The organism is Paeniglutamicibacter quisquiliarum (genome assembly GCF_019084045.1).
GTDB classification, from domain to species: domain Bacteria; phylum Actinomycetota; class Actinomycetes; order Actinomycetales; family Micrococcaceae; genus Paeniglutamicibacter; species Paeniglutamicibacter quisquiliarum.
Map to the genome: position 1 here is coordinate 401,979 of NZ_JAHRED010000003.1, position 57,671 is coordinate 459,649.

A 57,671-nucleotide genomic window follows, 5' to 3' on the forward strand; every position below is an offset into this window, starting at 1 on the left:
ACCCGTACTGACTCCGGCGCCCTGCGGATCACCGGCGCTTCGCTGGAGGATGTCGGGGGCATGGCCCACGGCTTGGGGCTGAGGATCAACGAACTGACCCTGCACAAGGCCTCGCTGGAACAGGCCTACACCGAATTGACCTCCTCCAGCCTCGACTACGTGCCAACCGAAAGTGAAAGGGCAGCATCATGAGCACCATCCAAGAAACCACACCGGCAAGTATTCGCCCCGCGCGCACCCGCTGGGCCGGGGCCGTGGCGTTTGAGGCCACCAAGCTGGCCTCGCTGCGGTCCACCCGGATCATCCTGCCACTGGCCCTCCTCGGCCAGGCCGCCCTGGCCTGGCTGCTGGGTTCCTCGGCCCAGGCCAGCGGGGAGAACGGCTACGACACGGCGATGCCGGCACCCTTCATTGCCTTTGTGTCCCTGCAGCTGTCCCAGCTGTTCATTGCCGTATTCGCCGCACTGTCGATCACCTCCGAATACGGTTCCGGCACCATCACCACCTCGCTGCAGGCAATCCCCGTGCGCTTTAGGTTCCTGGGGGCCAAGGCCGCGGTGCTCGGTTCCATCGGCTTCGTTGCCGGGGCCGTCCTGGTGGGGGCCGGCACGTTGGTGGCGGCACCCGCCGCGGGAAGCTACGGCCAGTTCACGCCCGGCCAGCTGGCCACGGCCATGCTGGGTGCGGGTACCTATCTGGGGCTGCTGGCCATGATGATGCTGGGCCTCGGGGCCCTGCTGCGCAGCAGCGCCGGGGCCGTGACCGCGGCGTTCGTGCTGCTCTTCGGGCTGCCACAGGTCCTGCCGCTGTTCACCGTGGACGCGGTGCAGGAAGCGGCCGGCTACTTGCCGACCAATGCCGCTGCGGTGCTTGGCACCGCAGCGGAGCAGCCCTACGGCCCTGACACAGCGCTTGCCGTGCTGGCGGCCTGGACGGTGGTGTTTCTCGGTGCCGGGTATGCGGCATTGCGGGGCAGGGACAGCTGAATCCGGCACACTTCTGCCGCGGGAGGGAGCGCGGATCGCTTCGGCGGCCACCTCCTGTCCCCGGGGCGCTCAACCTCTGGCGGCGGTCAGGGGATGCCGAGGTCCTTGGAGTAGGGTGCCAGCATGGGACAACGAATCGCCTCGAGCGCCTCGGCATACTTAAGACAGCATGCTCACCAGCCGGTGGACTGGTGGCCGTACGGGGACGAGGCCTTTGCCTTGGCAGCGTCCCGCGACGTCCCGGTGTTCCTGTCCATCGGATACGCAGCCTGCCACTGGTGCCATGTGATGGCCCGCGAATCCTTTGACGACCCGGGGATCGCCGCCTACCTCAACGAACACTTCGTGCCCATCAAGGTCGACCGCGAGGAGCATCCGGCCGTCGACGGCGCCTACATGGCGGCAACCCAAACGCTCACCGGTGCCGGCGGCTGGCCCATGAGCGTGTTCACGCTCCCCGATGGCCGCGCCATCCATGCCGGAACCTATTTCCCACCGGTTCCCCGGCCGGGCATGCCCTCCTTCATGCAGGTGCTCGAGGCCGTCGCCGATGCCTGGGACAACCGCCGCGACGCCCTGGAACTACAGGCTGCCACGCTGGCCGACCATCTGGGCTCCGTCGCCGGCGGGCAGGCCAAGATGTTTTCCCTTGAGCTCCCGCTGCCCACCGCCGGTGCCGGATCGGTCCTGGCCCCGGTGCTGGGCACTGCCGTGCGGCGGCTGGCCGCGCTGGAGGATCCAACCGGCGGCTTCGGCCCGGCTCCCAAGTTCCCGCCGAGTGCCGTGCTGGACTTCCTGCTGCGGGCGTCACTGGGGCAGGGATCCGAGGCGGCGCAGGCCACCGGGCTGGCATCGCGGACACTGCAAACCATGGCCCGCAGCGCGTTGGCAGACCACGTGGGCGGCGGGTTTGCCCGCTATTGCGTGGATCCGCAGTGGAAGATCCCGCACTTTGAAAAGATGCTCTACGACAACGCGCAGCTGCTGGGTTTGTACGCCAGGGCGGCGGCGCAGCTGCCCGACGCCGAGGCCGCCGAACTCTGCCGCGTCTCGGCACGCGGCATCCACCGCTGGCTGGAGGAAGAAATGCGGCTTCCGGGCGGGGGATTCGCCTCCTCGCTTGACGCCGACACCGTCATGCCCGACGGCAGCCACCACGAGGGTGCCACCTACACCTTCAGCCGGGGCGAGGTCGCACGAATCCTCGGGGAGCCCGATGCCAGTGACTCGGGCCCAAGCGGTCAGCGCCCCGGGGCGCTTCCGGGTGCCGGAAACGTCTTCTGGCAGCTGTGGGAGGGCGCGCCGCTCCCGGCCGAGAACGCGCAGCAGGCAAGTGATCCCGCGCAAGACGTGCCGATGACCATTGCGCTGTCCCGCACCCCGACGCTTGCCGAATGGCCCGGGCTGGAGGCGGCCTTCAAGATGCTCGGCGCCGAGCGTGCGACACGGGTGCAACCGGGCCGCGACGAAAAGGTCGTTGCGGGGTGGAACGGCCTGGCCATCGCCTCGCTGGCCGAGGCAGCGGTGCTGCTGCGCGAACCGCGCATGCTCGCCACCGCCACCCGGGCGGCCGAATACCTGCACCGCGTGCACTGGGTTCCGGCGCGCGGCGAAACCGGGGCCGTGCTCCACCGCATCAGCCACCAGGGGCGGGCGGGCACCGCCATAGCCGCGGTCCTCGAGGACTACGCGGCGGTGGCGCTGGGATTCCAGCAGCTGGCTGTCGCCTCGGGGGACCGGATCTGGTTTGCCCGTGCGGACGATGTCCTCAGCGCCGCGCTGGAGATTTTCCTGGAAGGCGGTAAGCCGCAGGACAGTGCCGGGAACGATCCCCGGGTCCGGGCCATGCGCGGGGGCGCCGCCAGTGCGGAGGCCCTGGATGACGCGGTGCCGGCTGCCACCTCGCTGCTGGCAGCCGCCCTGCTGAACAGGGCGGGCCGCAGGCAGCTGGAGACCGGCGGCAACGCAGCGGAATCGGGGTCAGGCCCCGGCGAGGCCGACCTCGCGCTGGTTCGGATGCTGCTGGGCTTCGTCCCGGCGATTGCCGACCGGGCGCCCCACGGTGCCGGAAGCGCACTGGGCGTGGCGGCCCGTTTCGTCCACGGCTCAAGCACCGAGCTTGTGGTGGCCGGCGGCACCGATTCCGAGCGCCGGGCCGCGGTGCGCCTGGGGGTGCTGGCCGGCGTGGCCCAACTCGCCGGTGCAGGCGCGGAAAACGCGGCCTACCCGGCCGGGCCCAAGGGCCAGTTGCGGCTCTACGTGTGCCGCGGCGGCATCTGCCATGCGCCTGTCAGTGACCTGCCCGCATTGGCGGCCCTGTTCGTCCCGGGTCTCTCGCGACCCGCGCCGGGGCCCTAGGCGGTGCCGAGAACCGCGATGGCAATGGCGGTGAAGTGGCAGGCGAAGCCGATGAGCGTGAACGCATGGAAGAGTTCGTGGAACCCCAGGATTTCCGGGATGGGGTTCGGTGCCTTCATGGCATAGAACACCGCCCCTGCAATGTAGAAGGCGCCCCCGACGCAAATGAGGATCGCCGCGGACGGGCTGGCGGAAAAGAAGTCCCCGATGAACAGCAACGCCGCCAGGCCGAGCAACACGTACACCGGGGTGTAAAGCCACCGCGGTGCATCGGTGTAGAAGACCCGGAAACCGACCCCTGCCAACGCCCCGATCCAGATCGCGACCAGCAGGATGGTTGCGGACCTGGCCGGAAGCAGGGCCCAAGCGAGCGGGGTGTAGGAACCGGCGATCAGCAACATGATGTTCGTGTGGTCGATCCGCTTGAGCACGCGGGTGGTCTCCGGCGACCAATTTCCGCGGTGATAGAACGCCGACACGGTGAAGAGCAGCACCCCGGTGAGCGCGAAGACGGCACTGGTGATCTTCGCGGCGCCCGCCGGTGCCAGAACGACAAGCACGATGCCGGCGACCAAGGCCAGGGGTGCGGTGACCGCATGGATCCAGCCGCGCAGCAAGGGCTTGGACGGCTGCGCCGGAACCGGTGGCTGGGAGGGTCTGCCGGATGGTTGGGTCATGGACCCAGCCTAAACTACCAATCGGTAGCCTTGGTGGCCGCGGGCACCTGAAAGCCGCGGAACGTTCCGGCCGGAGGTCTTGCTCGGAGTATTCCCAGACGCAATGCCCGCGTCTTGGCGCACCGACGGGGAGGGAACCCGGTAGCGTTAAGTTGAACATGCAGCCCGTTGGCGGTTGCATGCCGCCCCGCCCCAAGCACAAGCAGGAGTATCGCCGTGGAACTACCGGGATTCGTCTACCGGCTCTATGAGCGGCGGTTGCGGGGAATGCTGACCCCGGAAAAGCTGCCCGCGCATATCGGCGTGCTCGTGGACGGGAACCGTCGCTGGGCCAAGCTGTCGGGACAGACCACGGCCAGCGGACACCAGGCCGGTGCCGACAAGATCCTGGAATTCCTGGGCTGGTGCCAGGAACTGGACATCAACCTGGTCACGCTCTACATGCTGTCGACCGACAACATGAGCCGTTCCAGCGAGGAACTCGACGCCCTGATGGGGATCATCGCCAACACCCTGGACCGTTTGGGTGAAACCAAGACCGTTCGCGTGAAACCCGTCGGCAACCTTGAACTGCTGCCCGACTACCTGGCCAACAAGCTGCGCGAGCTGGAGGCCTCCACCGCGCACGTCACCGGCATCCACGTCAACGTCGCGGTCGGCTACGGCGGCCGGCAGGAAATCGTCGATGCGGTCAAGGCGTTGCTGCTCCAGGGCCACGCCGATGGGCTGAATGCGGCGCAGATCGCCGAGGACCTCGATCCCGACCAGCTGGCCACCCACCTCTACACCAAGGGCCAGCCGGACCCGGACCTGGTCATTCGCACCTCGGGCGAACAACGCCTCTCCGGTTTCCTCACCTGGCAAAGCGCCTATTCGGAGTTCTACTTCTGCGAGGCGCTGTGGCCGGATTTCAGGCGCGTCGACTTCCTGCGCGCGCTGCGGGACTTCGCCGACAGGCAACGCCGCTTCGGCTCCTGACCCATGGTTCGGCCGGTGCGCTCCGCTGCGACATCCGGGCGTCGGCCAAGCTTCACCTTTTCTTAACCACGGCGCGGGCCGAACTCTAGGTTTGCCCGATGCATTCGGCGTATGTTGAGCGTAACGGGTGATGAAGCCGTCATTGCCCGCTGAACGGGGCAGCACTCCCCGCGAGGAGCCACAGTGGTAGCGAAACAGGAAAACCCATCAACCGCACCCGCCGACTCGGCAGCGACTGCCACCCAGATGGCATCGGCGGTAGGTACCCGGACCTTCGTCCTGGACACCTCGGTGTTGATCGCAGACCCCCACGCCATGTTGCGCTTTGCCGAACACCATGTGGTCCTGCCGCTGACAGTGATCACCGAACTCGAGCACAAGCGCAACGACCCCACGCTGGGCTATTTTGCCCGCGAGGCACTGCGGACCCTTGAGGACCTGGGCCGCAAGCACGGCGGGCTGGCCAACGACATGGAGGTCGGCAAGCAGGGCGGCACCCTGCGCGTGGAACTGAACCACATCGCGCCCGACGTCTTGCCGGTGGGGTTCCGCAACGCGGACAACGACACCCGCATCCTCGCCGTCGCAAAGGCCATGCTCGATGGGGGCCTGGATGTCACGTTGGTGTCCAAGGACATGCCCATGCGCATCAAGGCCTCGGCCATGGGCCTGACCGCCGAGGAATACCGCAACGAGCTGATCGCCGACTCCGGGTGGACCGGCGTGCACGAGATGGACGTGAGCCAGGAAGACATGTCGGCGCTCTACGCCGACGAGTCCCTGGAGCTCGAGGAGGCAGCCGAGCAGCCGGTGAACACCGGGCTGATCCTGCACTCCCCGCGCGGCTCGGCGCTGGGCAGGGTGGACCGCAACCACCTGGTGCGCCTGGTGCGCGGGGACCGCGAGGCCTTCGGGCTGCGCGGCCGCTCCGCCGAACAGCGCCTGGCCCTGGACCTGCTGCTCGACAAGGAAATCGGCATCGTTTCCCTCGGCGGCCGCGCCGGCACCGGCAAGTCGGCGCTCGCGCTGTGTGCCGGGCTCGAAGCGGTGATGGAACGCCGCGAGCACCGCAAGATCATGGTCTTCCGCCCGCTCTACGCGGTCGGCGGGCAGGAGCTGGGCTACCTGCCCGGCGCCGAGGCGGAAAAGATGAACCCCTGGGCGCAGGCCGTGTTCGACACCCTGGGCTCGGTGGTCTCCAAGAACGCCATCGACGAGGTCATGAGCCGGGGCATGCTCGAGGTGCTGCCGCTGACCCACATCCGCGGACGCTCGCTGCACGACGCGTTCGTGATCGTCGACGAGGCGCAGTCGCTGGAGCGCAACGTGCTGCTCACGGTGCTCTCGCGCATCGGGCAGAACTCCAAGGTGATCCTCACCCACGACGTGGCCCAGCGCGACAACCTGCGGGTGGGGCGGCACGACGGCGTCGCGGCGGTGGTCGAACAGCTCAAGGGCCACCACCTCTTCGGGCACGTGACCCTGACCCGCTCCGAGCGCTCCGAGATCGCCGCGCTGGTCACCGAGCTGCTCGAGGACCGCATCCACTAGCCGGGTGCAACCCCGGGGCGGTCCCGCGGTCCTAGGCCGCGGGCCCGCCCCGGTGCCGTGCGTTGTCGCGATCCGCGGGTCCGGGGTGGTCCGCCAGCCCCGGGATCGGCCACAGCGGCGCCTGCCGCACATCGCTGAGCGAGGCCCGCGGCTGGGTGAACAACCCGTCGATCATGTACTCGTCCACGGCGATGACGGACACCCGGTGCTCGAGCCCCGCATCCGGCCCGTCAAGCACCTGGTGCAGCACGCAGATGCCGGTGGCCCGGTCGAGCCGCACCCGCGTGCGGCCCGGGCCCAGCAGCGGCGCCTCCGCATTGACCGGGGCATATGAATGGCCCCGGGAAAGTTCCGCCTCCAGGCATTCGCGGCCCGATTCGTCCGTGAGCCTGCGCAGCGCATGGATGGTGCTGGGGTGGGGGAAGGACATGTCGGCCGGGCCCGGGGCGAAACCGGCGACCTCGACCGGATCCAGGAACGCGCCCCACAAACCCACCGGCATCAGCTCGTTGCCATAGGCTGCCTCCGGTCGCCGGGAGACCAGGCCGTCGTCCCCGTAGACCGGGGCCAGCAGCTGCGGCGGCAACAGCCAGCTCTTGCGGGTCGCGGCCACGAAGCCGGCGTCGCGGGAGTCGTTGATGTGCTCGGTGCGGAAGAGCACCGTGCCGTCCTCCTCCTCGACGCGGATGGCGTCCGGGCGCCTGATGAGCACCGTGAGGTGCCGGGGGCGGCCGGGGGCGGCAAAGGCCAGCCCGCGGCGTTCCTTGTCGGTGACGCCGATCCGGATCTGGATGGTGTTCCACAGCCAGGGGGAGGAGCGGGCAAGCCGACGGAAGTGCCCCATGAGTTCCTTGCTCGGTGCCCGGTCGGGGTCGGGAAAAACTGCCGCACCATTGAGCTGATCCATGCCTTCAGTGTAGCGAGGAGCCACATCGCGTGCCTTTGCCCTGCAGGTGGCGTGCCGCCGCTGACAGCGGGGCCGCACACCGCGTAGGGTTTGGCCCATGCCGCAACAAATCCTGCACTGGTTTGCCGCCGACCCCGCCCTGGCCACTGTGGCCGGAATCCTGGCCGCGCTGGCCCTGGCGCTGTACCTCTTCAACGCCGTGCGACTGACCATTATCGACTTCAAGTCGCACCTGCTGCCCAACCGGATCCTGGGCCCGTGGTTCATTGCGGCGCTGGTGCTGCTGGGCGCGGCCGCCCTGCTGGCGGGGGAACCGATGGTGCTGTTGCGCATGGTCCTGGGAGCCGTCATCCTGTTCGCCGGCTACCTGGTGCTGCACCTGATTGCGCCCGCCGGCATGGGGCTGGGGGACGTGAAACTGGCCGCCGTGCTGGGGCTCTACCTCGGCTTCCTCTCCTACACCCACCTGCTGTGGGCCACCGCGTTCGCATTCATCATCGGGGCCCTCTGGTCGGTGGTGTTGCTGCTCGCCCGGAAGGTCACCCTGCGCTCCTCGGTCGCCTTCGGCCCGTTCATGCTGGCGGGAGCCGCCCTGGCCCTTGCCGTGGCGGGATAGCCGCCATGCCCACACCGGAATTCATTCTCCGGATGCGCCGGAAGATCGGCAACGACCCGTTGTGGCTGCCCGGGGTCAAGGCCGTGGTGATTCACGGGGGCCGCGTGCTGCTGGTGCGCCGGGCCGACAACGGGCGCTGGACGCTTCCGGCCGGCATCCTGGAGCCGGGCGAGGAACCGGCAGTCGCGGCGGTGCGCGAGGTGTTCGAGGAAACCGCGGTGCACTGCGCCATCACCCGCCTCGTCGGGGTGGCAACGACCGACGAGGCGGTCTACCCCAACGGGGACCGCGCGCAGTACCTGGACATCATCCTGGCCGGAAAATACCTGGGCGGGGAGGCGAGGGTCAACGACGACGAGAACCTCGAGGTGGCGTGGTTCGAGCTGGGGCAGCTGCCGGCACTGCCGCCCAAGCACCAACGCGCCATCGACTGGACCCTCGAGCCCGCCGAATCGGGCCACTTCATCACCGGCGGCCCCGAACCTGGCTGACCCCTGACGCGAAAGGCGCCCCGCAGGTGCGCCCCTCCGGTTCCCGGGCGGGAATCGGCTGGTCTCCTGCGGGGCGCCAACGTGCGGGGACGGCGAAGGAACCTAGCCCTTCGGCTCCGAACCCGCTGTTTCCTCGGCGGAGGCGCCGGCGGAGACCTTGGCACCCGAGCGTGCCGCATCCTCCAGGGACTGTGCCTCCTCGCCGCCGATGGCCTCGCCGCGGGCCACCATGCCGGCGGTGTCCGAGAGCTTGACCTGCTTGAGGAAGAGCGCCAGCACGAAGGCGATGAGGATGAACGGGATCAGGTACCAGAACACCGGTGCCAGGGAATCGGCGTAGGCGTTGACAATGCCCTCGCGCACGGCCTCCGGAAGCTGTGACATGGTCTGCGGATCCAGGGTCGCGGTGGCGTTGCCGGCATCCGCGGCGTTGGCCCCGGCGCCGGTGAAGACCTCGGTCAGCTTCTCGGAGAGCCGGTTGGTGAACATGGCCCCGAAGATCGCCACGCCCAGGGACGCACCGACCTCGCGGAAGTAGTTGTTCGTGGAGGTCGCGGTGCCCACCATGGCGGGGTCCACGGCGTTCTGCACCACCAGCACGACGACCTGCATGATCAGTCCCAGGCCGGCACCGAACACGAAGAGGTACACGCAGATCAGCCACAGCGGGGTGGCTGCCGAAAGCGAGGTGAAGGCCAGCATGGCCACGGCGGTGACCAGGGCGCCGGCGATCGGGTAGCCCTTGTACTTGCCCGTCTTGGTGATCGCGATTCCCGAGAAGATGCTGGTGCCCATCAGGCCGACCATCATCGGGACCATGAGCAGCCCCGAAACGGCGGCGGAGGTGCCCGAGGACATCTGCAGGAAGGTGGGGACGAACGCGATGGCAGCGAACATGCCCAGGCCCAGGGTGAAGCCGATGGCCGTGGCGTTGACGAAGACCGGGTTCCTGAACAGCGACAGCGGGATGATCGGGTCCTCGGCGCGGGCCTCGGCGATCACAAAGAGCACGATGGCCGCGAGCATTCCCACGCCCCAGGCCCAGGTCTCGGGCGCTGCCCAGCCGTGGTTCCTGGATCCGCCGAAGTCGGTGAAGAAGATCAGGCAGGTGGTGGCGATCGAGAGCAGCAGCACGCCGAGGATGTCGATCTTCTTGGTGGACTTCTTGTTCGGGATGGTCAGCGCGAACCAGGCGATCAGGAAGGCGCCGATGCCGATGGGGATGTTGATGTAGAACGCCCACTGCCAGGTCAGGTGGTCCACGAAGAAGCCGCCCAGCAGCGGACCGGCAACCGCGGAGAGGCCGAAGATGGCGCCCAGCGGGCCCATGTACTTCCCGCGCTCGGAGGCCGGGACGATGTCGGCGATGATGGCCTGCGAGAGGATCATCAGCCCGCCGCCGCCCAGGCCCTGCATGGCACGGAAGAACACAAACATCCAGAAGGTCCCGGCGAACGCGGCTCCCACGGAGGCAAGGGTGAACAGCGCGATGGCGATCAGGAACAGGTTGCGTCGGCCCAGCACGTCGCCGAACTTGCCGTAGATCGGCATCACGATGGTGGTGGCCAGCAGGTAGGCGGTGGTGATCCACGCCTGGTGCTCGACCCCGCCGAGCTGCCCCACGATGGTGGGCATGGCGGTGGAGACGATGGTCTGGTCGAGGGAGGAGAGCATCATGCCGGCGATCAGCGCGGAGAAGATGATCCAGATGCGCCGTTGCGTCAGCAGCAACGGCGCCGGGCCCGGGGTGGGCCGGGACGCGGTGGTGGTGGACATGGTGGTTCCTTGCGTGTGGAGGGAAAGATGCGTGGCGGGGAGCTGCCGGCGGGTCAGCTGGCGGGGTACTGGTCCCCGTGCAGCAGGGGCTGGCCGAACAGTTCCCGGGTCTGGTGCAGGACTGAAAGGAATTCTTCCTCCAGCGAGGGGCCGTCGGGAGCGGCCAAATAGCGCTCGATCGCCCGGTGGGTGGCAAATTGCAGGCAATGCACCAGCATGCCGATGCCGCTGTGATCGGCTTCTACGCCTTCGCGCCTGGCCACCAGGGCGGTGAATTCGGCCTGGCGTTCCGGGCCGACCTTCATCATGCGTGCCAGCAGTTCCGGCTCGCGGTGCAGGATCGTGAAGAAGCCGTGGACACCGCGGATCTCGGACTCGTCCCGGCGCAGCTGTTCCAGCACGAGGGCAACCAGGTCGGCCAGCAGGGTGGGGGAGATGCCCACGGTGTCGGCGGGCCGGGCGTCCATGAACCGCTGAAGTGCCTCGGCGGACAAGCCGTCTTCCGCGTGCCCGAACACCGCATCGAGCTTGGTCGCGAAGTAGTTGAAGAAGGTGCGTCGGGAGATCCCGACCCGGGCGCAGAGTTCCTCGATGGTGAACCCGGCAAAGCCGTTTTCGGCCGTCAGCTCCCGGGCATTCCGCGAGATGGACAGGCGGGTTTTCAGCATGCGGGCGCTGAGGCTGGGCGGGGTGGCCGGCTCGGCCGAAGCCCTTGTTGCACTATTCTTCACAGAGTGCAGTTTTGCACTAATCAACCCTCAGTGCAAATGTTGTGCCCGCGCCCACACCGAGGCGCGGCGCGGCGGCGCAGACACGCCGGGGGCGGTGCGCCGGGGACCAAACCCCGGTGCACCGCCCCCGCCAAGAAGAGCCCGTTCGTGCGACCGGTCAGTGCTTGCCGGTCATGGTGGTGACATCGAGCAGCTCGTCGAGCTGCGCCTCGGTGAGTTCGCCGCGCTCGACGAAGCCGAGGGCCACGGTCGCCTCGCGCACCGTGAGCCCGTCGGCGACCGCCTTCTTGGCGATCTTCGCCGCGTTCTCGTAGCCGATCACCTTGTTCAGCGGGGTGACGATCGAGGGGGAGGCCTCGGCCAGGAAGCGCGCGCGCTCCACATTGGCGGTGATCCCGTCGACCATCTTTTCCGCCATCACCCGGGTGGTGTTGCCCAGCAGGCGGATGGACTCGAGCAGGTTCGAGGCCATCACCGGGATGCCGACGTTCAGCTCGAACGCCCCGTTGGTCCCGGACCACGCGATCGCGGTGTCGTTGCCGATCACCTGGGCGGCGACCATGATCGCGGCCTCCGAGATCACCGGGTTGACCTTGCCGGGCATGATCGAGGATCCGGGCTGCAGGTCCGGGATGGCGATCTCGCCCAGCCCGGTGTTGGGGCCCGAGCCCATCCAGCGCAGGTCGTTGTTGACCTTCATCAGCGAAATCGCGATGTTGCGCAGCTGGGCGGAGGCCTCGATGAGCCCGTCGCGGTTGGCCTGGGCCTCGAAGTGGTTGCGGGCCTCGGTCAGCGGCAGCCCGGTGTCCTGCGCCAGCAGCTCGATGACGCGCTCGGGGAAGCCGTCGGGGGTGTTGATGCCGGTGCCCACGGCGGTGCCGCCCAGCGGCACCTCGGCCACGCGCGGGAGGGAAGCCATGATGCGTTCGGCGCCGTAGCGCATCTGGGCGGCGTACCCGCCGAACTCCTGGCCCAGGGTCACCGGGGTCGCGTCCATCAGGTGCGTGCGTCCGGACTTCACCACGTCCCTGAACTCGACGGCCTTGGCCTCCAGCGAGGCGGCCAGGACCTCGAGGCCGGGGATCACGTCGCCGAGCAACCCGGCTGTCGCAGCGACGTGGACCGAGGTGGGGAACACGTCGTTGGAGGACTGTGACGCGTTGACATGGTCGTTGGGGTGCACCACGGTGTCGGAGCCGGCCGCCGTGAGCGCGCGCGTGGCCAGCTCGGCGAGCACCTCGTTCATGTTCATGTTGCTCGAGGTTCCCGAGCCGGTCTGGAACACGTCGATGGGGAAATGCGCGTCGTACTTGTTCGCGGCGACCCCGTCGGCCGCTGCCACGATGGCGTGCGCGCGCTCGGCATCCAGCACCCCGAGCTCCAGGTTCGCCAGGGCGGCGGCCTTCTTCACCTGGGCCAGGGCCCGGATGTGCGCGGGTTCGAGTTTCTTCCCGGAGATCGGGAAGTTCTGGACCGCGCGCTGGGTCTGCGCCCGGTAGAGGGCGGCGGCCGGCACGCGGACCTCGCCCATGGTGTCGTGTTCGATGCGGAAATCTGCAGAAGTGTCCATGCCAGACACGCTACGCCGCATGCACGGCCTTCGGCAGTGGCCGGGCGCACAGTTCAGCCCAATGGCGAACGCGGGAATAAAAAAGGCGCCCACCTGCAACCCGTGGCACGGGCTGCCGGTGGGCGCGGCGGTTGCGGCTAGAGCACGCCGAAGCCGGAGACCATTTCCGCCTTGCCCTCGGCCAGGCGGTAGGTCACCCCGATCACCGCGGTGCGGCCCTCTTCCACGGCCGAGGAAATGATGCGCGACTGTTCCACCAGGCGGTGGGTGGTCTGCTGCACGTGCTCCACCACGGTGGTGTTGACGTCGCGGATGCCGTTGCGCCTGGCGGTGATCACCGACGGGGTGATGTGCTCGACGAGGTCGCGGATGAAGCCCGGGGGCATGGTTCCGCTTTCCACCGAATCGATGGTGGCCGTCACCGCGCCGCAGGAGTCGTGGCCCAGGACCACGATCAGCGGGACGTTCAACATGGCCACCGAGTACTCCAGGGAGCCCAGTGCCGCCGAGTCGATGACGTGGCCGGCGGTGCGCACCACGAACACGTCGCCCAGGCCCAGGTCGAAGATGATTTCGGCGGCGAGACGGGAGTCCGAGCAACCGAAGATCACGGCGAAGGGGTGCTGCTTGTCCACCAGGAACTGCCGGCGCAGCGCATCCTGGTTGGGGTGGTCGGTGTGACCGGCCACGAAGCGGGAATTGCCTTCGCGCAATTTCCGCCATGCCTGTGCGGGAGTCAGGTCAAGGTGGTCGACGGGGACGTCGGATTCATTCATGTTTTTTAGCTTAGACGCCCCGACTGCCCGGGTTGGCACGCCCTACGTTTCGTGAAGCCCGCAATCGGGGCGCGCCGAGGGGGTGCGCTGTGGCAATTCTCACACTTCCGTGCCGTATTCGGCGTCCCGGCGGCGGACCCGCTACTTTGCGGGGATCTCCTGCTGGGCCAGGCGGGCCAGCGACTCAAGGGTGCCAAGGCCGCTGTCGCTGGTCAGCACGATGGTCGACTTGCCGAGCGTTCCGATCAGGATCTCGGACTTTCCCTTGGTGCGCAGCTCCCAGTCGGTCCCGTCCACCGCGTGGGTGCCGGCGAGGGCGGCGTTCTCGGTTACCGCGGCCAGCCAGGACGGGTTGGCCCCGGCGGTCTGCCTGACCCAGACGAACTCGTCGTCCTTGGTGACCACCCCGAATTCCCAGAACTTGATCCCGTCGACGTTCCCGGTGATCCAGCGCGCGAAGTTCACGTAGTCGCCCTCGGGAAGGTTCGGTGCCCAGGGCGTGAAGTCGGCATCCGCGGCGGCCTGCGAGGCGACATCGGCAACGTCGACCGGGGCGCGGAAGTTCTCGGCCTTGTCGGGCGGGTTGATCAGGATGACGGGGATCGCCACGGCGACGGTGAGCAACACCGAGATGATCATGCCCTTGAGCGTCTGGTTGGCGCGCTTGGCCTGGGAGGGGGTCAGGACGGGCTTGACGGGCTGTTGCGCATCCTCCGGCGCCGAAGCGGAAACGTGCGTTGGCGCGTCGGCGTCCACGGGCGCCGGGGTGGTGGCGCTTGCGGGGGATGCTGCGGGTACGGCGGGGCCTTCGGGGTGTTCACTCACCCCTCCATTCTCGCCCATCCGCCGCGCAGAATCTAAACGGGCGGGCACCGGCCCCGGATGCGGCCGGGCGCGTAATGCAAGTCGGGCCGAAAGGGACTAGTTGGCCCCGGGAGATATGATGGGGGCTGTTGGCCCCCGGCAAACGAACAGATCTCAACGACGAGGAAGACCGTGACTGAAGCCACGAATTTTGCCCACCTGTCCCCACGACTGTCTGTCAGCGACGCGTCACCCGACCGCAACCTGGCCCTTGAGCTGGTGCGTGCCACCGAGGCGGCGGCGATCGCCTCGAGCCCCTGGGTCGGTTTCGGCGACAAGAACGCCGCCGACGGCGCGGCCGTCGACGCCATGCGCTCGCTGCTGTCCACCGTGTCCTTCAATGGCGTGGTCGTCATCGGCGAAGGCGAAAAGGACGAAGCCCCGATGCTGTTCAATGGCGAACGCGTGGGCGACGGAACCGGCGCCGAATGCGACGTCGCCGTCGACCCGATCGACGGAACCCGCCTGACCGCCCTGGGCATCAACAACGCGCTTTCGGTCCTGGCCGTTGCCGACCGCGGTTCCATGTTCGACCCGTCCGCGGTCTTCTACATGGAAAAGCTTGTCACCGGTCCCGAGGCCGCCGAGCTGGTCGACCTGCGCCTGCCGGTCAAGCAGAACCTGCACCTGATCGCCAAGGCCAAGGGCAAGAAGATCAACCAGATCACCGTGTGCATCCTTGACCGTCCGCGCCACGCGGGCCTGGTCGAGGAGATCCGAGCCGCCGGTGCGCGCACCAAGTTCATCATGGACGGCGACGTCGCCGGCGCCATTGCCGCCACCCGCGAGGGCACCGGCGTGGATGCGCTGATGGGCATCGGCGGCACCCCCGAGGGCATCGTCACCGCCTGCGCCATCAAGTCGCTCGGCGGCATCATCCAGGGCCGCCTGTGGCCCACGGACGACGATGAGAAGCAGAAGGCCATCGACGCAGGCCACGACCTGGACCGCGTGCTGACCACCAACGACCTGGTCACCAGCGACAACTGCTACTTCGCCGCCACCGGCATCACCGACGGCGACCTGCTGCGCGGGGTGCGCTACAAGAACAACCGCATCCACACCCAGTCGATCGTGATGCGCTCGAAGTCGGGCACCATCCGCTTCGTCGAGGGCGAGCACCAGTCCGACAAGTGGGAAGCGTACACCCGCTAGAACGCCTTGCGGCCCTGCCGCAAAACGCAGCGGTGCCCGGCGGGAATCACTTCCCGCCGGGCACCGCTGCTTTTTGTCAGTCGGGGCCTATTGCACCGGCTGCGGGGTCACGGCGAAGGCGCGGCCGGCCGCGTTCGCGCTGCGCCGCGCGATGGCCGGGGCCTCGTTGGCGCCGATGAACAGCGAGTCGCCGCGGCGCAAGAGCTCGTCCCCGCGCGGGGTGTCGATGAGCACCTCGCCCTCGACGCACAGCACGATCACCGGGCCGTTGGCCGCCACCGGCACGTCCCCGCCGCCCATGTCGGCCGCATCGGCGACGGCGTCCAGCTCGATGTGCTGGAGCTGGAACTCGGCAAACGGCGGAGTGAAGACCTGCTGGCCGTACATGGTCTCGACAGGTTCCAGGCGCGGGACGCCCAGGACCTCGAAGCGGCTGACGCGCAGCAGCTCGGGCACGTCGATGTGCTTGGGCGTCAGCCCGCCGCGCAGCACGTTGTCCGAGTTGGCCATGACCTCCACGCCGAGCCCGCGGAGGTAGGCGTGCACGTTACCGGCACCCAGATAGATGGCCTGGCCGGGTTCCAGCACCACCAGGTTCAGCAGCAGCGAGACCAGCACGCCGATGTCCTCCGGGTAGTGTTCGTTGATCCGCGGCAGCTCAGCCAGCGAGGGATGTTCGGCCAGGGCCGGGTTCGCCTCGACGGCGCGCAGCGCGGCGGCACCCAGCCGACCAAGTTCCGGGGACCCGCCGAGCAGGTATTCGCAGGTCGAACGCAGCGCCTCGGCCTCGTCGGGGTTCGTGAGCAGCGAGACGATCCTGTCGCAGGTCGCGGCGGCATCTGCTTCCAGTGCGGTTCCCAGCGTGCCAAAGAGCTCGGCCGTCGCAGCGGGGGAGCGGAAGCCGCTCAGGGCAGCGAAATCGGTGAGCGCGTAGATCATTTCCGGCTTGTGCGAACCGTCCCGGTAGTTCCGGTGCGGCGCGTCGGCCGGCAGGCCGGCGGCGTTTTCCGCCGCGAACCCGGCCGCTGCCTGTTCGGCGGAGGGATGGACCTGGATGGACAGCGGCTTGCCCGCTGCCAGCAGCTTCATCAAGAACGGCAGCCGGCCGTAGGCCCCGGCCACCTCGGGGCCCAGCAGCCCCTGCGGGTCGGCGGCGATCAAACGGTCCAGGCCGATGGCCTCGCCGCCTTCCTGGCCGTCAATGGCACGCGACGGGGCGGAGGGGTGGGCGCCGAGCCACATTTCGGCCTCCGGCTTGCCGCTGGGCGTGCTTCCCAGCAACCCCGAAATGGCGCCGGTGGATCCCCAGGCATAATCACGGATGGTGTTTGTCAGGCGATACATCATTGTCCTTAGGGCTATGGGTGGCCGTGCGGCCGGGTTAGGGCACCGAGCATTCGTTGTTGTTTGCGGCGATCTTTTCCAGCAGGTCGGTGCGGCCGATCTGCTCGAGGGTGACCAGGTAGCGCTCGTCCAGCTCCGCGCCGTCGGGCTGGGCCGTGGGTGCGTCGGAGGGAGCCACGTTGATCTTGCCGGGCTCGGAATTGCGCTTGGTCCCCGAGTCGCCCGACGATTTGGACGGCGCGGAGGATTCCTTGGCCTTGGCCGATTCACTGGTCGCGGCAGGGGTCTTCTTGGGCGAGGACCCGGACTGCGCGGAGATGAGTTCCTGGATGCGCTCGTGGATCACGTCGAAGTCGGGGTAGGTGGAGAACTTGTCGCCGGCGGACCCGAAGTCGGGGGCGCCCAGGGTCAGGCGCTTGAAGGGGGTCTGGCGGGCCTTGTCGGCCAGGTTCAGGAAGGAGCCAAGCTGCTGCTGCGGGATGTCGGTCTCCACCAGCTGTTCGCCGGCATCCATGATCGAGGTGAAGCGCGTGAGCATGGTCTTGGGGCTGAACTGGGAAATCATGGCCTGCTGCAGGCATTGCTGGCGGGCGATGCGGTGGTAGTCCGTGGTGAAGTCGCGCGAGCGGGCAAACCACAGGGCCTGCTTGCCGGTGAACTTCTGCTCGCCGGGGGCGAACCAGTGGGTGTTGACCGAGGAGTTGGGCCAGTACTTGCCGTTGTAGGGAACCCAGCCGCCCGAATCCACTGTCACCCCGCCCATGGCGTTGATGAACCCGGCGAACCCGGCCATGTCGATCATCACGTAGGCCTGGACCTTCAGGCCCGTGGTGCCCTCGATGGCCTCCATAGTGGCCTGGGCCCCTGGGTTTTCGACCCCGGGGTACAGGTTGGCGTGGTTGTCGGTGGCGTTGCGGTAGATCGCGTTGAAGAGGCACTCGTCCCCGCAGTCGTACCCGTTGGGGTACACCTTGCGCATGGGGGAGTCGGCGGAGAACTGGGCGTTCTGCAGGTTGCGGGGGATCGAGATCAGCAGCGACTTGCCGGTCTTGGCATCGACGGAAAGCAGCGACATCGAGTCGGTGCGCACCCCCTCGCGGTTCCCGGCCGAGTCGGCGCCGAACACCGCGATGTTGTAGCGCCCGTCGACGGGCTTGAAGGCCGGTCCGGCGGAGAAGACGCTGGAAATGGTCTCCCGGCCCTTGTTCAGCACGAAGGCGCCGTAGCCCAGGGACCCGCTGATCGCCAGGGCGAGCACCAGCAGAGTGGCGGTGAGCCCGATCCGCGCCCCGGGGGCCAGGTACCTGGGTCGGATGATCGCCAGGGTGTTCAGGAACATCAGCAGCCAGCCGGCCGCCAGGACGACCAGGAGCAGTGCTGCGCCCAGCTGCACCCAACCCTGCGCGAAGAAGCCCAGCAGCCAGTCGCGCTTGAGCAGCGCGAGGGCAAGCACCACCAGGAGCAGTGCCCAACAGGTGATGGTGACGCGCATGACGAACCCGCCCAGGGCGCGGTTCCCGGAAACCCATTGGGCGCTGCCGGGGAAGAACGTGGTCAGCAGCAGCAGGAACAGTGCGCGCTTGGAGCGCACCGGTGCGGGAGCCGAGACGGGATCCGGGAGCAGGTCGGGGTTGCGGGACGAACGGCGGGTCGGTGTCATAGGAGTCCTTAGGTGCCGGGGGTTTCGGAGGCCGCGGCGGCCCGCAGTGCGGCGCCCTTCCCGGCCGCGACCTGGCGCAGCTCGGCTGCGAAGGCAATGAGCTTTTCCTGGAGTTCGGCGGCGAGCCCGTCCGTGCCGGTGGCGAGCATGCGCACCGCCAGCAGGCCGGCGTTGCGCGCCCCGCCGATGGAGACGGTGGCGACCGGGACGCCCGCGGGCATCTGGACGATGGAGAGCAGCGAGTCCATGCCGTCGAGCGTCTTCAGCGGCACCGGAACGCCGATGACCGGCAGCGGGGTGACCGAGGCGAGCATGCCCGGCAGGTGGGCTGCGCCGCCGGCGCCGGCGATGATCACGCGGATGCCGCGGGTGTGGGCTTCCTTGCCGTAGGCGATCATGTCCTCGGGCATGCGGTGCGCGGAGACGACGTCGGCCTCGAAGGGGATGCCGAACTCGCGCAGGGCCTCGGCCGCCAGCTTCATGACGGGCCAGTCAGAGTCGGAGCCCATGACCAGGGAAACCAGGGGTGCGGGGGTGCTCACGATGTTTGTCCTTCGGTGGTGGAGGTGGTGGATGCGGGTGCCGCGGAGGGCACGCCGTCACGGATCATCGAGGCCACGGTGTTGGCGCGGGCACGCAGCGAGTCAACCGATTCGCCGGGCTCGGAGACCACGTTCACGTGCCCGATCTTGCGTCCCGGACGCACCGACTTGCCGTAGGCATGGACCTTCACCCGGGGCTCGGCGGCGAGTGCCGCGGCGAAGGCGCTGTACAGGTCCTGGTTGGCTCCGCCGAGGAAGTTCTTCATCACGGTGGTCTCGGCCAGCGCGTCGGTGGCGCCCAGCGGCAGGTCAAGGACCGCACGCAGGTGCTGTTCGAACTGGCTGGTGATTGAGCCGTTCATGGTCCAGTGCCCGGTGTTGTGCGGGCGCATGGCAAGTTCGTTGATCACGAATCCGGCGCCGGAGCCCGGGGTTTCGAAGAGCTCGGCCGCCATCACGCCGGTGACCCCGAAGGCCTCGGCGATGCGCAGGGCCGCCTCCTCGGCGGCTGCCTCGACCACCGGGTCCAGGCCGGGTGCCGGTGCAAGGACCTCGTCGCAGACGCCGTCGACCTGGATGGTGTGCACCACCGGCCAGGCCTTAGCCTCGCCTCCGGGATTGCGTGCGACCAAGGCGGAGAGCTCGCGGGTGAAGGCCACCTTGTCCTCGGCCAGCAGGGCGCCGTTGCCGAACCAATCGGCGGCGGCGCGTGCCTGGGCGGCGTCGTCGATCATGCGCACGCCCTTGCCGTCATAGCCGCCGCGCGGGGTCTTGAGGACGACGGGCCAGCCGATCCGCTCGCCGAAGGCCAGCAGTTCCTCGACGGTTTCGACGGCTGCCCATTCAGGGTTGGGAAGGCCGAGGGCCGCGATGGCCTCGCGCATCACCAGCTTGTCCTGGGCGTGGATGAGCGCCTCCGGTCGCGGCTGGACGTTCACGCCCTCCGCGATCAGCGCCCGCAGGTGCTCGTTGGGCACGTGCTCGTGGTCGAAGGTCAGCACGTCCACTCCGCGGGCAAATTCACGCAGGGCCGCCAAATCCGTATAGTCACCTACCGGGGCGGATGCAACGCTGCGCGCGGCAGAGACATCCGGGCCCTCGGCCAGGATGCGTAGTTCGATGCCGAGATTCAGGGCCTCGGGAGCCATCATTCGGGCAAGCTGGCCTCCGCCAACAACGCCAATCACTGGAAACATCACCCGCCTAGCCTACCGAACGCGCGACCTAACCTAGGGTGTCCATGGCGAGTTTGGACACCGTTGGCGGTGAACATCCAGTGAACCGCATTAGAATAGTTTGGTTGGCCGTCTGAGCAAATGACGGTTCAGCCGCACCGACTGCACCGCTAGCCCGCCATGTGGCGGTGTGGTGCATAGATACGAATCCATGGAGGATCATGCTGCAACAGATCTGGCGCAAACTCATGGGCCTGGCGTCCATGCTGTGGCGCGAAGTCGCGAAATTCGGCGTGGTCGGGGGTGTCGCGTTCATCATTGACTCCGGCATCTACCTGTGGCTGCTCGAAGGGCCCATGCATGATTCCGAGGTCAAGGCGAAGATCGTGGCCGGCGTCGTGGCGACGATGTTCTCGTGGGTGGCCAACCGCTACTGGACCTTCCGCCACCGCCGCCAGGCGAACGTGGTCCGCGAGCTCGTGATGTTCCTCATTATGAACGCCATCGGGCTGGGAATCGCCGCGGCCTGCGTGTTTGTCACCAAGTACTGGATCGGCCTGACCGACACCACCAGCGTGTTCATCGCAGGCTCCGTGGTCGGACTGGTGCTGGGCACCATCTTCCGGTTCTTCGCCTACCGCTTCTGGGTCTTTGGCGCGGAAATGGACGCCGAAGAGGAATTCGCGCACGACCGCGAACTGCTGCGCGTCGGCCCCGAGCCCGTTGCGGCCGAGCGCAGGGCCGCAGGTCCGGAGCAGATGGCCGACCCGGCCCCGGACGGCCCGGCCTAAGGGCCCTAGGCGCTGGCTGTTGAATGCTTGTCGCCCCGGCATGTGCCCCCGTTTCCCGCTTCACCCACGGATGAAAGGAACCCAGGGAACGTGTCGGGGCTTTTTCGTGCCCGCGGGGCGGGCGGAAGGGGAGGCGCCGCCTAGGACTCCTGGTCCAGGCGCGTCACCACGCGTTCACCCTCGAGCAGGGACTTGCTGATCTCCAGGCCCTCCTCCACCAGTACCACCGGGTACCCGCCGCTCCACAGCGACACCAGTGCCGGAAGAATGCGTTCGAGCGGCCACGCGGTGCTCAGAAGCGTGGTTCCGGCGGCCTCGGGCAGTGCGCCCGGGGCAAAGAGCTGGGTGTAGCCAAGCGTGGCGGCAGCGGAGTGCAGTGCGGTGGCAGCGGTGTCGATGGGGGAGCAGTTGAACGAGTCGGCGTAGGAGCGGACCTCGGAAGCGTAGTCGGTGGCACCCACCGGCAGGGGGCCGCCGAAGGCCATGGCCAGTGCCGGCAGGGGGACGGCGATGACCTCGACCGAGCCGTTGACTGCTAAGGTTTGCGGGTCGGCGGTAATGAATACGTCGACATCCCCGGGGTCCGTTCCGGGGGCCACACAGCGCACCTCGGCACCCAGGTGCCAGCAGGCCAGTGCCAGTGCCGCGGACTTCCAATGGCCGGGCATGTCGGTGGCGACAACGCTGCCCGGGGCTAAATCAAATTCTTCGTGCAAAAGATTTGCGCTCTTGGCGACCCAGTTGTCAAACACCCGACCACTGAGTTCCACGCGCTCCCCGCTTTTGGCATACCAGGTCAAATATGGGTGGGTGGAGTGGCGCACCGGAGCCAGTAGGGATTCGACGGGAGATAACGAGTTGGTATCAATGGTCATGTGAAGCTCCTTGTCAAGCCTGTGAATTCCCCGGGAATCCGCGGGCGGGCATATTTCTGTACGATCACGGCGAAGTCTCGGGCGTGGCGTGACTCTAAATCTACGACATGTGTGGCTAAAATCGACGACCGCACTTGACGCGACCGGAGTTACACCAGTGTAATTAGATAGTGCACCGTCACGGAGAGGGAAATTGTCTCGCGACGGCTTTTTATTGAGAGGCCGCCGACGTCGCTCTTTTAGGGTCATTTATAGGTATCTAGTTCGTAACGGCGGAAGGTTAGTAAACCATGGGGAACGTGGATCGAAGCTTCAACGAAGCCGCAACGACGGCACCTACGCCAAATTACAGCGGGTCCCGGGATGTGCCGGCCGACTGGTTTGTGGACCCGGCCGAGACCGGCCGGGAGCAGGACGCCGATCGCTCGCAGGTTCTGACCCCGGCGGAGGAGACAGCGGCATTCCTGTTGGCGCACGACGCCGCCAACGACCTGGCCGCGGACCCGACTCCTTCATGGGCACCGAGCATGGACGCCATGCTGGACGGCAAGAGTCCCGCACAGGCCATCTGGATCGGCCTGGGGGCCGAGGACGAGGACGGCGAGCTGGGCTGGCAGTCCGAGGCACTGTGCGCGCAGACCGACCCCGAGGCGTTCTTCCCCGAAAAGGGCGGTTCCACCCGGGACGCCAAGCGCGTGTGCGGTGCGTGCAATGTGCGCTCCGAATGCCTCGAATATGCACTGACCAATGACGAGCGGTTCGGAATTTGGGGCGGACTGTCCGAGCGCGAACGCCGTCGCTTGCGGAAAAGAGCAGTCTAATTCTCCCCACGATCCACGTCACCGCCATTGTGGCTGCCCACAATGGCGCCGCTTTTTTACCCCGGACGCTGGCCGCGCTGCGCGACCAAACGCGACTGATCGACCGCTTTGTCGGCGTCGACGCGTCGTCCACCGACGGTTCCGCGGACCTCTTGCGCAAGCAGCTGCCCTCCGACTCCACGCTTCTGGAGGTTCCCGAGCACAGCTTCGGGCACTCGGTGATGGCCGCCGTGCAATCCCTCGGGAAGCCCCGACCAGGCCGCACCGAATGGCTCTGGCTCATCCACGACGATTCGGTTCCCGAACTCAACGCCCTGGAAAAGCTGCTCACCGTGGTCGAGGCCACCGAATCGGTGACCATTGCCGGGTGCAAGCAACTTGACCTTGACTCCCCGCGCCGCCTGCTGGACGTGGGCCTGGGGGTGAACAAGTACGCCGAACGGCTGACGCTGATCGAGATCGACGAGGTCGACCAGGGCCAGTACGACGCCCGCACCGACTCCTTCGCCGTGACCAGCGCCGGCATGTTGATCCGCCGCGACGTCTTTGAGGCCCTGGAGGGTTTCGACCCGGCGCTGCCGGGGCTGGGCGACGACATGGACCTGTGCTGGCGCAACCGCCTCATGGGCAACCGCGTGGTCATTGTGCCCGCGGCCAAGATCCACCACAAGGCCGCGGTGGTGCGCGCCGTGGCCGGACCGGCGGAAACCCGCCGCGCCGAGGTGTTCATGCGCCTCAAGCATGCCCCTGCCTGGGCCATCCCCTTCCTGGTGGTCGGGGCGGTGCTGGGCGGGATCTACCGCTTCCTCCTCTCGGTGCTGGCAAAGGACCCGGCCTACGCCTTTGGCCAGCTGGGCGCCACCTTCAGGGCCGTGGGCAAGCCCGTGAAACTTTCCAGGTCCCGTGCCACGGCCGCAGCCACCCGCCGGGTCCCGCGCAAGTCGATCTCCCGGCTGCTCACCGACCAGGACCTGGTGCGCGAACACCGCAAGAACATGCTCGACTCGCTCGACGGCGAGAGCGTCTACGGGGACGGCACCGGAGCCACCGCCACCCAGGACCCCAGCGGGGATGCCCGCAACGACTTCGCCGCGCTGGCGGCACCCAACCGGACCTCCGCCTTCGTCAGCGCCATCATCGCCGTGCTGGCCACCCTGGCCGTATCGCTGGTGGGGCTGCGCGCCTTGTTCGGCGCCGGCGCCGTGGCCGGCGGGGCGATGCTCCCGATCTCCGCCAAACCCTCCGAGATCTTCGCCAACGCCACCTCGTGGTGGGCCAACCTCGGGGCGGGCAGCCCGGCAGGCGGGGATCCCATCGACTACCTGTATTGGCTGGCGTCGCTGGCCGGCGGCGGAAACGCCAACGCCGTTGCCGTGGTGCTGACCCTGCTGGCGATGCCGCTGGCCGCGTTGGGGGCCTGGCTGGGCCTGGCCGCGGTCACCCGCTCGCGCGCCGCACGCATGCTCGGCGCCCTGCTCTGGGGACTGGCCCCGTCCCTGCAGGTCTCCCTGGCTTCCGGGCGTACCGGCAGCGTGCTGGTGCACGTGCTGGCACCGCTCTTCCTGCTGGCCCTGCTGCGCTCGGTCGGCGCCGGGGTCGACTTCCGGGCCGGCCGCGGGCGGGCCTCGCGCCCGGGCGTCGGGGCCGTTCCGTCCTGGACGGCTGCTGCAGCCGCGGCCCTGCTGTTGGTCCCCATCTCCGCGGGATCCCCGGCCGCCGGCCTGGTCCTGGTCCTGCTGATCCTCCTCGCGGCGATCGTGCTGCGTTCGCGGGCCAAGACGCTGTGGTGGGTGCCGCTGCCGATGCTGGTCTTCCACCTGCCCCTGGTCATTGCCTCGCTGGGCAACCCGCGCGTGCTGCTCACCGATCCGGGACTTGCCCTGCCCTTTGCCCCGGCTCCGCTGTGGGCACAGGGGCTTGGCTTCCCCACCGCCTTTGATCCGCTGGGCACCCCCGCCGGATTCGGATTCCTGCCCGCCGGGCCCTGGGCCCTGGTGCTGGTGCTGCTGGTCGGGGCCCCGCTGCTTGGCTTCGCGCTCACCGGCCTCTTTGCCGGGGCGCGGAGCGGCTCGACCCCGCTGGCCCGCATGCTCTGGCTGGGCGGGGTGCTGATGCTCGCCGCCGGGTACGGCGCCTCGCTGGTGCCCTCCGCCGTGGCCGGGGACAACTTCGTTGCCGCGTTCAACGGCCCCTTCGTTTCCTTCTTTGTCCTGGCGCTGCTCTTCGCCGCGGGCCTGGGGATCTCCGTGTTCCGCGGCGAGCGGGAGCCGCTGGCCCCCGGCGTGCCGGGTGCTCGCCGGGTTGCCACCGGCACGCTGGCCTGGGCCTCGGCATTGCTGGGCGTTTCGGTCCTGGTGGCGGGCGGCAGCTGGATCGCCGCGCAGATCCCGGCACCTGCCGGGGCGGCCGCGCAAAGCGACCTGGGCGCCACCAGCGCCCTGCGGCCCGTGTCCGCCCGGACCCTGCCGGCCACTGCGGCTGACCGCGGGCTGGGTGCCTATGAGGACCGCACGCTGGTGCTGGCCCAGAACGGCGACGGGGCGGTGAGCGCGGCACTGATGAACGGTGCCGGCACCACCGCCGACTCCCTGTCCCAGACGGTGTCGGCAAACCGGGTCGTCGGCAACCTGCTGGCCCCGGCGCTGCGCGAATCCGATGACGCCGAGCGGCTCATCGAACAGACCGTGGCCACCCTCGTCTCCGACTCCGCGCTGGACCCGCGCGAGGAACTCGCGGCGCTCGGCACCGGTTTCGTGGTGCTGCAGGATTCCCGGGCGACGGCCTCGGCACTGGTCGCGCGCCTGGACGCGGTGCCGGGCCTGGTTCCCGTGGGACAGACCGAGTCCGGGTGGCTGTGGCGCGTGGAACCGCGGGCCGCGATCCCGGGCGTGGACAACGCCACCGACTCCACCTCCCGCGTGCGCATCGTGGCGGGGGACAAGACCGTGGCGTTGCTGCCCTCGCACCGCGGGGAGGTCTCCGGGGCGCGCATCGAGCCCGGCGAGGCCGGCCGCGTGCTGGCCATGGCCGAGCGCGCCGATGCCGGCTGGAGCGCAACCCTTGACGGGGTGCCGCTCAAGAGCCTGGCCGTGGGCGCCGATGCCGGACAGGCCGAAGACGCCACCGGCACCGGTGTCGAGACAGCGCAATGGGCGCAGGGCTTTGAACTGGGTGCCGCCGGCGGCACCCTGGAACTGCACTACCACAGCCCCTACAAGGTGCCCGTGGCCATCGCCCAGCTGGTGGTGCTGCTGCTGGCCCTGCTGCTGGTCATTCCCATCCCGCGCAGCCGCCGCTTTGCCGCGCGCCGCCTGGATGAATACCGCACCCGCGGCAACGCCGAAAGCATCGACGAGCTCGACCGCGGAAACCGTCCCGCGGACGCCAAGGAGAAGAAGTGAAAAACGATTCCCGCAAGGCACGACGAGAATCTGAACGCGTAGCCCAGGCCGCCCGCGAAGCCGCGGGACTGGCCCCGGGGACGGCACTTCCACCGGCGGGGGAGCAGGTCCCCGGCCCCGTGTCCGCCGCGCCACAGGCCGCGGCACCCGGTCCGACGGACCCCTCCGCCGGGTCTGCCGCCCCGTCCGCGCCCGCAGACCCGGCGGAACCCGCCGCGGCCGCAGGGGCGGAGAACGAAGCAAAGGCCGAACCCGCGGCCCGCGCCGGAAGCCGACGCACCAAGGGACGCGGCAGGGCGCTGGGCGTGCTGGGCTCGGTCGGGGTGCTGTGCCTGGGCGCCGCGGCCATCGCCGCCGGATCGGTGTTCCCGCCGGCCACCGCCGCCACCGGTACCGACATCGCCGTCACGTCGCTGCCCGCGGGAGACGCGCTGGCAAGCTGCCCGTCGACCATGAAGCTGTTCACCGGCGCCGGATCCGGGGTCGACCCGGAATTCGCCCCGGCATCCAAGAACGCCAGGACCGCGGTGCGCGCCGCGGTGCTCTCCGATTCCGCCGGCCGCATCCCCGGGACCGAAATGCTCAGGAACGATGCGGGCGTCGAAAAGACCATCGCCCCGCGCCTGCCCGCCGCCGAGGCCGAGCGGGCCACCGGTGCCGGCGCGGACGGAACCTCCGAGCGCAAGGGCGCCCCGGGGCCGGTGACCAACTACGCCGAGTCGCTCACGGTGCACTCCCAGCCGCTGGGCGGGGTCCAGTCCCTGGTCTCCGCCGTGCGGACCTACTCCGCCGCGGACGGCGACCTGGCCGGGCTCGCGGCCGCCGGCTGCACCCCGCCGACCTCCGAATCCTGGCTCACCGGGGCGGTGACCACGCCCGGCTCCACCGCGGTGCTGAACCTGGTGAACCCCTCGGCCTCCGTCGCCCAGGTGCGCGTTGACCTGCGCGGTGCCGACGGCATGGTCTCCGCACCCAGCCTCTCCGCGCTCGCGGTGGCCCCTGGGGAGTCGAAATCCGTCATCCTGGCCGGCTACGCCCCCAACGAAAAGGCGCTCTCGGCCAAGGTCACCTCCTCCGGCGGGCGCATCAACGCCACCATCCAGCAAAGCACGCTGCGCGGGCTGGTCCCGGGCGGCCTTGACTACCTGGGGGCGGCAGCCACCGCCAACAACACCCAGGTGATTCCCGGGGTCGCGATCCTGGACCCGAAGCTCGCCGGGGCGCTGGGCAAGCCCGCCGCCAACGCCGATGCCGCCGCCGAGGTGGTGCTGGCGGCCACCTCCGCCGAGGGGGCCACCGTCAAGGTGCGCGCGCTGGGGCCGGCCGGCGAGGTCCCGATCCCCGGCGGCGGGGAAGTGGTGGTGGCCTCCAACGCCACCGCACGCATGCCGCTGGGCGGGCTTCCGGCCGGGAACTACACCATCGTCGTCGAGGGCGACTCGGCGGTGAGCGCAAGCGTGAAAATGGTGCGCGGCACCAAGGCCAACGAGCCCATCGACCTGGCCTGGGCCGGTGCCGCCAACCGGCTGGGCAGCGAGCACCTGCTGGTGCTTCCGGCCCAGGGCCGGGCCACGGTGGTGCTCAATGCCCCGGAGGACACCGCCAAGGTTTCGGTGCGTTCGATGGGCGCCAACGGCAGGCTTTCGGCGGCGCGCACGGTCGAGTTGGCCGGCGGCAAGTCGGTCGCGCTGACAGCCTCCGACTTCGGCGCCGGGGCCACCGCCCTGGTGCTCTCGGCCACCGGCGCCCCCAGCTACGCCGCAGCAGTGCTCCATGACGGCGCCTTTGGCGTCGCCGCGGTAAAGGTCAGCGACGCGGCCCTGGGACGCGAGGGCGTCCAGGTCGTGCTGCGCGACTAGTCGTTCGGGCCGGTGCCCCAGACCCCGTATTCGGGGTCAATTGACTGCGGGTCCATGGCCCACAGGTCCGCCAATTGCTCCACGATCGACATGTGCACCAGCTCCGGCAGCAGGTCGGGGCCGCGGACGCACGCCTCCTCGATGGGGCGGCGGTAGAGCGTGATGCGGTCGGGGCGCCCGGGACGCGCCGAGCGGTTGGTCGCCCATGGCACCCGGGTCCCGGCGGCCTGCGCCCGGGCCAGCACCTTCGCATTGGGGACCAGCATGATGCGGAAGTCGATGGCCGTCACACGGTCGCCCCAGCGGTCGGCCAGGCGTTCGGCGGACTCCACCAGGAGGTCCTCGAAGCGCTCTGCGCGGGTCCGCGCCCCGGGCAGCGGCGCCATGATCATCGGGCCGCGCCGGCCGCGTCCGTGCCGGTTGCGCTTGCGGGCCGCGAAGCCCCGGGTTTCCCCGCTCTGCAGCGAGGCCGGATCGCGCCCGTCCAAATCGATCGACAGTTTTCCGGACATAGTATCTAGCCTATGCCACCTTGGGCCCGTGGGATCCGCCTGCCGCTCGGCGGTGCGCCGCCGTGCCGCCGCCTGGCTGCGGTAGTCTGTGTAACCGTGGGATCATCCAGACTTTGTTCACGTTCGGCGTGCCGCCAGCCGGCCATCGCCACCCTGACCTATGTGTACGCCGACTCGACGGCGGTGCTCGGTCCCTTGGCGACCTTCGCGGAACCGCATTGCTACGATCTGTGCACCCTCCACGCCCAACGCCTGACGGTGCCGCTGGGCTGGGAAGTCATGCGCCTGGCGCTGCCGGAACAGGGGCGGTTGCGCAACGACGACCTGTACGCGCTGGCCAATGCGGTGCGTGAAAACGACGCCCAGCCCGCGCCCGCGCCGGCCCCCGAGGTCCCGGCGCCCCGCACCTCCCCGCCGGCCATCGAACCGGGCCCCGGGCAGGGCATGACGCGGCGGCACCTGCGGGTGCTGCGCGAAGGGAACCAAGAGCCCTAAACTGGGTTCCATGTCGAATCTTTCAACCCAACTCACTGCCCAGCTCCGCTGCCCCGTCACCGGCTCCGCCCTCGTCCAGCACGGGGACACGCTGGTGTCCACCGGCACCGGGGCCAACGGGGAAACCTACAGCTACGACATCGTCGAGGGCATCCCGGTCATGCTGGCCCCCGAGGCCACCGTGATCCCCGCCAGGGCCCAAGGCTAGGCACAGCCGCGATGGGCATCGACCACCGGGTCGCGGACCTGTCCCTGCACGAGGCCGGCCGCCACCAGATCCGGCTTGCCGAGCACGAGATGCCGGGATTGATGTCGCTGCGCGCGCAGTACGCCGCGGCGCGGCCGCTGGCCGGTGCCCGCATCGCCGGTTCCCTGCACATGACGGTGCAGACCGCGGTGCTCATCGAAACGCTGGTGGCCCTGGGCGCGCAGGTGCGCTGGGCCTCCTGCAACATCTTTTCCACCCAGGACGAGGCCGCCGCGGCCGTGGTCGTGGGCGCCGGCACCCCGGAAAACCCCGCAGGGGTCCCGGTGTTCGCCTGGAAGAACGAGTCGCTGGCGGACTACTGGTGGACCGCCGAACAGATCCTTTCGTGGCCGGGGGCCGGGCAGGACCCGGGGCTTGGTCCGAACATGATCCTGGACGACGGCGGGGACGCCACCATGCTGGTGCACCTGGGCGTGCAGTTCGAGGCCGCCGGGGCAGTGCCCGGCCCCGAGGCCGCGACAAGCCACGAGCACTCCATCGTGCTGGAGACCCTGCGCGCCTCCCTGGCCCGGGACCCGGAAAAGTTCACCCGCATCGCCGCGAGGATCAAGGGCGTCAGCGAGGAAACCACCACCGGGGTGATGCGGCTGAACCAGATGGCTACCGCGGGCACCCTGCTCTTCCCGGCGATCAACGTCAACGACTCGGTGACCAAGTCCAAGTTCGACAACAGGTACGGCATCCGCCACTCGCTGCCCGACGGGATCATGCGCGCCACCGATGTGCTCATCGGCGGCAAGGTCGTGGTGGTGTGCGGCTACGGGGATGTGGGCAAGGGCGCCGCCGAGGCCATGCGCGGCCAGGGCGCCCGGGTCATCGTCACCGAGATCGACCCGATCTGCGCGCTGCAGGCGGCCATGGACGGCTACCAGGTAGCCCGCCTGGAAACCGTCCTGGAACAAGGCGACATCTTCGTGACCACCACCGGCGGCAGGGACATCATCACCGCCGCACACATGCAGGGTATGAAGAACAAGGCTATCGTGGGCAACGTCGGGCACTTCGACAACGAGATCGACATGGCCGGGCTCGCGAAGGTCCCCGGCGTTCGAAAGGTCGAGATCAAGGCGCAGGTGCACGAGTGGACCTTCGAGGCCGGAACCGCGGGGGAGCGCTCCGTCATCGTGCTCTCCGAGGGCCGGCTGCTGAACCTGGGCAACGCCACCGGCCACCCCTCCTTCGTGATGTCCAGTTCCTTCACCAACCAGGTGATCGCGCAGATCGAGCTGTTCACCAAGGCCGGCACCGGCGAATACGCCACCTCGGTCCACGTGCTGCCCAAGATCCTTGACGAGAAGGTCGCGCGGCTGCACCTGGACGCGCTGGGCGTGGAATTGACCGAGCTGTCGGAGGCGCAGGCCCGCTACCTGGGCCTTGACGCTGCGGGCCCGTACAAGCCGGAGATGTACCGCTACTAGCCTCCCCGGGGGCCGATGCCGGGGCACCGCCGGCACCCCGCCCCACCCGGGGCAGGGGCCCGCCCGCGCGTCTCGGGACCGACACGCGGAGCGAAAACGCGCTGGTGGGCCCCGGGTGAACCCTCGGCTCGATAGGCTGGGGACTGTGTTTGGCAGTGGGCGCTGGCGGCCCGCCGTGCCCCGCACCGCAAGCGCACCGCATGTCAGAGTTTTGAGGGAGAAGCATGGCTGAGCAGGACGAACCGCAGACCGGCAAGCCGGGAACTCCGGCCACCGCACCGGCGGTGCCCGGTGCCGGGGCCAAGACGGATTCGGCTCCCGGCCCATTGAGCGCTGCCGCCGCGTCGGCCGCCGCCAAGATCGAGGCCTCGCTGATTGCCTCCCGGGCGGCCGCTGCGCAGAAGGCAGCCGAGGCGAAGGCCGTGAAGCCTGCCGCGACGACCGGGCCCGCACCGGCGGGAGCACCGGCCAAGCCGGCACAGGCCCCGGCCGCAACCACAACGACGGCCCCGGCCAAGGCCGACCCCGCGCCGCCGAAGCCCGCCGACACGGCGAAGACAGCCCCGGCGCCTGCTTCGTCCGCCGAGGCGGGCGGCGCGAAGGACGTCCCGGCCAAGCCCGCGGCGCAGCCCAAGGCGGAGGAACCCGAGGAGGTCGAGGACATCATCGCCAAGATCCCGGTGGAACCACATGCCGAAACCACCAAGCTCGACAAGCCGGCGGCACCGGCCGGGTCCGACGCCTCGGCCGCGCAGGACAAGACCCGTGCCATGCCGCGGCCGGTGGCCCCGGCCACGCCGCAAACCGCCTCCGCGATTGCCGAGGCGCGCAGCAGGGTCTTCGGCGCCTACACCCCGGTTCCCGAGCCGACCCCCGCCGCCCGCGAACGCCGGGCGGCCCGCGAGGCTGCCCTCGAGGCCAAGCCGCCGCTGGCCCGCACCCTGCAGGTGCTGCTGGCCATCGCCTACCCCTTCGTGCTGCTGATCCTGGCGATCCGCCTGGTCGCCAGCCCCGTCTTCCTCTGGATCGCCTACCAGCGCCCCGGCTTCCCGGCCGACGGCTTCGGGTTCACCACCGCCGACAGGCTGACCTACGGCTCCTACGGCGTGGACTTCCTGAACAACGTCGCCGACAACCGGTACCTGGGCGAGCTGCGCGATCCCAACGGCAACCCGCTCTTCCTGGGCACCGAGGTCCAGCACATGGCCGACGTCAAGCTCGTGATGTCATTCACCTACCTGGGCGGGGCCGTCCTGGGCGTCATCGCGCTCATCGCCCTGGCCTACCTGGGCAAGCGCTATGCCGGCGGCATCCGCCGCGGGCTCTTTGCCGGATCCGTGGCCACCCTGGTGCTGTTGGCCGGGCTCACGACCCTGGCGATCCTGGGCTGGGAAAGCTTCTTCACCACGTTCCACCGGATCTTCTTCGCCAGCGGCACCTGGACGTTCAACTACTCCGACACGCTGATCCGCCTCTACCCGCCGCAGTTCTGGATCGACGCCGCCATCGGCATCGCCGGCCTGGTGGTCATCACCGCCCTGGTGACCCTGTTCGCCACCTGGCCCACGGCCAAGCGCCGCGAGGGCTCGCGCCTGCGCCAGGAAAAGCGGGTCTTCGGGCTGTAGCCTTCCGGTGCACCTGGTTCCCGGGTGTTTCCCGCCCCGTTCCGGGGCCGGGAAACGCCCGGGAATCGCTGTTTGTGCGGCGTTTTCAGCGGGAGTAGAGTTCGTCGATCCGGGCGCGGAAGTCGTGGGCGACGCTGGCCCGCTTCACCTTCAGCGACGGGGTCAGGTGCCCGGATTCCTCGGTGAACTCAGAGTCCAGGACGGCGAACTTCCGGATGCCCTCGGCCCGGGACACCGTGGCGTTGGCCGCGTCCACCGCCGCCTGGAGCCCGGCGAGCACGGCCGGGTGGACCGCCGCCTCGGCGACCGAGAGCGCCGGCAGCGAGTTGGCCCGGCACCACGGGGCAATTTCGTCGGGGTCCAGGGTCAGCAGCGCGGCGATGAACGGGCGGTTCTCGCCCACCAGGACCACCTGGGAGACCAGGGGCGAGGAGCGGATGATTTCCTCCAGCGGCCCGGGTGCCACGTTCTTGCCGCCGGCGGTCACCAGGATGTCCTTCTTGCGCCCGGTGATGCGCAGGAACCCCGCCTCGTCCAGCGTCCCGGTGTCGCCGGTCCGGAAGAAGCCCTCCCCGTCAAAGGCCGCGGCGGTGGCCCGCGCATTGCGGTGGTACCCGGCAAAGACGCCGATGCCCCGCACCAGCACCTCGCCGTCCGGCGCGATCCGGATGGTGGTTCCCGGGATGGGGACGCCCACGGAACCCACGCGCGGGTTTGCGGCCATGTTCACGGTGGCGGGGGCGGTGGTCTCGGTGAGCCCGTAGCCCTCCAGCAGGCCCACGCCGGCGCCGCGGAAGAAGTGGGCCAGGTCGGCGTTCAGCGCGCTGGCGCCGCAGATCGCGTAGCGCACCCGGCCGCCCAGCACCGCCCGCAGCCTAGGGTAGAGCACCTTGTTGAACAGGGCATGCCTGGCCAGCCGGACGGGGGAGCGGCGGGAGGCGAGCCCGCGGGCGCGGGCGTCGGCGCTCCTGGAGTATTCGATGGCGGCGGACTCGGCCTGGGCGAAAAGCCGCTCCTTGCCGGCCGCCTGGGCCGTGGCCGCGGCGGTGGCGCGGATCTTTTCGAAGATCCGGGGAACGGCCAGCAGGAAGCCGGGCCGCACCGCGGCCAGGTCCTGGACCAGGGTGGAGGCCGAGGGCGTGTGGGCAATGGTCGATCCGGCGTGCACGCAGACCTGCTGGACGGCACGGGCCAGGACGTGTGCCAGCGGCAGGAACATCAGGGTCCGCTCACCGGTGCCCAGGACCGGGGCCATGTGCGGGGTCAGGTTCACGGCAATGAGGGAGAAGTTCGCGTGGGTCATCATGCAGCCCTTGGGCCGTCCGGTGGTGCCGGAGGTGTAGACCAGGGTGGCCAGGTCCCGCAGGCCCGCGGCGGTCCTGGCGGTTTCCACCTGTACGTCGCCGACCTGGCTGGCCGCGCCCGCGGCCACCAGCTCCCGCAGCCCGGCCGCCGGGATGCAGGAATCCGCGGGGGAGGCCTCCTGCTCGAAGCTCCACACAGTGACCTCCTCGCCCAGGGATCCGGCGGCCTGGCCGATGACCCGGGCACACCCCGGATCCTCGGCGAAGACATGGCGTGCCCCGGAATCCTCAAGGATCCACGCCACCTGGTGCGGGGAGCTGGTCTCGTAGATGGGCACCGACACCGCGCCGGCGAACCAGATGGCCTGCTCGGCCAGCGCCCATTCGTAGCGGGTGCGGGACATGATCCCGACGCATTGTCCAGCGCCGATCCCGGCGGCCAGCAGCATCTTGGCCAGCGAGCGGACGTCGGCCACGAAGTCGGCGGTGGACACGTCGATCCACGACCCGTCGCGCTTGACGCTGAAAAGCGGGGCGTCGTCTTCCCGCGCCAGGCGGTCGACCAGCAATTGGGTGGTGTTGAATTCCGGGGGCAGGTCATGGATCAGAGCGGTGCTGGCTTCGCGCATGGTGTGGTGGTTCCCGGTGGTGGTCGGCATGTGGTCTGGGCCATAGTCTATGTTACTTGCCGGTAATCTAGGGTCTATCCCCAGCTGGGCATCCAGATGTGGCTGCGCCAGTTCCCGTAGGTGACCATGTCCCCGGTCCACACCGGCAGGAAGAATGCGGAGACGGCAACGACCAGGGCAAGGAAGATCCCCACGCCCCACAACGTCCGGCGGGCGTGCCATGGCGCCTGGCGGTCGCCAGGCAGGAACCTGCCCAGCACGTAGCACAGCGCCAGGACCATGAACGGGGCGAAGGGCAGCGTATAGAAGAAGAACATGGTGCGCTCCGGGTAGGCGAACCACGGCAGGAATCCCGCGGCCAGGGCCGAAAGGATCGCGCCTGCACGCCAGTCGCGGGCGCCGATCCAGTAGAAGAGCACCAGCAGCAGGCTCAGCGTTGCCGCCCACCACATGACGGGGTTGGGCAGGTCGGTGATCGCCTGCACGCAATGGGCCGAGGTGCACCCGTATTCGCCGTTGCTCCGCGACTCGTAGAAGAAGAGCACTGGACGCCCGGCAAAGAGCCAGCTCCAGGGCGATGATTCCCAGCCGTGCGGCGAGCCCAAGCCCTCGTGGAAGGCATAGGCGGCCCGGTGGTATTCGCCGAGCGAGCGCAGCGCCTCCGGGACCCAGCCCCAGGCTTCCGAGGGGTTCTCGGCGCCCCACCGGCGGTAGCGCCCGTCGGCCGAGAGCAGCCAGCCGGTCCAGGTCGCCAGGTACACCGCCACGGCCGTGGGAATGATGAGCAGGAACGCCGGGATCCCGTCGCGGGTCAGCCCGGCGAGGACCCAGTGGCGGATCCCGGCGCGGCGCCGGGCCGAGAGGTCCCAGAGCACCGTCATCAGCCCGAACACCGCAATGAAGGACAGCGCCGACCACTTCACCCCGGCCGCGCACCCGAGCATCACCCCGGCCACCAGCCGCCACGGCCGCCACCACAGCCACGGGCCGTAGGCCAGCAGCCGGTCCGCCGGGCGGGCACCGTCCGCGGTGGCCAGCGCCCGCGCCAGCTTCGCGCGCCCGTGGAAGCGGTCAAGGAGCAGGGCGAGGAACCCGGCCAGGATGAAGAACATCAGGAAGATGTCAAGCAGCCCGGTGCGGGACATGACCAGCTGGTGCCCGTCGATGGCGGCCAGCAGGCCCGCGACACCGCCCAGGAACACCGAGGAAAACAGCTTCTGGGCCGCCAGCGCGCACAGCAGCACCGCGAGGGTGCCAAAAAGCGCGGCGGAAAAGCGCCAGCCCAGGCCGTTGTCGCTGCCGAAGAGCCACATGCCGCCGGCGATCAGCCACTTGCCCAGCGGGGGATGGACCACAAAGGAGGCGCCGTCCCGGGGTTCCGGGTGCCCGGCAATGAACGCGGGGTTGGGGTCGTCGCCCCATTCGAGCTCGTAACCCGCCTGCATCATGGTGTAGGCGTCCTTGACGTAGTAGGTCTCGTCGAAGATCAGCAGGTGCGGGTGTCCGAGGTTGGTGAATCGCAACACCCCGGCGAGCACGGTGACAGCAAGGGGAACGATCCACCCCCAGATCCCGCTCCGGTGCAGCGGGCCCACCAGACGGTCCCGCAGGGCCTCAAACCCGAAGGCGCCGGCCGGCGGGAGGACCCAGCGCCGAAGTCTCTGCGTGGATGCGGTAGTCACCGTCAACACTCTACCGGCGCCCGCCGGCGGGATCCGGCGGCACGCGCGGGCAGTAGGCTTGGGGCGTGGAAACTCAAGAAACCCCGGGCCAGATCGTCCTCGCGGCGACCCCCATTGGCAACCTTTCCGACGCGTCCCCACGCCTGATCGAGCTCATGAAGAGCGCAGACATCGTGGCCGCGGAGGACACCCGGAGATTCCTGCACCTGGCCACCGGGCTGGGCGTCCGCGTGCCCGGGCGGCTGATCAGCTACCACGAACACAACGAAACCCACCGGCTCACCGAGCTGCTGGAACTGGTCGCCGGCGGCGCCACGATCCTGGTGGTCTCCGACGCGGGCATGCCCGCGGTCTCCGATCCCGGCTTCAAGCTGGTCGAGGCGGCCGTGGCGGCAGGCGTCACGGTCACCGCGGTTCCCGGCCCCTCCGCGGTGCTCACCGCGCTGGCCCTTTCCGGGCTGCCCACCGACAGGTTCACCTTCGAGGGCTTCCTGCCCCGCAAGGCGGGGGAACGCTCCAAGCGCCTCGAGGACCTGGCCACCGAGCAGCGCACCATGGTCTTCTTCGAGGCACCGCACCGGCTCGACGCGATGATCCGCGCGCTGCGCGACGCCTTCGGCCCCGGGCGCAGGGGTGCCATCGCCCGGGAACTGACCAAGATGTACGAGGAGGTCATCCGCGGGGACCTCGACGAACTGCTGCTCTGGGCCGAGGGCGAGGTTCGCGGGGAGATCGCCGTGGTCATCGCCGGCGCGCCCGCCGGGGAGCCTGCCCGCGCCACCGACCACGTGGCCCAGGTGCAGCAACTGGTCTCCGAGGGCCTGCGGCTCAAGGAAGCGGTGGCGGCGGTGGCCGAGACCGAGCGCGTGTCCAAGCGCGAACTCTATGCGGCGGTGCTCGAGGCCCGCGCCTGAGACCGGGGCACCGAAGCGGCGCCCCGAATCGGCGTCGAAGCGCCCTTGGGGTACCTGCACAAAATGGGGGCTGCGTCATAGTGCAGATAGAAATTTACAGCAACTTGCCGCGGCACTAGCGTGGAGACCAACAAGATCCTGTAATTCTCGCAACACCCCACTGTTCAAGGGAGAACGCCCCAATGACCATTACCCCCGAACGCGAAGCCGAGCTACTGGCCTCCATCCCGACCGGTTTGCTGATCAATGGCGAATGGCGCGACGCCTCCGACGGCGGAACCTTCGACGTCGTTGATCCGGCCACCGGCAAGGTGCTTGCCACCCTGGCCAGCGCAACCTCCGAGGACGCGATGGCGGCCCTCGACGCCGCGGATGCCATCCAGTCAAAGTGGGCCCTGACCGCACCGCGCGAGCGCGCCGAGATCCTGCGCCGCGCCTTCGACCTTGTCACCGCGCGCGCCGAGGACTTCGCGCTGCTGATGAGCCTGGAAATGGGCAAGCCGCTGGCCGAGGCCCGCGGCGAGGTCACCTACGGCGCCGAGTTCCTGCGCTGGTTCTCCGAGGAGACCGTGCGCGACTACGGCCGCTACCTCACCACCCCCGAGGGCAAGAACAAGATGATCGTGCAGACCAAGCCGGTCGGCCCGTGCCTGCTGATCACCCCGTGGAACTTCCCGCTGGCCATGGCCACCCGCAAGGTCGCCCCGGCCATCGCCGCCGGCTGCACCATGGTGCTCAAGCCCGCCAAGCTCACCCCGCTGACTTCCCAGCTCTTCGCCGCCACCATGATGGAAGCCGGCCTGCCGGCCGGCGTGCTGAACGTTGTCTCCTCCAAGAGCGCCTCGAAGATCTCCGGCCCGCTGATGCAGGACGACCGCCTGCGCAAGGTCTCCTTCACCGGTTCCACCGCCGTGGGCAAGATGCTCATGAAGGACGCCGCGGACAAGGTGCTGCGCACCTCCATGGAACTGGGCGGCAACGCGCCGTTCCTGGTCTTCGAGGATGCAGACCTGGACGCCGCCGTCGAGGGCGCCATGGCTGCGAAGATGCGCAACATGGGCGAGGCCTGCACCGCGGCCAACCGCTTCCTGGTCCACGAGTCCGTGGCCAAGGAATTCATCGCCAAGTTCTCCGCCGCCATGGGCGCGCTGAAGACCGGCCGCGGCACGGAGGCCGCCACCAACGTCGGGCCGATCATCGACTCCGGTGCCCGCGACGACATCCACGCCCTGGTTTCCAAGGCAGTCGAGGCCGGCGCCGTTGCCGAGACCGGCGGCGCCCCGATCGATGGCCCCGGCTACTTCTACGCACCCACCGTGCTCTCCAACGTCGCCAACGACGCCGAGATCCTGCGCCAGGAAATCTTCGGACCAGTCGCCCCGGTGACCACCTTCCGCGACGAGGCGCACGCCATCGAACTGGCCAACGCGTCCGAGTACGGACTGGCCTCCTACATCTACACCCGCGACCACAACCGCCTCTTCCGCGTCGCGGAGCAGATCGAATTCGGCCTGGTCGGCTTCAACGCCGGCGTCATCTCCAACGCCGCCGCCCCGTTCGGCGGCGTGAAGCAGTCGGGCCTGGGCCGCGAGGGCGGCGCCGAGGGCCTGGCCGAGTACACCACCACCCAGTACATCGGCATCGCCGACCCGTACGCGGCACGCTAGAAACACCGGCACGCACGCACGGCGCCCCCTGCTCCGCCCGTCCCCCTCGAGGGGAGGCGCGGAGCAAGGGGCGCCGTGCGTTTTTCCCTAGTGGTAGGGGTCCTCGAAATCGTGCCCCAGCAGCGCATGCAGGTAGTCGCCGTAGCCGCTCTTGCCCAGCTTCGCCGCGCACGCCTCCAGCGCCTCATCGTCGATCAATCCGCGGCGCCAGGCAACTTCCTCGGGGACCCCGATCTTCAGCCCCTGCCGCGCCTCGATGGTGCGGATGAAGTTCGAGGCGTCGTTCAGCGAGTCGAAGGTCCCGGTGTCCAGCCAGGCGGTGCCGCGGGCCAGCACGTTCACCCGCAGCGAGCCCTCCTCGAGGTATTGCCGGTTGATGTCCGTGATTTCCAGCTCCCCGCGCGCCGAGGGTGCCAGCTCCCTGGCCCGTTCGATCACGGTGTTGTCGTAGAAATAGAGCCCGGGGACCGCATAGTGGCTCCTGGGGTTCGCCGGCTTTTCCTCCAGCGAAATCGCCTTCCCCTCCTTGCTGAATTCCACCACCCCGTAGGCTCCCGGGTCCTTGACCCAGTACCCGAAGATCGAGGCCCCGCCGTCGGCATGGAAATCGCCCAGCTGCGTGCCGAAGCCGGGCCCGTAGAAGATGTTGTCGCCCAACACCAGGGCCACCGGCCCGTCGCCGATGTGCTCCGCCCCGATGAGGAAGGCCTGCGCCAGCCCGTCTGGCGACTCCTGGACGGCGTAGTCGATCCGGATCCCGAACTGCGACCCGTCGCCCAGCAGCCCGCGGAACTGGTGTGCGTCGGCAGGTGTGGTGATGACCAGGATTTCGGTGATGCCCGCGAGCATCAGCGTGCTCAGCGGGTAGTAGATCATGGGCTTGTCGTAAACAGGCACGAGCTGTTTTGAAATCCCATGTGTGATTGGATGCAGGCGCGATCCGGTTCCCCCAGCAAGTATGATCCCCTTCATGGGGCCCATAGTAGGCACATCTAGCCGTGGTTGGGGAGGGGCGCTAGCCTTGCAACCATGAAAAGAATCCTGGTAACCGGGGGTGCGGGATTCATTGGGGCCAACTTCGTGCGCTACTTGATCGAGCACTCCGACGCTGGAATAACCGTCCTCGACGCCTTGACCTATGCGGGCAACCTCCAATCGCTGCACGGGCTGGACAGGTCCCGGCTGCACGTGGTGGTCGGGGACATCACCGATGCGCCACTGGTCGACGGGCTGGTGGCGGACGCGGACGCGGTGGTGCACTTTGCCGCCGAGTCGCACAACGACAATTCGCTTTTCGACCCCCGGCCGTTTTTGGACACCAACGTCGTGGGCACCTACACGTTGCTGGAGGCGGTGCGGCGGCACGAGGTGCGCTTCCACCACATTTCCACCGACGAGGTCTACGGGGACCTGGAACTCGACGACCCTGCCCGCTTCACCGAGACCACCCCCTACAACCCCTCCAGCCCGTATTCCTCCACCAAGGCGGCATCGGACATGCTGGTGCGGGCGTGGGGGCGCTCCTTCGGGGTCCGCGCCACCATCAGCAATTGCTCCAACAACTACGGCCCGTACCAGCACGTGGAGAAGTTCATCCCGCGGCAGATCACCAACATCCTGCACGGGGTGCGGCCCAAGCTCTACGGCACCGGGGCCAATGTCCGCGACTGGATCCACGTCGAGGACCACTCCTCGGCCGTGTGGGAAATCGTCAACCGCGGAACCCCGGGCAAGACCTACCTCATCGGCGCCGACGGGGAGAAGAACAACCGCGAGGTGCTCGAGCTGATCCTGGGCCTCATGGGCCAGGACGCCGCGGCCTTCGACCACGTCACCGACCGGCCGGGCCACGACCTGCGCTACGGGATCGACTCCACGATGCTGCGCGAGGAACTCGGCTGGAGCCCGGCACACCGGGACCTGGCCGCCGGACTGGCGCAAACCATCGACTGGTACCGGCAGAACCCCTGGTGGTGGGAGGGGGCCAAGGCCGGGACCGAGGACCGCTACGTGCAACAGGCCGCGGCCCGGGGCACCGAGGACGCCGGAACCGCAGGAGGCGGGGCATGAGCGGACCCGTGGTGCAGCAGACCGGGATCCCGGGGCTGCTGCTCATCCAGCTGCCCGTCCACGAGGACGCGCGCGGCTGGTTCAAGGAGAACTGGCAGCGCGAAAAAATGGTGGCCGCAGGGCTGCCGGATTTCCGGCCCGTGCAAAACAACGTCTCCTTCAACCGCAACCCCGGCACCACCCGCGGCATCCACGCCGAGCCGTGGGACAAGTACGTGGCGGTCGTGGGCGGGGCGGTCTTCGGCGCCTGGGTCGACCTGCGCGCCGGGGAGGGCTTCGGGGCGAGCTTCAGCACCAGGCTGGGCCCGGGGCAGGCCGTCTTCGTCCCGCGCGGGGTAGGCAACGGCTTCCAGACCCTGGAACCCGACACCGGATACAGCTACCTGGTCACCGAGCACTGGAGCGCGGCCGCCGCCGCCAAGTACACCTTCCTGAACCTCGCCGACTCGCGGGCCGACATCCCCTGGCCCATCCCGCTGGAGCGGGCCACCGTCTCGGAGGCCGACAGGACGCACCCGCACCTGGAGGCGGTGGTGCCCGTGGTGCCGCCCAGGACGCTGGTGCTGGGGGCCAACGGGCAGGTGGGTCGGGCCCTGGCCGCGCTGGCGCCGCCCGGCGGCGGATTCGACTTCCGGACGCGGGCGCAGCTGGACATCGCGGATCCGGCACAGCTGGCAGCCGTGGACTTCTCCGCCTATGCAACGGTCATCAACGCCGCGGCCTACACGAAGGTGGACGAGGCACAGACGCCAGCGGGCCGCCGCGAGGCGTGGGCCACCAACGTCACCGCCCTGGCCGCCCTGGCCGCGGCGTGCACCGCACACAACCTCACCCTGGTGCACCTCTCCAGCGACTACGTCTTCGACGGCGAACGCACCGTGCACCCCGAGGACGAGACCCCCAGCCCGCTGGGGGTCTACGGGCAGACCAAGGCCGCCGGGGACGCCATCGTGGCGGGCGTGCCCAGGCACTACCTCGTGCGCACCAGCTGGGTGGTGGGGGACGGAAAAAACTTCGTGGCCACCATGGCCCGACTGGCCTCCGGCGGGGTGGACCCGGTGGTCGTCGATGACCAGGTCGGGCGCCTGGGGTTCGCCACGGACCTGGCGGCCGGCATCCTGCACCTGCTGGAGACCGGGGCTCCGGCAGGCACCTACAACCTGAGCAACGCAGGTGAGCCGGCTTCCTGGGCGCGCCTGGCCGCCGAGGTCTTCACCGTGCTGGGCCAGGACCCGGGCCGGATCACCCCGACCTCCACCGCCGCCTACTACGGCTCCCGGCCCGGCATTGCCCCGCGTCCCGCGAACAGCACCCTTGACCTGGCCAAGATCGGCGCCACCGGGTTCACGCCGAGGGACCAGTTCGAGGCCCTGGCCGACTACCTGGCCGAGGCGTAGCCCGCCGGTTCCAGCGGGCGCGGGGCGAAGAGCGAACGGGGCCACAGGCCGCGCCCCAGGCGCTCGCCGGCCCCCATCGAGGCGGCCAGGGCCCGCCTCGCGTCCGCCAGCGCGGCCTCCAAGGCCGCCGGGTCGGGGCCGGGCCTCGGGCGCGCGTAGCGTTGGAGCTCGTAGGCGCCGGCCAGCAAGGCCAGGGGGTCGGTGGCCGCGGGGAAGGTGCGTGCCAGGCGCCGGGCATAGTCCCCGGCCGACTCGTCAAGGCGCATGGGCCAGGAGTAGTCAATGCCCAGGGCCACGAGTTCCGCCCAGGCCGCCGCGGGCCCGGTTTCCTTCCCGCTGCGAACCTCCGCGTGCCCGTGCCGGCGCATGCGTGCCAGGCGGTTGGTGCGCTGGATCCGGCGCAGCGCCCACGGCACGGTCCCCGCCAGCAACACGACCAGCGCGATGCGCGCCACGTCCGGGGCCGGGGTCCCGGTGCCGGGTCCGCCGCCCGGTGCCGCGGCGGGTGCGTCGGAGGATGCCTCGGCGAAGGCGGTATTCGACGCGGAATTGGCCGGGTTGGTCGGGTTCGACTCCAGGGCGGAGCCGGCGCTGGGTGCGGGCAACGCCGGCGCATAGGCCGGCGGGACCCCGCGCCCGGGGGTCGGCTCGAACGCAATCCACCCGGCCCCGGGGAAGTAGAGCTCCGGCCAGGCATGGGCGTTGCGCGAGCTGACGGTGAATTCGCCCAGTTCCGTGCCGTCCTGCCCGGTGATCGACACCCCGGTGGGAGTGCCGGGGGCGTAGCCGGTGACCAGCCGGCTGGGGATGCCCAGCTCGCGGGACATCAGGGCCATGGTGGAGGCGAAGTGCACGCAGTAGCCTGCCTTTTCCTCCAGGAATGCGTCGATGACGTCCATGCCGCTGCCGTCGTAGCCGTCCTGGACCGGGGTCTGCTCCGAGTACGTGAAGGCCGCCGAACGCAGGTAGTCCTGGATGGCGACGGCCTGGTCATACGGGTCCGCCCCGGCATTTTCCGTCGCCGCCTCCGTGGCCCGCGCCAGGGACCGGGGCACGTCCCCGGGCAGCTGCAGGTATTGCGGGTCCACCTCCGCGAAGAAGCCGCGCGGGATCGAGGAGGACAGGTCCGCCAGCATCCGCGCGCTGATCTTCGGGTTCACGCTCATCACGGAGTAGTCCGCGGCCTGGGGCTCCTGGTCCTCGGCGGCCAGCAGGGTGCCGGTGTCGGGGCTCCACCCCCAGTTTCCGCCCAGGCCGTTGAGCGTGATCGCGTTCCCCGGCAGCGGCATCCAGGCGCCGCGGTACCTGTCGGTGAGAACCCGGGTGAAGACGGGTTGCGCCGACTCGAAGGCACTCGGGAAGGCGCGGGTCACCAGGTTCTCGGTGGCCGGGACCCGGTAGGCGTCCGGGTCCGGCAGCCAGCGGTCGGCCGCCAGCTGGCCGATCACCGAGGTGCGCAGGTAGGTGGGGGAATCCGAGTCGGTGAAGTAGCGCAGCACGGTGCCGGAGGAACGGCTGCGCAGGTCGTTGCCCAGCGAGACCAGGGGGTCGATGTTGGTCGCGAGCCTACCCCAGGACGGACGGGTGCCCTCGGTGAGCATGCCCTTGGAGAACCCGGGGATGGCCGCGGGCAGCACCAGCAGCGTGATCAGCGCACCGGCGACCAGGGCGCCGCCCTGCAGCAGCGCCCCGCGAGCCTGCGGCGCGGGGGAGGGCCGCACCGAGGATTCCCCTTGCGGGGCCGCAAGCTCGACGGCACGGCGCTTGCCGGTGCGGGCACCTGCCGAAAGCCACCGGGATGCGGCCAAGATCAACAGGTAGCCCACCGCGGTGACGCACACCGTGGCGATGCCGGCCCCGTGCGGCTCGAAGAGCGAGGCGATGGACAGCAACAGCGCCAGCGGGATGCCGGAAAGTGCGGCGGCGTTGATCTCGAAGGCCAGGGTGTCCACGGCCAGCGCCACCGCGGCGGCCCAGACACAGATGGAGAACACGATGACCCCGGTGGTCTGCACCGGCGGCACCTGGGAGCCCATTTCCTCGTTGGCCAGCGCCCAGACCTTCAGCAGGGCGCGGTAGGTCGATCCGGTGGGAATCACGCCCAGCCAGGCGGTGTTGGAGAAAAACAGCAAGGTCAGCGACATGACCGCCACCGCTGCCCCCGCAAGCGTAGCCAGGTAGCGGCGGGTGGTGAGGCACCGCACCAGGTTGGTGGCAAGCACGATGCACGCCACGACCACGAACACCTGGAGCATCCACCCCCAGCCGCTGATGACCCCGTGCAGTGCGGCGGTGGCCCCGAGCATCGCCACGAGCGTGGCCAGCGCCGCGAAGGCGGCCGCCGGGATCCCGGAAGCGGGTCTCCGGGGTGCCGCGGCGGGGCGCGCCGGTTCCGGGGTGCGGGTCCGGGGCAGGGTCGCTGTGCTCATGTCTGCCGCCCCAATTCGCCCCAGGCCTCGGTGAGTGTGGTTTTCGGGTTCACCGCGACGGCGGACCAGCCGGCCTGCCGGAAGCGGGAGATCACCGGGTGCAGGTGAGCCTCGCGATTCGCCACGCACAGCACCGTCACCCTGCTGCGCGCGCCGACGACCTCGAGCCAGGCGTCTGCCTGCTCCTCGGTGGGCTCGCCAAGGATCAGCACCAGCCTGTCGCCGTGCTCGCGCATGCGTTCCTTCAAGGCCGCGGCGAGCGTGGCCCTGGCCGTGTCCTGGCGGACCGCCCCGGCGTCCTCGAGGCCCAGGGCCGCAAGTGCCTGTTGCATCCGGGCAGTGGCGTGGGGCCCGGCAAAAAGCTCCCCTGCTTCCTCGGTGCCCGAGGCGGAGACGTCGTTGACCCCCTGGCCGCGGTGGTCGATCAGGTCGATGCCGAACCCCGTCTGCGCCAGGTAGGCGCCGACGCCGAGCGCCGCGTGCAGCGCCCACTCGAATCTCCGGCTGGAGTCCTTGGGGGCGGAGGTGAATTGCGGGATCGACAGGGTCGGCTCGGCGCCCACGCCCTGGGCCAGGAAGGCCGCGCGGGAGCGGTCAAGCATGATCACCGCCCGCGGGGTGGCCCGGTAGTCCTCCTGGCGCACCATCAACGAGCCGCGCCTGGCGGTGGCGGGCCAGTGGATGCGCCGCACGGTGTCCCCGGGACGGTACTCGCGGGTCATCACCTCGAAGGAATCGGGGGTCAGCCGGCGGTTGGAGGCGGCCTGCCCATGGGAGCCGTGTTCGCCGGGGATGCCGGTGGGCTCGAGCGCCTCGCACACCGGCAGGGCAATCAGGGCGCTGGGCGCATCGAGGGCGGCGGGGCGGGCGGCGAGCCCGAAGACGTCGGCCACCTGCGCCCGCACCGGTCCGACGGCATAGATGCCGCGGGTGGCGGGCCGCAACCGGTATTCGTACCAGCTGCCGGAGCCCTGCACCGCATTGCGTGAGGGATAGCTGAACCCCGGGCCCGTGCCGAAGTCCTCGGGCAGGGTGTCGGTGAGCGGAATCGAGGCGCCGGCCCGCCCGGTGTGGGTGATGTGCAGCCGCACCCGCACCGGGGAATCGGTGGTTGCCTGCGGCGGGTTGAAGGTGCGGGCCACGTTTAGCGCGGGGTTGCCGAAGCGCAGCAGGAAGGCTGCCAGCAGCGGGGTGAGCAGCAGGAACAGGGACACGGCCAGCAGCTCGCGCCGCCCCAGCATGAACGCGAGCAGCAGGGCGATGGCGCCGGAGGCGAAAAGGCCCCAGCCGCGCGCGGTGAGGAATCCGAGGTGGACCTTTTCGCGCAGCGTCGCCGGCCGTTGGGCTATGGCAAAGCGGCCGTGGGAAGGGGATTCGCGGAACTCGCCGGGTTCCGCGGAGTTGGTGCTCATGCGTGCCTCATGCGTGTCTCTGTCGCGCCCGCTGCTAGCCGCGGGCCCCGGCGCGCACCGGTATCGCGTTGAGGATGGCCACGAGGATGGATTCGGGGTTGGCGCCGGCGGCCTCGGCCCGGCGGTGCAGGATCAGGCGGTGTCCGAGCACCTTGGAGGCGATGTTGCGCACGTCCTCGGGCAGCACGTAGTCGCGGGCGTTGAGCGCCGCCTCGGCCTTGGCCGCCCGCAGCAGCTGCAGCAGGGAACGCGGGGAGGCGCCCAGCCGGATGTCCGAATGCTCCCGGGTCGCCCGGCCCAGGGCCACGACGTATTCCTTCACGGGCTCGGAGACGTAGACGGCCGCGACGGTGTTGATCAGCGTGTGCAGGGCCTCCAGGTCCAGCACCGGGCGCAGGTCATCCAGCGGCGAGGTTGACTGGTGGGTTTCGAGCATCGCCATCTCCGCGGCGGCATCCGGGTAGCCCATGGAGATCTTGGCCATGAACCTGTCGCGCTGCGCCTCGGGCAGCGGGAAGGTGCCCTCGAGCTCGATGGGGTTCTGCGTGGCGATCACCATGAAGGGGGTCTCCAGCCGGTGGGTGATCCCGTCGACGGTGACCTGTCCCTCCTCCATGCATTCGAGCAGGGCCGACTGGGTCTTGGCGTTGGCCCGGTTGATCTCGTCGCCGATGACGATGTGCGCGAAGACCGGGCCGGGCCGGAACTGGAACTCGTGGGTGTTCTGGTTGAAGATCGACACCCCCGTCACATCCGAGGGCAACAGGTCCGGGGTGAACTGGATGCGGTGCACCGTGCAGTCAACCGACTTGGCCAGGGTCTTGGCCAGCATGGTCTTGCCGACCCCCGGCACGTCCTCCAGCAACAGGTGCCCCTGGGCAAGCAGCACTGTCAGGGCGGTGCGTGCCACCTCCGCCTTGCCGTCGATCACGGTGGCAATCCCGGCCAGCACTTCTTCGCAGACCCGGCCGAATTCGTCGGCGGGAAGAACCTGGGACTCGGTGGAAAGCGACATGCAACGTCCTCCTGGAGCGCATCCGATTGGCGGGCGGTCAAAGCCCTTCATCCCCACGATACCGCCAATGCTGTGCCCTGCATCACGCAAATGCCGCCGAGTCGCCCATCCGCGTACGCTGGATGGGCGAGTGCTCATTGCCCCGGGAGGCCGGGGCACGTATTGAAGGGGACGTGGCATCCATGTCAACGGCAAACCAGCAAGTGGAAAACTCACGGACCCGGGGGGTGCCCGATGCCTACCTGCCGGCCCCGGCGGCGGGCGGATCGGGAGCGCCGGCCCGGAGCGCCCAGGACGAGCAGGGCAAGAAGCGCGACCTCTCCTACCCTCCCGCCCCGGCACCGTTGCCCTTTGGCGTGCCGGACAACCACACGCACCTGGATTTCCGTGACGGCTCGATCCATGTCACCGTCGCCCAGGCGCTGGATGCGGCAAATGCCGTGGGGGTGCCAGGGGTCATTCAGGTCGGTTGCGACGTGGAGTCCTCCGAATTTGCCGTGCGCGCCGCCGCCGGGGACCCGCGGGTGCTGGCCGCCGTGGCCATCCACCCCAACGACGCCGCACGCCTGGCCGCGACCGGGGACCTGGAGGGCGCGATAGCCCGGATCGAGGAGCTGGCCGCCCATGAGCGCGTGCGTGCCGTGGGCGAAACCGGACTTGACTATTTCCGCACCGGCGAGGCGGGCCGGCCGGCCCAGGAGCACTCCTTCCGCGAGCACATCCGCATCGCCCGCGAGCACTCCAAGGCCCTGCAAATCCACGATCGTGACGCACATCTCGATGTGGTGCGCGTCCTGGGAAGCGAGGAACTCCCCGAGCGCGTGGTCTTCCACTGTTTTTCCGGGGACGCGGAACTGGCGGAGATCTGCAACGCCAACGGCTGGTACCTCTCCTTCTCCGGCACCGTGACATTCAAGAACTCGCATGACCTGCGTGATGCATTGTCGGTGGCCAACCCCGAATTGGTGCTGGTGGAGACCGACGCCCCGTTCCTCACGCCGCACCCCTACAGGGGCCGCCCGAACGCCAGTTACCTGATCCCGCAAACGGTGCGCTTCATGGCCGAAACCATGGGCGTCGACCTGGAGGAGTACTGCCGGACCCTGGCCGCAAACACGCGGCGTGTCTACGGGGACTTCTAGCCCATTTCGTGCACAAGGCAAGCACGAAGTGCTTGCGGCCTTATTACGATTCGGTTACGGTTGGTTTTTAGTAGCCGGGATCGGGGAAGGTTCCCGGGTGCATTTGATTCTGCCTGCGGCGGGGAAACCCGCGCCGGGCGCGACATCGACAGATGACAAGAATTGGATTGTGCTCGCACCAATCAATGGGCACACGGCGGGCTGCGTCCGGGTTTTTCCGGGGGGCAACCGTTCACCCGCCGTGTTCGCATCGATCTGCCCCCGTGCCCGGGTTGAACCTAAGTTTGGAATCCTGTGCAGAATGCCCTTAAGAATCGTTGGGTGAAGATCGGCGCGCAAGCAGCCGTTTTGACCGCGTTGATCCTCGGTCTTGTCATGTTCGTCGGCGGCAGCAAGACCCTTGCGGTGGCCGTCGATGGCGAAAGCCAGAGCATCACCACTCGCGCCGCCACCGTGGCCGATGTCTTGGAGGACTCATCGATCACACTCGATGAGCGCGATGTCATCACCCCGGCACTGGACGCACCGGTTGCCGACGGAGCCGTCATCGACATCAAGCGCCACAAGGAAGTCAACGTGAGCATCGATGGCGTGGACCGCGTCGTGCACACCACCGGACTGACCGTGGCAGACGTCGTGGACCAACTCAACCTTTCCGAAAAGGCGCAGATCGAGCAGGGCCGGGCACTGTCCCTCGCCGCGCTGGTCACCCCGATCGACATTTCCACTCCCAAGGACGTGTCCATCAAGGCCGATGGCAAGACCAAGAAGCTGAACACCACCGCCGAGACCGTCGGCGCCGCGCTCAAGGAAGCGAAGCTCTCCCTGGGCAAGGACGACGAGCTCAATGCGAACGAATCCGACGCGATCACCCAGGACATGGAACTGAAGATCGTCCGCGTGAAGACCAAGACCGTCACCGAGACCGAGGTCATCGACCACGGCACCGACACCGTCAAGGATTCCGACGCGCTGGTCGGCACCAAGAAGACCCTGGAAGAGGGCAAGGACGGCGAACGCACCCTCACCTACACCGTGACGCTGCGCGACGGCAAGGAATCCAAGCGCGAACTCGCCAGCAACAAGATCACCACCAAGGCCGTCGACGCCGAGATCTCCGTGGGCACCAAGCCCAAGCCCAAGCCGAAGGCGGAGCCGAAGGCCCCGGCGACCTCCGGCAGCGTCTCGAGCACCTGGGCCGCCCTGGCCAAGTGCGAGTCCGGCGGAAACTGGTCGATCAACACCGGCAACGGCTACTACGGCGGACTGCAGTTCTCCGCCAGCAGCTGGCTCGGTGCCGGCGGCGGCAAGTACGCTCCGCTGCCGCACCTGGCTTCGGCCTCCGAGCAGGTTGCCACGGCCGAGGTGCTGCGCCGCAGCGGCGGCTGGGGCCACTGGCCGGCATGCTCCAGCAAGCTGGGCCTGCGCTAGGCTCCTCCCGGGCCCACCGGCCCGACGCACCATCGCACAGGTGCACCTGATGTCACGATGAACCATGGGTTCCGCCTTCTACAGGGCGGGACCCATTGTTCATGGCGGCAATTTCCCGCCGTGGCCCCGCCGCAGACGACGCCCCGGTCGGCGGGCCGCGGGCCCCTGAACTAGGATTGAGACGTGACTTCCGTAGAATCGACCCCGCCACCACTGCTCGGCGCCACCGAGATCCGCCGCCTTGCCGGTGAACTCGACGTGCGCCCCACCAAGACCCTGGGGCAGAACTTCGTCATCGACGGAAACACCATCCGGCGCATCGTGGCCACCGCCAAGCTTGATCCGGCCGAGACCGTGCTCGAGGTCGGGCCGGGCCTCGGCTCGCTGACCCTGGGCCTGCTCGATGCCGCCGCCCGCGTCGTGGCGGTTGAAATCGACCCGAAGCTCGCCGCCCGGCTGCCGCAGACCGTCGCCGAAATGCGCCCGGAAAAGGCGCAGAACCTCACCGTCGTCCTTTCCGACGCGATGAAGGTCACCGAGCTGGAGCACCCGCCAACCGCCCTGGTGGCGAACCTGCCGTACAACGTGGCGGTGCCCGTGGTGCTGCACCTGCTCGAGCACTTCCCCTCGCTGCGCCACGGCCTGGTCATGGTCCAGGACGAGGTGGCCGACCGCATGGCCGCCGGCCCGGGCAACAAGACCTACGGGGTGCCCTCGGTCAAGGGCGCCTGGTACGGCACCATGCGCAAGGCAGGTGTCATCGGCATGAATGTCTTCTGGCCCGCGCCCAAGATCAACTCCGGGCTGGTCAGCTTCGAACGCGGCACGCCGCCGGAAACCACCGCCACCCGGCGCGAGGTCTTCGCCGTCATCGATGCGGCCTTCGCCCAGCGCCGTAAGACGCTGCGGGCCGCCCTGGCCGGCTGGGCCGGATCCCCGGCGCTGGCCGAGGAGGCCCTGCTGGCAGCGGGCATCGACCCGCAGGCCCGCGGGGAAAAGCTCGGCATCGCCGAATTCGCCGCGATCGCCGAGGCAAAGGTCGCGCACGAGCCGGCAGCCCCATGACCCATGCCGTCGTTGCCCGGGCCCCGGGCAAGATCAACTGCTACTTCAGGGTCGGCCCGCCCCGCGAAGACGGCTACCACTCGGTGGCCAGCCTTTACCTGGCCGTCTCGCTCTACGAGGACGTCTCGGCCACGGCCCGGGAGGACCAGGAAATCCAGGTCTTCCTGCACCCGGATTCCACCGCTGTCTCGGACCCCGAGTCCTTCCCGCTGGGCCCGGAAAACCTGGTGGTCCAGGCGGCAACCCTGCTGCGCGAACACACCGGCCACTACGCCGGGGTCGATTTGTGCATCACCAAGCGCGTGCCGATCGCCGGGGGAATGGGCGGGGGATCGGCGGACGCCGCTGCCGCGCTCGTGGCCTGCAACGCCCTGTGGGGCACCGGGCTGAACCGCGAGGAACTGGCCCGCCTGGGCGCCCGCCTGGGCGCCGACGTGCCCTTCGCCCTGCAGGGCGGCGCCGCCGTCGGCCTGGGCGTGGGCGACGAGCTGGCGCCGCTGCTGCTGCGCACCCGCACCGACTGGGTGCTGGTCCCCGCCTCCTACGGCCTGTCCACCCCGCGGGTCTACGGCATGCTCGACCGGCTCCGGGCCAACGAACACGTCGAAACCCCCACCGAGGTCGACCCGCGCATGGTCGGGGCGCTGCTGGACGGCGACCTTGACGCGCTGGCCCCCCTGCTGGTCAACGACATGACCCGTGCCGCCCTGGCGCTGGCCCCCGAACTGGGCGTGGTGCGCGACGTGGGCGAGGCGGCCGGTGCGCTGCACGCGCTGGTCTCCGGCTCCGGCCCCACCCTGGCACTGCTCGCCCGCGACCAGGCGCACGGCGCGGAAATCATCACCCAGCTCTCCGACGAAGCGGGCGTTGCAACCCTGCAGGTCCACGGCCCGGTCCCCGGCGCCGGCATCCTGCCCACCGTCATTCACACCCCTTAACCAAAGGAGCACCACACCGTGGCCCACCTGCTCGGCGCCGAGAACGTTTCCATGTCCTTCGGCACCCGTACCGTCCTTGACTCGTTGTCCCTGGGGCTCGAGGACGGGGACCGCATCGGCATGGTCGGGCGCAACGGCGACGGCAAGTCCACGCTGATGCGGCTGCTGGCCGGACGCATGAGCCCGGACGAGGGCCGGGTGACCAAGCGCGGGGACGTCCGGGTGGCCTACCTGGACCAGTCCGACGTGCTTGACGGGGACCTCTCCGTGGGCGCGGCCATCGTCGGGGAGGCCGCCGACCACGAATGGGCCTCCAACCCGCTGGTGCGCGAGGTCATGGGCGGGCTCGTCGGCGAGGTCGACTGGCACGCCGAGGTCAACTCGCTCTCCGGCGGGCAGAAGCGCCGCGTCGCCCTGGCCAAGCTGTTGATCGGCGAGCACGAGGTCATCATGCTCGACGAGCCCACCAACCACCTCGACGTCGAGGGGGTCGCCTGGCTGGCGGCGCACCTGAAGAACCGCTGGCGCGCGAACGCCAACGGCCTGCTCGTGGTCACCCACGACCGCTGGTTCCTCGACGAAATCTGCACGCGCACCTGGGAAGTGCACGACGGCACCGTGGACCCGTTCGACGGCGGCTACGCCGCCTACGTGCTGGCCCGGGCCGAGCGCGACCGCACCGCCTCCGTGGTGGAGAACAAGCGCCAGCAACTGGTCAAGAAGGAACTGGCCTGGCTGCGCCGCGGAGCCCCGGCCCGCACCGCCAAGCCCAAGTTCCGCATCGAGGCCGCCAACACCCTCATCGCCGACGTGCCGGCGGCCCGCGACACCGTGGAACTGAACAAGATGGCCACCGCCCGCCTGGGCAAGGACGTGCTCGACCTCGAACACGTGACCCTGGACTTCGGCACGCCCAAGCCCTTGTTCAACAACATCACCTTCCGCCTGGCCCCCGGCGAACGCGTGGGCATCGTGGGCGTCAACGGCGCGGGCAAGTCCACGCTGCTGCGCCTGCTCAACGGCCAGATCGAGCCCACGTCCGGGGTGATCAAGCGCGGCAAGACCGTGAAGACCGCGATCCTCACCCAGGAGGTCAAGGAGCTCGACGAGGTCGCCAACATGCGCCTGATCGAGGTCATCAAGGCCGAACGGATGTCCTTCGAGGTCGGCGGCAAGGAGGTCTCGGCCGGGCAGCTCGCCGAGCAGCTGGGCTTCGGCACCGACAAGCAGTGGACCACGGTGAAGGAGCTCTCCGGCGGTGAGCGCCGCCGCCTGCAGCTGCTCCGCCTGCTCATCGGCGAGCCGAACGTGCTCATGCTCGACGAACCCACCAACGACCTGGACACCGACACCCTGGCCGCCATCGAGGACATGCTCGACGGCTGGCCCGGAACCCTCGTGGTGGTCTCCCACGACCGCTACCTGCTCGAACGCGTCACCGACCACCAGGTCGCACTGCTGGGCGACGGCAAGCTGCGCGGTCTGCCCGGCGGCGTCGACCAATACCTGGAGCTGCGTGCCGGTGCCCAGAGCGGCGGCAACACCGGTGCGCCCACCGACAAATCCGGCCCCGCCGCGGCACCCGAGTCCACGGGCCCCAGCGAGGCGGAGAAGCGCGAGGCCCGCAAGGAACTGAACCGCATCGAGCGCCAGATGGGCAAGCTTGAAACGCTGGTCGCCAAGCTCCACGCCCAGATGGCGGTGGCTTCCGAGGCCATGAAGTTCGACGAGGTCTCCACGCTCAATGCCACCCTGCGCGGCGTCGAGCTTGAAAAGGAAGACCTTGAAATGGCCTGGCTTGAGGCCGCGGAAACCGTAGGCGAATAGCCTCGGATTTGCCCCGCCACCGCCCGCTGCCGGCCGCGAACCTGCCATAAGTGCCGCGGACGCTGGCGCACCCGCGCCGGCGGGGCCAGGCACAAACCGGGCGAACCATCCACTGGGTGCTACATCGACTGGATGGTTCCCCGGGTGCGCCGCGCCCTGGCCAGCACGGCGGCCTGCGTCAGCAGCACACCGGATGCCGCGCCCAGGGCGTTGCAGATAACGTCGCGTACGGAACCCACTCGGCCATCGAGCAGGAAGTGCTGAACCACTTCGATGCCGATTGAAAGCGCCACGGCGCAAAACCACCCGGCAATCGGGCTCCGAGGGGCAAAGGCCAGCGGCAGCAGCAGGCCCAGGGGAACGAAGAACAGGACATTGGCGGCGGCCTCGACGTGCCCGAAACGCACGCCTTGCAACATGCCTCGGCCCTGGAATGCCCCAAGGAGCCCGCCCACGGTTTCCGGCAGGCGCATGTCCCCGAGGCGGAGCATGAACGCCACCATGAAGACGATCGCCAGATAGGCGGCAACCGCCGTGGCGGCTCGGCGCCGGACATTCGATCGCGATGTCATCGTTCGCTCCGGGGGATGCCCGGCGGGATACGGCGGCCCGCTGCCGGTGATTCCCTGCGGGTCGAGCGCGTGAAGCAATCTTCACCGGTCACGGTCCGGGCGCACCCGGAACATGACGATCCTGTCTGCGTCCATGGCATTGCCCCACACATCCCTCTGCCACGCCGGTCGAATGGCCCGTTTGGTCAACTGTGCACGAGCCCGCCGGGCGTTGGCAAGCATCCGCGCCAACCAATCGAGGCGCGTATCGGTCGGGTCGACAGGGCGTCCGGAACGACCCGGAGCCGGTGCCGCCGGTACTCTTCGGCTGCTACCCCTTGTGCAACGGGGGACCGCGCGGGAGACTTTGAACTGAAGGAAACGGACGGTGAAGCAGCGACTACCTCGGATCGAGTCGGATTCGGTGGGCATCGGTGGTTGCCGCCATGGGGGATAGGAGCACCAAGGAACACTTCATGCGGAGTGCTCTTGCCGGCTGGGGGGTCGGTAAGGCCAACAACTAGTGATTTCTCGACGCTTGCCGTCTAAGATGGCCATCAACGCCGATGCATCTGGGCGTACTTGGGGAAAGAACCGATTTTGGGGACGGTTTTGACGATGCAGTATTCGCTATTTTTAACTAAAAATCGCTTTCGAAATCCAACTGGGCTCTTGGGGGAGACCAGCATTTCGTTGGCGCCGGACGACCCGGCCGAAATGATCCACGCGATTCTCACGGACCCCGAGGGCGGCGGGGCCGTATTGATCGGGCCCGCGGGCAACGGGCGCCAGGATGCCTTCGAGGCAGGGTTCTCCCGCCTCGAGGTCAAACCGGAACTCATCAGGCTCAACGGCACCAGTTTTGCAGCGGGCGTGCCCAGGGGTGCCCTCGCCTTCCTGCTGTCGCGCCTGGACGTCGGCATCGAAGCCACTCGGCACGAAGTCATCCACGGTATTGCTGGAATTCTCTGCCCCTTGGGGCATCCGGCGGTGGTGCTTCTCGGGCGGCCCGAGCTCGTCGACGAGCAGTCGGCATCGATTCTGGCGCAACTGGCCGCCATGCGGAAGATCGTCCTGGTGGTGATGTGCGAACGTCTTCAGGACCTTCCCCAGGACGTCCTGTCGCTGTACCGCTCCGGTCGGCTGGCCAGGATTAGCTTGCGCAGCATGGACATGGGCGAGACGCGCACTTTCCTGGAGCATGAACTTGGCGGGTCCATGTCCATGCTGGCCGCCGCCACGCTGCGTTATCTGACCGACAACAGCCGCGACCTGATGTTAAAGCTGTGCCGCATCTGGGTCACCGACGGGCAACTGCAGCAGCATCGGGGCGTATGGGTCCTGAGGCTGGGAGGGCTCGGTACCGGGCCGGCATTGAACACCCTGATGAACTCGATGCTCTCCGGTCTCAAGCAACCCGAGCGCCAGTTGCTGCAGGTCCTGGCCATCGGCGGTCCGATAGCACTCGACGTGGTGCACCGAAACGGGTCGGCGCAGGAACTGGACGCGTTGTGCAGAGGCGGACATGTCCGCATAGTCCAGGGACCCATCGACCAGGTGCAAATCGGTGTTCCGTTGCTGTCGATCCTGTTGCGCGAAAGCCTCGACGAGGATCTGCGACTGAACGTTGAAGACCGCCTGAGCACCTTGCACACCGATCCGGCCGCCGCGCTGGCGCGTACTTCGATGCGCGCATTGCTGGACACCGGAGCCGTCCAAGAGATGGTCGCCGTGGCCCAGGACTTCGGCGTGGACGGTTTTGCCGCCGAGGCCTGGCCGCGCGACCCGGAGCACCGGATCGCCATCCTGAACCTGCACGTGAAGGCGCTGCTGAGGCTCCGTCGAACCGACGAGGCCGCAACCGTGTTGGCACGCGCCCAGGCAGGATTCAAGGAAGCACCTCACGGGAACGGCCTGGGCGACCGAATGGCTTCGGCCGGACAGGAACTGGAGCTTCTCAGAAATCGAATTCTCATGGGCGTGAATGGCGGGCGCCCGGACAGCGACAGGCAAACGGACAGAATCCTGGACGAATGCAACGAGTGGCACACCGAATCGTTGCACTTCCGGGCATTGACGGTGCAATCTCTCGAATGGGCATCCCGCACACGGCAAGGCGACGCCCTTAACGCAGTCGAACAGATCAGCGACGACCTGGCCGGGCTAAGGATCAATGGTCAATTTGACGAGATCTTCCCCGCAGACGAAGCTGCCGAGCTCGAAGCCATTCTGCTGCAGACCCAGTTGATGGCGGGGGATTGGAGGGGTGCCGCACACCGGGCAGGGGTGTTGGCCAGCGGCCAATACAGCAACCCGAGGGTCACCGCCTACGCCGATGCGGTCCAGGGCATCCTGTTCGGTCTTTTTGACGAGGCCGAACTCGCCCTGAAGGCACTTAATCCCGCCATGCAACAGTTCGTGTTCACTCCGGACGTGGCCGAACGTGCAGCTGTGGAAGCTGTCGCGACTTTTTCGCTGGTGTCCATCGGGCAGAGTGCCGAGGCCACCGAACTCCTGCTCCAGGAGCAGGAACCCGCACCGTCCGCAATGCCGCTGAACTTCTTTTCCTGGGTGGCTGAGGTCTTTGCGTCCCTTTCGGTGGCCCGCATCAATGACCCGGGCTCGGGGCAGTCCCGGATCGCGGCCTTTGCCGACAAGGTCCATGACGCCGGATACGCGGGATTGGAGATGCACACGCTGGCGTTGGCACTCAGGTTGGGGCATTTTGGGGTTGCAGATCGTCTCCACCGAGTCGCCGGGGACTGCCAGGGTTCGGTTGCGCTGAACTATGCGCGATTGGCGGCGGCAGTTTGCAACGAGGAACGCAGCGGAATCCCCAACGTCCTGGAAGAGCTGGGACGATCCGGCCAGGTGCTGTTGTCGGTCCCTACCACCAATGCGTTGGTCGAATTCATGGACCCCAAGGAACAACGCAGATTGGCGACCTACTTGTCCCGTCTGAGGCGCCAATATGCAGGCAACCAAAGCGAGGACCTAGCCGCGGAAAAGGCACCGGGGGAGAAACTGCCCAGCTGGATGAAGGAACTGACCAAACGAGAGTCACAGGTGGCGCTTCTGGCCATAGACGGCCGTGGAAACTCCGAGATTGCCCGCAGCAGCGGAGTTTCGATCCGTACCGTGGAAGGCCACTTGTACCAGGTGTATTCCAAGCTGCAGGTACGAAATCGACAGGAGCTCACCGCCCTTGACAGAGCCACCAGGCGTGCATCGGGTAAGAGATGAGCAAGCCGAGCCACAGGGGCAGGGAAAGCTCGGTCGAATACCGGGAACTGCTCAACATTGTCACTAGTCCGGAGCCCAGTGGCGCCATCGTCCTTGGCAGCATGGGCATGGGCAAGACAAGCCTGGTCGAGGCGGTGCTGGCACACCCCGATGCGCCCGCGCCGGTGATGAGGCTTTATTGCAGCCCCACCCTCTCAGAGGTGCCTTATGGCGTCCTGTCACCATATTTGGGTTCCCTGCAACGCATCGAGGGTCCTGTTGAGGTTCTCCGCGAAATCAACACGGCACTCGAGGCCGCCGCCACGGGGGACGTGAAACCCGTCGTTGTGGTGGAGGACGCACACCACCTTGACACCGAATCCGCATTCGTATTGTCGCTCCTGATGGAAAACGCTGCCCTGAAATTGGTCGCCATCGGCGCCGGCGTCATTGACAGCGGTTCCGCGCTGGCGGCGCTTTCCGATTCCGACGCACTATCCACCATCGTTGTGCAGCCGCTTGGCCTCGAGGGCGTCCGGGCACTCGTTGAGGAGCAGCTTGGCGGCAAGATCAGCGAGGGAACAGCAAGGATCATCCTGGCCACGAGCGGAGGGAATCCGAGTTTCGTCCGGGCCAACGTGGAATCCTGTCGTGAGCAGGGAATCCTGTTCAACGACCGGGCGTTTGCCCACGACAGCGGAGATGCGCCATCCATCTGGATCCTTGCGCGCCCATTGCCGGCGGTGGACGACCG

Annotated in this window: 47 protein-coding genes (2 of these 47 cut by a window edge); 27 read left to right on the forward strand and 20 right to left on the reverse strand. The window is 68.7% G+C overall.

Annotation, left to right across the window (positions count from 1 at the left end; translation table 11 throughout):
* The 3 genes from KRR55_RS08500 to KRR55_RS08510 all read left to right on the forward strand — a co-directional run.
* A protein-coding gene (locus tag KRR55_RS08500) for an ATP-binding cassette domain-containing protein (RefSeq protein WP_217388639.1) crosses the window boundary here: on the forward strand, window positions 1–192 show its 3' end. It extends 732 nt beyond the left edge of the window; the window shows 192 of its 924 coding nt (coding positions 733–924); its start codon lies off the left edge, out of view; its stop codon occupies window positions 190–192.
* Entirely contained in the window at window positions 189–986 is a 798-nt protein-coding gene (locus KRR55_RS08505; RefSeq protein ID WP_217388640.1) for an ABC transporter permease, read from the forward strand. The genes KRR55_RS08500 and KRR55_RS08505 overlap by 4 nt, the downstream gene beginning before the upstream one ends.
* A 123-nt stretch (window positions 987–1,109) precedes the next feature.
* Window positions 1,110–3,344 carry a thioredoxin domain-containing protein gene (locus tag KRR55_RS08510; protein WP_217388641.1) on the forward strand — a complete coding sequence of 745 codons (2,235 nt, stop codon included), beginning with the start codon at window positions 1,110–1,112 and terminating at the stop codon, window positions 3,342–3,344.
* On the opposite strand, the gene trhA is transcribed toward KRR55_RS08510, so the two are convergent.
* Window positions 3,341–4,021, reverse strand: a complete 681-nt coding sequence (gene trhA / locus KRR55_RS08515) for a PAQR family membrane homeostasis protein TrhA (protein WP_217388642.1) — start codon at window positions 4,019–4,021, stop codon at window positions 3,341–3,343. The two genes, KRR55_RS08510 and trhA, sit on opposite strands and share 4 nt — an antisense overlap.
* 216 nt (window positions 4,022–4,237) lie before the next feature.
* Between trhA and KRR55_RS08520 the strand changes: the two genes are divergently transcribed.
* The gene (locus tag KRR55_RS08520; protein WP_217388643.1) at window positions 4,238–4,999 is read left to right on the forward strand and encodes an isoprenyl transferase; all 762 of its coding nucleotides are present in this window, start codon (window positions 4,238–4,240) and stop codon (window positions 4,997–4,999) included.
* A 246-nt stretch (window positions 5,000–5,245) separates the two neighbouring features.
* Window positions 5,246–6,550 carry a PhoH family protein gene (locus KRR55_RS08525; RefSeq protein WP_254456026.1) on the forward strand — a complete coding sequence of 435 codons (1,305 nt, stop codon included), beginning with the start codon at window positions 5,246–5,248 and terminating at the stop codon, window positions 6,548–6,550.
* A 31-nt stretch (window positions 6,551–6,581) separates the two neighbouring features.
* Here the strand turns inward: KRR55_RS08525 and KRR55_RS08530 are convergent, their stop codons facing one another.
* Window positions 6,582–7,457: a hypothetical protein gene (locus tag KRR55_RS08530; protein ID WP_217388645.1), complete on the reverse strand. Its 876-nt coding sequence runs from the start codon at window positions 7,455–7,457 to the stop codon at window positions 6,582–6,584.
* Between the two features lie 97 nt (window positions 7,458–7,554).
* On the opposite strand from KRR55_RS08530, the gene KRR55_RS08535 reads away from it, so the two are divergent.
* The gene (locus KRR55_RS08535) at window positions 7,555–8,073 is read left to right on the forward strand and encodes a prepilin peptidase (RefSeq protein ID WP_217388646.1); all 519 of its coding nucleotides are present in this window, start codon (window positions 7,555–7,557) and stop codon (window positions 8,071–8,073) included.
* Between the two features lie 5 nt (window positions 8,074–8,078).
* A complete protein-coding gene (locus tag KRR55_RS08540; protein WP_217388647.1) occupies window positions 8,079–8,564 on the forward strand; it encodes an NUDIX hydrolase in 486 nt (161 codons plus the stop codon).
* Between the two features lie 102 nt (window positions 8,565–8,666).
* Here KRR55_RS08540 and KRR55_RS08545 read toward each other — a convergent pair whose 3' ends face one another.
* From KRR55_RS08545 to KRR55_RS08565, 5 genes are all read right to left on the reverse strand, one after another.
* Window positions 8,667–10,340: an MDR family MFS transporter gene (locus KRR55_RS08545; protein ID WP_217388648.1), complete on the reverse strand. Its 1,674-nt coding sequence runs from the start codon at window positions 10,338–10,340 to the stop codon at window positions 8,667–8,669.
* A 53-nt stretch (window positions 10,341–10,393) separates the two neighbouring features.
* A complete protein-coding gene (locus tag KRR55_RS08550; protein WP_254455972.1) occupies window positions 10,394–11,071 on the reverse strand; it encodes a TetR/AcrR family transcriptional regulator in 678 nt (225 codons plus the stop codon).
* 157 nt (window positions 11,072–11,228) lie between these two features.
* The gene (locus KRR55_RS08555; RefSeq protein WP_217388649.1) at window positions 11,229–12,641 is read right to left on the reverse strand and encodes a class II fumarate hydratase; all 1,413 of its coding nucleotides are present in this window, start codon (window positions 12,639–12,641) and stop codon (window positions 11,229–11,231) included.
* Between the two features lie 137 nt (window positions 12,642–12,778).
* On the reverse strand, window positions 12,779–13,417 hold the full coding sequence (locus tag KRR55_RS08560) for a carbonic anhydrase (RefSeq protein WP_217388650.1): 639 nt from the start codon (window positions 13,415–13,417) through the stop codon (window positions 12,779–12,781).
* Between the two features lie 141 nt (window positions 13,418–13,558).
* Window positions 13,559–14,242: a DUF4245 domain-containing protein gene (locus tag KRR55_RS08565; protein ID WP_217388651.1), complete on the reverse strand. Its 684-nt coding sequence runs from the start codon at window positions 14,240–14,242 to the stop codon at window positions 13,559–13,561.
* A gap of 171 nt (window positions 14,243–14,413) precedes the next feature.
* Here KRR55_RS08565 and glpX point away from each other — a divergent pair, with 171 nt between their 5' ends.
* On the forward strand, window positions 14,414–15,436 hold the full coding sequence (glpX, locus tag KRR55_RS08570; RefSeq protein ID WP_217388652.1) for a class II fructose-bisphosphatase: 1,023 nt from the start codon (window positions 14,414–14,416) through the stop codon (window positions 15,434–15,436).
* Window positions 15,437–15,523: 87 nt separating this feature from the next.
* Here glpX and manA read toward each other — a convergent pair whose 3' ends face one another.
* Genes manA through KRR55_RS08590 form a run of 4 tightly spaced genes read right to left on the reverse strand, consistent with a single transcriptional unit; the run spans window position 15,524 to window position 20,133 of the window.
* Window positions 15,524–16,780, reverse strand: a complete 1,257-nt coding sequence (manA, locus tag KRR55_RS08575) for a mannose-6-phosphate isomerase, class I (RefSeq protein WP_217388653.1) — start codon at window positions 16,778–16,780, stop codon at window positions 15,524–15,526.
* Window positions 16,781–16,817: 37 nt separating this feature from the next.
* Window positions 16,818–18,440: an LCP family protein gene (locus tag KRR55_RS08580; RefSeq protein WP_254455973.1), complete on the reverse strand. Its 1,623-nt coding sequence runs from the start codon at window positions 18,438–18,440 to the stop codon at window positions 16,818–16,820.
* Window positions 18,441–18,448: 8 nt separating this feature from the next.
* Window positions 18,449–18,949 (reverse strand): 5-(carboxyamino)imidazole ribonucleotide mutase, encoded by a 501-nt coding sequence (gene purE / locus KRR55_RS08585; protein ID WP_217388737.1) that lies wholly within the window; start codon window positions 18,947–18,949, stop codon window positions 18,449–18,451.
* Window positions 18,950–18,978: 29 nt separating this feature from the next.
* Window positions 18,979–20,133, reverse strand: a complete 1,155-nt coding sequence (locus KRR55_RS08590) for a 5-(carboxyamino)imidazole ribonucleotide synthase (RefSeq protein ID WP_254456029.1) — start codon at window positions 20,131–20,133, stop codon at window positions 18,979–18,981.
* A 245-nt stretch (window positions 20,134–20,378) separates the two neighbouring features.
* Here KRR55_RS08590 and KRR55_RS08595 point away from each other — a divergent pair, with 245 nt between their 5' ends.
* On the forward strand, window positions 20,379–20,948 hold the full coding sequence (locus KRR55_RS08595) for a GtrA family protein (protein WP_217388655.1): 570 nt from the start codon (window positions 20,379–20,381) through the stop codon (window positions 20,946–20,948).
* 140 nt (window positions 20,949–21,088) lie between these two features.
* On the opposite strand, the gene KRR55_RS08600 is transcribed toward KRR55_RS08595, so the two are convergent.
* Window positions 21,089–21,823 carry a TIGR03089 family protein gene (locus KRR55_RS08600; protein WP_217388656.1) on the reverse strand — a complete coding sequence of 245 codons (735 nt, stop codon included), beginning with the start codon at window positions 21,821–21,823 and terminating at the stop codon, window positions 21,089–21,091.
* A gap of 290 nt (window positions 21,824–22,113) precedes the next feature.
* On the opposite strand from KRR55_RS08600, the gene KRR55_RS20290 reads away from it, so the two are divergent.
* The 3 genes from KRR55_RS20290 to KRR55_RS08615 are packed head-to-tail and all read left to right on the forward strand — an operon-like array spanning window position 22,114 to window position 27,904.
* Window positions 22,114–22,644, forward strand: coding sequence for a WhiB family transcriptional regulator (locus KRR55_RS20290; protein ID WP_254455974.1), 531 nt, complete (start codon window positions 22,114–22,116; stop codon window positions 22,642–22,644).
* A gap of 29 nt (window positions 22,645–22,673) precedes the next feature.
* Window positions 22,674–26,045 carry a glycosyltransferase gene (locus KRR55_RS08610; protein WP_217388657.1) on the forward strand — a complete coding sequence of 1,124 codons (3,372 nt, stop codon included), beginning with the start codon at window positions 22,674–22,676 and terminating at the stop codon, window positions 26,043–26,045.
* Window positions 26,042–27,904, forward strand: coding sequence for a DUF5719 family protein (locus KRR55_RS08615; RefSeq protein ID WP_217388658.1), 1,863 nt, complete (start codon window positions 26,042–26,044; stop codon window positions 27,902–27,904). Before KRR55_RS08610 ends, KRR55_RS08615 begins: the two co-directional genes overlap by 4 nt.
* Here KRR55_RS08615 and KRR55_RS08620 read toward each other — a convergent pair.
* A complete protein-coding gene (locus tag KRR55_RS08620; RefSeq protein WP_217388659.1) occupies window positions 27,901–28,416 on the reverse strand; it encodes a metallopeptidase family protein in 516 nt (171 codons plus the stop codon). The two genes, KRR55_RS08615 and KRR55_RS08620, sit on opposite strands and share 4 nt — an antisense overlap.
* A 96-nt stretch (window positions 28,417–28,512) precedes the next feature.
* Between KRR55_RS08620 and KRR55_RS08625 the strand changes: the two genes are divergently transcribed.
* From KRR55_RS08625 to KRR55_RS20295, 4 genes are all read left to right on the forward strand, one after another.
* Entirely contained in the window at window positions 28,513–28,911 is a 399-nt protein-coding gene (locus tag KRR55_RS08625; protein ID WP_336245068.1) for a DUF3499 domain-containing protein, read from the forward strand.
* Window positions 28,912–28,921: 10 nt separating this feature from the next.
* Window positions 28,922–29,119 carry a Trm112 family protein gene (locus KRR55_RS08630; RefSeq protein ID WP_217388661.1) on the forward strand — a complete coding sequence of 66 codons (198 nt, stop codon included), beginning with the start codon at window positions 28,922–28,924 and terminating at the stop codon, window positions 29,117–29,119.
* 11 nt (window positions 29,120–29,130) lie between these two features.
* Window positions 29,131–30,597: an adenosylhomocysteinase gene (ahcY, locus tag KRR55_RS08635; protein ID WP_217388662.1), complete on the forward strand. Its 1,467-nt coding sequence runs from the start codon at window positions 29,131–29,133 to the stop codon at window positions 30,595–30,597.
* 224 nt (window positions 30,598–30,821) lie between these two features.
* On the forward strand, window positions 30,822–32,222 hold the full coding sequence (locus KRR55_RS20295) for a TIGR01906 family membrane protein (RefSeq protein ID WP_254455976.1): 1,401 nt from the start codon (window positions 30,822–30,824) through the stop codon (window positions 32,220–32,222).
* 85 nt (window positions 32,223–32,307) lie between these two features.
* Here the strand turns inward: KRR55_RS20295 and KRR55_RS08645 are convergent, their stop codons facing one another.
* Together KRR55_RS08645 and KRR55_RS08650 are read right to left on the reverse strand one after the other, a co-directional pair.
* Window positions 32,308–34,185, reverse strand: a complete 1,878-nt coding sequence (locus KRR55_RS08645; protein WP_336245069.1) for an AMP-dependent synthetase/ligase — start codon at window positions 34,183–34,185, stop codon at window positions 32,308–32,310.
* 44 nt (window positions 34,186–34,229) lie between these two features.
* Window positions 34,230–35,837, reverse strand: coding sequence for a dolichyl-phosphate-mannose--protein mannosyltransferase (locus tag KRR55_RS08650; RefSeq protein WP_217388663.1), 1,608 nt, complete (start codon window positions 35,835–35,837; stop codon window positions 34,230–34,232).
* Between the two features lie 65 nt (window positions 35,838–35,902).
* Here KRR55_RS08650 and rsmI point away from each other — a divergent pair, with 65 nt between their 5' ends.
* Complete coding sequence (gene rsmI / locus KRR55_RS08655; RefSeq protein ID WP_217388664.1) at window positions 35,903–36,751, forward strand: 16S rRNA (cytidine(1402)-2'-O)-methyltransferase; 849 nt, start codon at window positions 35,903–35,905, stop codon at window positions 36,749–36,751.
* Window positions 36,752–36,933: 182 nt separating this feature from the next.
* Window positions 36,934–38,418, forward strand: a complete 1,485-nt coding sequence (locus KRR55_RS08660) for an NAD-dependent succinate-semialdehyde dehydrogenase (protein ID WP_217388665.1) — start codon at window positions 36,934–36,936, stop codon at window positions 38,416–38,418.
* A gap of 87 nt (window positions 38,419–38,505) precedes the next feature.
* Here the strand turns inward: KRR55_RS08660 and rfbA are convergent, their stop codons facing one another.
* Complete coding sequence (gene rfbA, locus KRR55_RS08665; RefSeq protein ID WP_217388666.1) at window positions 38,506–39,390, reverse strand: glucose-1-phosphate thymidylyltransferase RfbA; 885 nt, start codon at window positions 39,388–39,390, stop codon at window positions 38,506–38,508.
* A gap of 57 nt (window positions 39,391–39,447) precedes the next feature.
* On the opposite strand from rfbA, the gene rfbB reads away from it, so the two are divergent.
* Window positions 39,448–40,488 carry a dTDP-glucose 4,6-dehydratase gene (gene rfbB, locus KRR55_RS08670; protein WP_217388667.1) on the forward strand — a complete coding sequence of 347 codons (1,041 nt, stop codon included), beginning with the start codon at window positions 39,448–39,450 and terminating at the stop codon, window positions 40,486–40,488.
* Window positions 40,485–41,885, forward strand: coding sequence for a sugar nucleotide-binding protein (locus KRR55_RS08675; protein ID WP_217388668.1), 1,401 nt, complete (start codon window positions 40,485–40,487; stop codon window positions 41,883–41,885). The genes rfbB and KRR55_RS08675 overlap by 4 nt, the downstream gene beginning before the upstream one ends.
* Here KRR55_RS08675 and KRR55_RS08680 read toward each other — a convergent pair.
* From KRR55_RS08680 to KRR55_RS08690, 3 genes are read right to left on the reverse strand one after another with little or no spacing between them, the layout of a single operon-like run.
* The gene (locus tag KRR55_RS08680) at window positions 41,867–44,314 is read right to left on the reverse strand and encodes a transglutaminase TgpA family protein (RefSeq protein WP_217388669.1); all 2,448 of its coding nucleotides are present in this window, start codon (window positions 44,312–44,314) and stop codon (window positions 41,867–41,869) included. The genes KRR55_RS08675 and KRR55_RS08680 overlap by 19 nt on opposite strands.
* A complete protein-coding gene (locus tag KRR55_RS08685; protein ID WP_217388670.1) occupies window positions 44,311–45,726 on the reverse strand; it encodes a DUF58 domain-containing protein in 1,416 nt (471 codons plus the stop codon). Before KRR55_RS08685 ends, KRR55_RS08680 begins: the two co-directional genes overlap by 4 nt.
* 34 nt (window positions 45,727–45,760) lie before the next feature.
* Window positions 45,761–46,741, reverse strand: coding sequence for an AAA family ATPase (locus KRR55_RS08690; protein ID WP_217388671.1), 981 nt, complete (start codon window positions 46,739–46,741; stop codon window positions 45,761–45,763).
* Window positions 46,742–46,923: 182 nt separating this feature from the next.
* Here KRR55_RS08690 and KRR55_RS08695 point away from each other — a divergent pair, with 182 nt between their 5' ends.
* From KRR55_RS08695 to KRR55_RS08715, 5 genes are all read left to right on the forward strand, one after another.
* Entirely contained in the window at window positions 46,924–47,883 is a 960-nt protein-coding gene (locus KRR55_RS08695) for a TatD family hydrolase (protein ID WP_217388672.1), read from the forward strand.
* A gap of 321 nt (window positions 47,884–48,204) precedes the next feature.
* Entirely contained in the window at window positions 48,205–49,314 is a 1,110-nt protein-coding gene (locus KRR55_RS20300) for a transglycosylase family protein (protein WP_336245070.1), read from the forward strand.
* A gap of 183 nt (window positions 49,315–49,497) precedes the next feature.
* On the forward strand, window positions 49,498–50,379 hold the full coding sequence (rsmA, locus tag KRR55_RS08705; RefSeq protein ID WP_217388674.1) for a 16S rRNA (adenine(1518)-N(6)/adenine(1519)-N(6))-dimethyltransferase RsmA: 882 nt from the start codon (window positions 49,498–49,500) through the stop codon (window positions 50,377–50,379).
* Window positions 50,376–51,317: a 4-(cytidine 5'-diphospho)-2-C-methyl-D-erythritol kinase gene (locus tag KRR55_RS08710; RefSeq protein WP_217388675.1), complete on the forward strand. Its 942-nt coding sequence runs from the start codon at window positions 50,376–50,378 to the stop codon at window positions 51,315–51,317. Before rsmA ends, KRR55_RS08710 begins: the two co-directional genes overlap by 4 nt.
* Window positions 51,318–51,335: 18 nt before the next feature.
* The gene (locus tag KRR55_RS08715; RefSeq protein WP_217388676.1) at window positions 51,336–53,144 is read left to right on the forward strand and encodes an ABC-F family ATP-binding cassette domain-containing protein; all 1,809 of its coding nucleotides are present in this window, start codon (window positions 51,336–51,338) and stop codon (window positions 53,142–53,144) included.
* A 119-nt stretch (window positions 53,145–53,263) separates the two neighbouring features.
* On the opposite strand, the gene KRR55_RS08720 is transcribed toward KRR55_RS08715, so the two are convergent.
* Entirely contained in the window at window positions 53,264–53,716 is a 453-nt protein-coding gene (locus tag KRR55_RS08720; protein WP_217388677.1) for a VanZ family protein, read from the reverse strand.
* 651 nt (window positions 53,717–54,367) lie between these two features.
* On the opposite strand from KRR55_RS08720, the gene KRR55_RS08725 reads away from it, so the two are divergent.
* Window positions 54,368–56,938, forward strand: a complete 2,571-nt coding sequence (locus KRR55_RS08725; protein WP_217388678.1) for a helix-turn-helix transcriptional regulator — start codon at window positions 54,368–54,370, stop codon at window positions 56,936–56,938.
* Window positions 56,935–57,671 carry the 5' end (the start) of a LuxR C-terminal-related transcriptional regulator gene (locus KRR55_RS08730; RefSeq protein ID WP_217388679.1) on the forward strand. It continues 1,951 nt past the right edge of the window, so 737 of the gene's 2,688 nt are visible here — the first part of the coding sequence; it begins with the start codon at window positions 56,935–56,937; its stop codon lies off the right edge, out of view. Before KRR55_RS08725 ends, KRR55_RS08730 begins: the two co-directional genes overlap by 4 nt.

Excerpts from the sequence above, each read along its gene's own strand:
- KRR55_RS08690 (WP_217388671.1), bottom strand. The coding sequence starts at position 46,741 with ATGTCGCTTTCCACCGAGTCCCAGGTTCTTCCCGCCGACGAATTCGGC.
- KRR55_RS08710 (WP_217388675.1), top strand. The coding sequence starts at position 50,376 with ATGACCCATGCCGTCGTTGCCCGGGCCCCGGGCAAGATCAACTGCTAC.
- KRR55_RS08695 (WP_217388672.1), top strand. The coding sequence starts at position 46,924 with ATGTCAACGGCAAACCAGCAAGTGGAAAACTCACGGACCCGGGGGGTG.
- KRR55_RS08530 (WP_217388645.1), bottom strand. The coding sequence starts at position 7,457 with ATGGATCAGCTCAATGGTGCGGCAGTTTTTCCCGACCCCGACCGGGCA.
- KRR55_RS08580 (WP_254455973.1), bottom strand. The coding sequence starts at position 18,440 with ATGACACCGACCCGCCGTTCGTCCCGCAACCCCGACCTGCTCCCGGAT.
- KRR55_RS08680 (WP_217388669.1), bottom strand. The coding sequence starts at position 44,314 with ATGAGCACAGCGACCCTGCCCCGGACCCGCACCCCGGAACCGGCGCGC.
- KRR55_RS08535 (WP_217388646.1), top strand. The coding sequence starts at position 7,555 with ATGCCGCAACAAATCCTGCACTGGTTTGCCGCCGACCCCGCCCTGGCC.
- KRR55_RS08685 (WP_217388670.1), bottom strand. The coding sequence starts at position 45,726 with ATGAGCACCAACTCCGCGGAACCCGGCGAGTTCCGCGAATCCCCTTCC.
- KRR55_RS08720 (WP_217388677.1), bottom strand. The coding sequence starts at position 53,716 with ATGACATCGCGATCGAATGTCCGGCGCCGAGCCGCCACGGCGGTTGCC.
- rfbA (WP_217388666.1), bottom strand. The coding sequence starts at position 39,390 with ATGAAGGGGATCATACTTGCTGGGGGAACCGGATCGCGCCTGCATCCA.
- KRR55_RS08510 (WP_217388641.1), top strand. The coding sequence starts at position 1,110 with ATGGGACAACGAATCGCCTCGAGCGCCTCGGCATACTTAAGACAGCAT.
- rfbB (WP_217388667.1), top strand. The coding sequence starts at position 39,448 with ATGAAAAGAATCCTGGTAACCGGGGGTGCGGGATTCATTGGGGCCAAC.
- KRR55_RS08560 (WP_217388650.1), bottom strand. The coding sequence starts at position 13,417 with ATGAATGAATCCGACGTCCCCGTCGACCACCTTGACCTGACTCCCGCA.
- KRR55_RS08505 (WP_217388640.1), top strand. The coding sequence starts at position 189 with ATGAGCACCATCCAAGAAACCACACCGGCAAGTATTCGCCCCGCGCGC.
- KRR55_RS08630 (WP_217388661.1), top strand. The coding sequence starts at position 28,922 with ATGTCGAATCTTTCAACCCAACTCACTGCCCAGCTCCGCTGCCCCGTC.
- KRR55_RS08555 (WP_217388649.1), bottom strand. The coding sequence starts at position 12,641 with ATGGACACTTCTGCAGATTTCCGCATCGAACACGACACCATGGGCGAG.
- KRR55_RS08545 (WP_217388648.1), bottom strand. The coding sequence starts at position 10,340 with ATGTCCACCACCACCGCGTCCCGGCCCACCCCGGGCCCGGCGCCGTTG.
- purE (WP_217388737.1), bottom strand. The coding sequence starts at position 18,949 with ATGGGCTCCGACTCTGACTGGCCCGTCATGAAGCTGGCGGCCGAGGCC.
- KRR55_RS08675 (WP_217388668.1), top strand. The coding sequence starts at position 40,485 with ATGAGCGGACCCGTGGTGCAGCAGACCGGGATCCCGGGGCTGCTGCTC.
- KRR55_RS08540 (WP_217388647.1), top strand. The coding sequence starts at position 8,079 with ATGCCCACACCGGAATTCATTCTCCGGATGCGCCGGAAGATCGGCAAC.
- trhA (WP_217388642.1), bottom strand. The coding sequence starts at position 4,021 with ATGACCCAACCATCCGGCAGACCCTCCCAGCCACCGGTTCCGGCGCAG.
- KRR55_RS08600 (WP_217388656.1), bottom strand. The coding sequence starts at position 21,823 with ATGACCATTGATACCAACTCGTTATCTCCCGTCGAATCCCTACTGGCT.
- KRR55_RS08590 (WP_254456029.1), bottom strand. The coding sequence starts at position 20,133 with ATGATGGCTCCCGAGGCCCTGAATCTCGGCATCGAACTACGCATCCTG.
- manA (WP_217388653.1), bottom strand. The coding sequence starts at position 16,780 with ATGTATCGCCTGACAAACACCATCCGTGATTATGCCTGGGGATCCACC.
- KRR55_RS08525 (WP_254456026.1), top strand. The coding sequence starts at position 5,246 with ATGGCATCGGCGGTAGGTACCCGGACCTTCGTCCTGGACACCTCGGTG.
- KRR55_RS20295 (WP_254455976.1), top strand. The coding sequence starts at position 30,822 with ATGGCTGAGCAGGACGAACCGCAGACCGGCAAGCCGGGAACTCCGGCC.
- KRR55_RS08595 (WP_217388655.1), top strand. The coding sequence starts at position 20,379 with ATGCTGCAACAGATCTGGCGCAAACTCATGGGCCTGGCGTCCATGCTG.
- KRR55_RS08620 (WP_217388659.1), bottom strand. The coding sequence starts at position 28,416 with ATGTCCGGAAAACTGTCGATCGATTTGGACGGGCGCGATCCGGCCTCG.
- ahcY (WP_217388662.1), top strand. The coding sequence starts at position 29,131 with ATGGGCATCGACCACCGGGTCGCGGACCTGTCCCTGCACGAGGCCGGC.
- KRR55_RS08660 (WP_217388665.1), top strand. The coding sequence starts at position 36,934 with ATGACCATTACCCCCGAACGCGAAGCCGAGCTACTGGCCTCCATCCCG.
- KRR55_RS08645 (WP_336245069.1), bottom strand. The coding sequence starts at position 34,185 with ATGCCGACCACCACCGGGAACCACCACACCATGCGCGAAGCCAGCACC.
- KRR55_RS20290 (WP_254455974.1), top strand. The coding sequence starts at position 22,114 with ATGGGGAACGTGGATCGAAGCTTCAACGAAGCCGCAACGACGGCACCT.